60 protein-coding genes, 1 tRNA gene and 1 other RNA gene (2 of these 62 cut by a window edge) are annotated in these 55,410 nt (G+C 70.1%); 38 read left to right on the top strand and 24 right to left on the bottom strand.

Translation table 11 applies throughout. From position 1 onward, the window contains the following. The 5 genes from ABD262_RS11695 to ABD262_RS11675 all read right to left on the bottom strand — a co-directional run. Positions 1-383, bottom strand: the 5' end (the start) of a protein-coding gene (locus ABD262_RS11695) for an AEC family transporter (protein WP_344135988.1). The gene continues 541 nt to the left of window position 1, outside the view; only the first 383 of its 924 coding nucleotides appear in the window; its start codon is at positions 381-383; its stop codon lies beyond the left edge, outside the window. Positions 384-392: 9 nt separating this feature from the next. Next, entirely contained in the window at positions 393-2,300 is a 1,908-nt protein-coding gene (locus tag ABD262_RS11690; protein WP_344135985.1) for a propionyl-CoA synthetase, read from the bottom strand. 95 nt (positions 2,301-2,395) lie between these two features. Continuing rightward, entirely contained in the window at positions 2,396-3,214 is an 819-nt protein-coding gene (locus ABD262_RS11685) for a hypothetical protein (RefSeq protein WP_344135982.1), read from the bottom strand. Between the two features lie 145 nt (positions 3,215-3,359). Then, positions 3,360-3,914, bottom strand: coding sequence for a hypothetical protein (locus ABD262_RS11680; protein WP_344135979.1), 555 nt, complete (start codon positions 3,912-3,914; stop codon positions 3,360-3,362). A gap of 96 nt (positions 3,915-4,010) precedes the next feature. Then, positions 4,011-4,098, bottom strand: a tRNA-Ser gene (locus ABD262_RS11675). A 102-nt stretch (positions 4,099-4,200) separates the two neighbouring features. Here ABD262_RS11675 and ABD262_RS11670 point away from each other — a divergent pair. Together ABD262_RS11670 and ABD262_RS11665 are read left to right on the top strand one after the other, a co-directional pair. Then, positions 4,201-4,695, top strand: coding sequence for a hypothetical protein (locus ABD262_RS11670; protein WP_344135976.1), 495 nt, complete (start codon positions 4,201-4,203; stop codon positions 4,693-4,695). Continuing rightward, positions 4,692-4,955 (top strand): hypothetical protein, encoded by a 264-nt coding sequence (locus ABD262_RS11665; RefSeq protein ID WP_344135973.1) that lies wholly within the window; start codon positions 4,692-4,694, stop codon positions 4,953-4,955. Before ABD262_RS11670 ends, ABD262_RS11665 begins: the two co-directional genes overlap by 4 nt. A gap of 10 nt (positions 4,956-4,965) precedes the next feature. On the opposite strand, the gene ABD262_RS11660 is transcribed toward ABD262_RS11665, so the two are convergent. Continuing rightward, on the bottom strand, positions 4,966-5,427 hold the full coding sequence (locus ABD262_RS11660) for a DUF3817 domain-containing protein (protein ID WP_344135970.1): 462 nt from the start codon (positions 5,425-5,427) through the stop codon (positions 4,966-4,968). An 88-nt stretch (positions 5,428-5,515) separates the two neighbouring features. On the opposite strand from ABD262_RS11660, the gene ffs reads away from it, so the two are divergent. Next, an RNA gene (ffs, locus tag ABD262_RS11655) (signal recognition particle sRNA small type) lies at positions 5,516-5,612 on the top strand. A 108-nt stretch (positions 5,613-5,720) separates the two neighbouring features. Here the strand turns inward: ffs and ABD262_RS11650 are convergent. Both ABD262_RS11650 and ABD262_RS11645 read right to left on the bottom strand, forming a co-directional pair. Further along, positions 5,721-7,127 (bottom strand): hypothetical protein, encoded by a 1,407-nt coding sequence (locus tag ABD262_RS11650; protein ID WP_344135967.1) that lies wholly within the window; start codon positions 7,125-7,127, stop codon positions 5,721-5,723. Next, on the bottom strand, positions 7,124-7,768 hold the full coding sequence (locus ABD262_RS11645) for an ABC transporter ATP-binding protein (RefSeq protein ID WP_344135964.1): 645 nt from the start codon (positions 7,766-7,768) through the stop codon (positions 7,124-7,126). The genes ABD262_RS11650 and ABD262_RS11645 overlap by 4 nt, the downstream gene beginning before the upstream one ends. Positions 7,769-7,960: 192 nt before the next feature. Between ABD262_RS11645 and ABD262_RS11640 the strand changes: the two genes are divergently transcribed. From ABD262_RS11640 to ABD262_RS11625, 4 genes are read left to right on the top strand one after another with little or no spacing between them, the layout of a single operon-like run. Continuing rightward, on the top strand, positions 7,961-10,321 hold the full coding sequence (locus ABD262_RS11640; RefSeq protein ID WP_344135961.1) for a DNA polymerase III subunit gamma and tau: 2,361 nt from the start codon (positions 7,961-7,963) through the stop codon (positions 10,319-10,321). An 8-nt stretch (positions 10,322-10,329) separates the two neighbouring features. Beyond that, positions 10,330-10,902 carry a hypothetical protein gene (locus tag ABD262_RS11635; protein ID WP_344135958.1) on the top strand — a complete coding sequence of 191 codons (573 nt, stop codon included), beginning with the start codon at positions 10,330-10,332 and terminating at the stop codon, positions 10,900-10,902. 10 nt (positions 10,903-10,912) lie between these two features. Next, positions 10,913-11,512 (top strand): recombination mediator RecR, encoded by a 600-nt coding sequence (recR, locus tag ABD262_RS11630; protein ID WP_056921597.1) that lies wholly within the window; start codon positions 10,913-10,915, stop codon positions 11,510-11,512. Then, positions 11,505-12,056, top strand: a complete 552-nt coding sequence (locus tag ABD262_RS11625) for a DUF5063 domain-containing protein (protein WP_344135949.1) — start codon at positions 11,505-11,507, stop codon at positions 12,054-12,056. The genes recR and ABD262_RS11625 overlap by 8 nt, the downstream gene beginning before the upstream one ends. Before the next feature lie 127 nt (positions 12,057-12,183). On the opposite strand, the gene ABD262_RS11620 is transcribed toward ABD262_RS11625, so the two are convergent. Continuing rightward, on the bottom strand, positions 12,184-13,335 hold the full coding sequence (locus tag ABD262_RS11620; RefSeq protein WP_344135946.1) for an ABC transporter permease: 1,152 nt from the start codon (positions 13,333-13,335) through the stop codon (positions 12,184-12,186). Then, on the bottom strand, positions 13,332-14,246 hold the full coding sequence (locus ABD262_RS11615) for an ABC transporter ATP-binding protein (RefSeq protein WP_344135943.1): 915 nt from the start codon (positions 14,244-14,246) through the stop codon (positions 13,332-13,334). The genes ABD262_RS11620 and ABD262_RS11615 overlap by 4 nt, the downstream gene beginning before the upstream one ends. A gap of 154 nt (positions 14,247-14,400) precedes the next feature. Here ABD262_RS11615 and ABD262_RS11610 point away from each other — a divergent pair, with 154 nt between their 5' ends. Both ABD262_RS11610 and ABD262_RS11605 read left to right on the top strand, forming a co-directional pair. After that, a complete protein-coding gene (locus ABD262_RS11610) occupies positions 14,401-15,672 on the top strand; it encodes an aspartate kinase (protein ID WP_344135940.1) in 1,272 nt (423 codons plus the stop codon). After that, complete coding sequence (locus tag ABD262_RS11605; RefSeq protein WP_344135937.1) at positions 15,669-16,760, top strand: aspartate-semialdehyde dehydrogenase; 1,092 nt, start codon at positions 15,669-15,671, stop codon at positions 16,758-16,760. Before ABD262_RS11610 ends, ABD262_RS11605 begins: the two co-directional genes overlap by 4 nt. Before the next feature lie 3 nt (positions 16,761-16,763). Here ABD262_RS11605 and ABD262_RS11600 read toward each other — a convergent pair whose 3' ends face one another. Then, positions 16,764-17,285 carry a hypothetical protein gene (locus ABD262_RS11600; protein ID WP_344135934.1) on the bottom strand — a complete coding sequence of 174 codons (522 nt, stop codon included), beginning with the start codon at positions 17,283-17,285 and terminating at the stop codon, positions 16,764-16,766. A gap of 148 nt (positions 17,286-17,433) precedes the next feature. On the opposite strand from ABD262_RS11600, the gene ABD262_RS11595 reads away from it, so the two are divergent. From ABD262_RS11595 to ABD262_RS11575, 5 genes are all read left to right on the top strand, one after another. Further along, positions 17,434-18,288 (top strand): LytR C-terminal domain-containing protein, encoded by an 855-nt coding sequence (locus ABD262_RS11595; RefSeq protein ID WP_344135931.1) that lies wholly within the window; start codon positions 17,434-17,436, stop codon positions 18,286-18,288. Between the two features lie 114 nt (positions 18,289-18,402). Next, positions 18,403-19,347, top strand: coding sequence for a M15 family metallopeptidase (locus tag ABD262_RS11590; protein WP_344135928.1), 945 nt, complete (start codon positions 18,403-18,405; stop codon positions 19,345-19,347). Continuing rightward, the gene (locus tag ABD262_RS11585) at positions 19,344-20,186 is read left to right on the top strand and encodes a hypothetical protein (RefSeq protein ID WP_344135925.1); all 843 of its coding nucleotides are present in this window, start codon (positions 19,344-19,346) and stop codon (positions 20,184-20,186) included. Before ABD262_RS11590 ends, ABD262_RS11585 begins: the two co-directional genes overlap by 4 nt. 135 nt (positions 20,187-20,321) lie before the next feature. Beyond that, positions 20,322-21,521 carry a pyrophosphate--fructose-6-phosphate 1-phosphotransferase gene (locus tag ABD262_RS11580; protein WP_344135922.1) on the top strand — a complete coding sequence of 400 codons (1,200 nt, stop codon included), beginning with the start codon at positions 20,322-20,324 and terminating at the stop codon, positions 21,519-21,521. Between the two features lie 12 nt (positions 21,522-21,533). Beyond that, a complete protein-coding gene (locus ABD262_RS11575) occupies positions 21,534-23,264 on the top strand; it encodes an AMP-binding protein (protein ID WP_344135919.1) in 1,731 nt (576 codons plus the stop codon). Positions 23,265-23,320: 56 nt separating this feature from the next. Here ABD262_RS11575 and ABD262_RS11570 read toward each other — a convergent pair whose 3' ends face one another. Genes ABD262_RS11570 through ABD262_RS11560 form a run of 3 tightly spaced genes read right to left on the bottom strand, consistent with a single transcriptional unit; the run spans position 23,321 to position 25,253 of the window. Further along, a complete protein-coding gene (locus ABD262_RS11570) occupies positions 23,321-24,133 on the bottom strand; it encodes a hypothetical protein (protein ID WP_344135916.1) in 813 nt (270 codons plus the stop codon). Beyond that, entirely contained in the window at positions 24,130-24,693 is a 564-nt protein-coding gene (locus ABD262_RS11565; protein ID WP_344135913.1) for an RNA polymerase sigma factor, read from the bottom strand. Before ABD262_RS11565 ends, ABD262_RS11570 begins: the two co-directional genes overlap by 4 nt. A 59-nt stretch (positions 24,694-24,752) precedes the next feature. After that, positions 24,753-25,253 carry a hypothetical protein gene (locus ABD262_RS11560; protein ID WP_344135910.1) on the bottom strand — a complete coding sequence of 167 codons (501 nt, stop codon included), beginning with the start codon at positions 25,251-25,253 and terminating at the stop codon, positions 24,753-24,755. A gap of 333 nt (positions 25,254-25,586) precedes the next feature. Between ABD262_RS11560 and ABD262_RS11555 the strand changes: the two genes are divergently transcribed. From ABD262_RS11555 to ABD262_RS11535, 5 genes are read left to right on the top strand one after another with little or no spacing between them, the layout of a single operon-like run. Further along, complete coding sequence (locus tag ABD262_RS11555; protein WP_344135907.1) at positions 25,587-26,828, top strand: NHL repeat-containing protein; 1,242 nt, start codon at positions 25,587-25,589, stop codon at positions 26,826-26,828. Further along, entirely contained in the window at positions 26,828-27,304 is a 477-nt protein-coding gene (locus tag ABD262_RS11550; RefSeq protein ID WP_344135904.1) for a hypothetical protein, read from the top strand. The genes ABD262_RS11555 and ABD262_RS11550 overlap by 1 nt, the downstream gene beginning before the upstream one ends. 7 nt (positions 27,305-27,311) lie before the next feature. Next, entirely contained in the window at positions 27,312-28,007 is a 696-nt protein-coding gene (locus tag ABD262_RS11545) for a hypothetical protein (protein WP_344135902.1), read from the top strand. A gap of 5 nt (positions 28,008-28,012) precedes the next feature. Further along, positions 28,013-29,344 carry a hypothetical protein gene (locus ABD262_RS11540; protein WP_344135899.1) on the top strand — a complete coding sequence of 444 codons (1,332 nt, stop codon included), beginning with the start codon at positions 28,013-28,015 and terminating at the stop codon, positions 29,342-29,344. A 10-nt stretch (positions 29,345-29,354) separates the two neighbouring features. Continuing rightward, positions 29,355-30,047 carry a hypothetical protein gene (locus tag ABD262_RS11535; RefSeq protein WP_344135896.1) on the top strand — a complete coding sequence of 231 codons (693 nt, stop codon included), beginning with the start codon at positions 29,355-29,357 and terminating at the stop codon, positions 30,045-30,047. On the opposite strand, the gene ABD262_RS11530 is transcribed toward ABD262_RS11535, so the two are convergent. Beyond that, complete coding sequence (locus tag ABD262_RS11530) at positions 29,995-31,128, bottom strand: NAD-dependent epimerase/dehydratase family protein (RefSeq protein ID WP_344135893.1); 1,134 nt, start codon at positions 31,126-31,128, stop codon at positions 29,995-29,997. The two genes, ABD262_RS11535 and ABD262_RS11530, sit on opposite strands and share 53 nt — an antisense overlap. Further along, on the bottom strand, positions 31,125-33,074 hold the full coding sequence (locus ABD262_RS11525) for a DUF362 domain-containing protein (protein WP_344135890.1): 1,950 nt from the start codon (positions 33,072-33,074) through the stop codon (positions 31,125-31,127). Before ABD262_RS11525 ends, ABD262_RS11530 begins: the two co-directional genes overlap by 4 nt. Positions 33,075-33,132: 58 nt before the next feature. On the opposite strand from ABD262_RS11525, the gene ABD262_RS11520 reads away from it, so the two are divergent. After that, positions 33,133-33,381 carry a DUF2630 family protein gene (locus tag ABD262_RS11520; RefSeq protein WP_344135887.1) on the top strand — a complete coding sequence of 83 codons (249 nt, stop codon included), beginning with the start codon at positions 33,133-33,135 and terminating at the stop codon, positions 33,379-33,381. Positions 33,382-33,536: 155 nt separating this feature from the next. Further along, entirely contained in the window at positions 33,537-33,701 is a 165-nt protein-coding gene (locus ABD262_RS11515; protein WP_344135885.1) for a hypothetical protein, read from the top strand. 4 nt (positions 33,702-33,705) lie between these two features. Here ABD262_RS11515 and ABD262_RS11510 read toward each other — a convergent pair whose 3' ends face one another. Then, entirely contained in the window at positions 33,706-34,359 is a 654-nt protein-coding gene (locus ABD262_RS11510) for an MBL fold metallo-hydrolase (protein WP_344135882.1), read from the bottom strand. A 38-nt stretch (positions 34,360-34,397) separates the two neighbouring features. Between ABD262_RS11510 and ABD262_RS11505 the strand changes: the two genes are divergently transcribed. Together ABD262_RS11505 and ABD262_RS11500 are read left to right on the top strand one after the other, a co-directional pair. Then, positions 34,398-34,739, top strand: coding sequence for a DUF2200 domain-containing protein (locus ABD262_RS11505; protein WP_344135879.1), 342 nt, complete (start codon positions 34,398-34,400; stop codon positions 34,737-34,739). Further along, the gene (locus tag ABD262_RS11500) at positions 34,736-35,077 is read left to right on the top strand and encodes a gamma-glutamylcyclotransferase family protein (RefSeq protein ID WP_344135876.1); all 342 of its coding nucleotides are present in this window, start codon (positions 34,736-34,738) and stop codon (positions 35,075-35,077) included. The genes ABD262_RS11505 and ABD262_RS11500 overlap by 4 nt, the downstream gene beginning before the upstream one ends. 3 nt (positions 35,078-35,080) lie before the next feature. Here ABD262_RS11500 and ABD262_RS11495 read toward each other — a convergent pair whose 3' ends face one another. Continuing rightward, positions 35,081-35,863 carry a maleylpyruvate isomerase family mycothiol-dependent enzyme gene (locus ABD262_RS11495; protein ID WP_344135873.1) on the bottom strand — a complete coding sequence of 261 codons (783 nt, stop codon included), beginning with the start codon at positions 35,861-35,863 and terminating at the stop codon, positions 35,081-35,083. 165 nt (positions 35,864-36,028) lie between these two features. Further along, positions 36,029-37,093, bottom strand: a complete 1,065-nt coding sequence (locus ABD262_RS11490) for a helix-turn-helix domain-containing protein (RefSeq protein ID WP_344135870.1) — start codon at positions 37,091-37,093, stop codon at positions 36,029-36,031. Between the two features lie 289 nt (positions 37,094-37,382). On the opposite strand from ABD262_RS11490, the gene ABD262_RS11485 reads away from it, so the two are divergent. The 5 genes from ABD262_RS11485 (at position 37,383) to ABD262_RS11465 (ending at position 42,739) form a co-directional block, all read left to right on the top strand. Then, on the top strand, positions 37,383-38,738 hold the full coding sequence (locus ABD262_RS11485; protein WP_344135867.1) for an ABC transporter substrate-binding protein: 1,356 nt from the start codon (positions 37,383-37,385) through the stop codon (positions 38,736-38,738). Between the two features lie 253 nt (positions 38,739-38,991). Further along, positions 38,992-39,930, top strand: a complete 939-nt coding sequence (locus tag ABD262_RS11480) for a carbohydrate ABC transporter permease (RefSeq protein ID WP_344135864.1) — start codon at positions 38,992-38,994, stop codon at positions 39,928-39,930. Beyond that, positions 39,927-40,742 carry a carbohydrate ABC transporter permease gene (locus tag ABD262_RS11475; RefSeq protein WP_344135861.1) on the top strand — a complete coding sequence of 272 codons (816 nt, stop codon included), beginning with the start codon at positions 39,927-39,929 and terminating at the stop codon, positions 40,740-40,742. Before ABD262_RS11480 ends, ABD262_RS11475 begins: the two co-directional genes overlap by 4 nt. A 21-nt stretch (positions 40,743-40,763) precedes the next feature. After that, on the top strand, positions 40,764-42,266 hold the full coding sequence (locus ABD262_RS11470) for a mannitol dehydrogenase family protein (protein WP_344135858.1): 1,503 nt from the start codon (positions 40,764-40,766) through the stop codon (positions 42,264-42,266). A gap of 179 nt (positions 42,267-42,445) precedes the next feature. Then, positions 42,446-42,739 (top strand): hypothetical protein, encoded by a 294-nt coding sequence (locus tag ABD262_RS11465; protein ID WP_344135855.1) that lies wholly within the window; start codon positions 42,446-42,448, stop codon positions 42,737-42,739. A 248-nt stretch (positions 42,740-42,987) separates the two neighbouring features. Here ABD262_RS11465 and ABD262_RS11460 read toward each other — a convergent pair whose 3' ends face one another. After that, on the bottom strand, positions 42,988-43,587 hold the full coding sequence (locus ABD262_RS11460; RefSeq protein WP_344135852.1) for a hypothetical protein: 600 nt from the start codon (positions 43,585-43,587) through the stop codon (positions 42,988-42,990). A 204-nt stretch (positions 43,588-43,791) separates the two neighbouring features. Next, on the bottom strand, positions 43,792-44,127 hold the full coding sequence (locus tag ABD262_RS11455; protein ID WP_344135849.1) for a hypothetical protein: 336 nt from the start codon (positions 44,125-44,127) through the stop codon (positions 43,792-43,794). Between the two features lie 532 nt (positions 44,128-44,659). On the opposite strand from ABD262_RS11455, the gene ABD262_RS11450 reads away from it, so the two are divergent. From ABD262_RS11450 to ABD262_RS11440, 3 genes are all read left to right on the top strand, one after another. After that, positions 44,660-44,929: a hypothetical protein gene (locus ABD262_RS11450; protein WP_344135846.1), complete on the top strand. Its 270-nt coding sequence runs from the start codon at positions 44,660-44,662 to the stop codon at positions 44,927-44,929. 86 nt (positions 44,930-45,015) lie between these two features. Beyond that, a complete protein-coding gene (locus ABD262_RS11445; protein ID WP_344135843.1) occupies positions 45,016-45,420 on the top strand; it encodes a hypothetical protein in 405 nt (134 codons plus the stop codon). Between the two features lie 376 nt (positions 45,421-45,796). Next, on the top strand, positions 45,797-46,486 hold the full coding sequence (locus ABD262_RS11440) for a DUF6338 family protein (protein ID WP_344135840.1): 690 nt from the start codon (positions 45,797-45,799) through the stop codon (positions 46,484-46,486). A gap of 258 nt (positions 46,487-46,744) precedes the next feature. On the opposite strand, the gene ABD262_RS11435 is transcribed toward ABD262_RS11440, so the two are convergent. The 3 genes from ABD262_RS11435 to ABD262_RS11425 all read right to left on the bottom strand — a co-directional run bounded on the left by ABD262_RS11435 (position 46,745) and on the right by ABD262_RS11425 (position 49,854). Next, the gene (locus ABD262_RS11435) at positions 46,745-46,987 is read right to left on the bottom strand and encodes a hypothetical protein (RefSeq protein WP_344135837.1); all 243 of its coding nucleotides are present in this window, start codon (positions 46,985-46,987) and stop codon (positions 46,745-46,747) included. 103 nt (positions 46,988-47,090) lie between these two features. Beyond that, positions 47,091-49,385: a DUF4062 domain-containing protein gene (locus tag ABD262_RS11430; RefSeq protein ID WP_344135834.1), complete on the bottom strand. Its 2,295-nt coding sequence runs from the start codon at positions 49,383-49,385 to the stop codon at positions 47,091-47,093. Beyond that, positions 49,375-49,854: an NUDIX hydrolase gene (locus tag ABD262_RS11425; RefSeq protein ID WP_344135831.1), complete on the bottom strand. Its 480-nt coding sequence runs from the start codon at positions 49,852-49,854 to the stop codon at positions 49,375-49,377. Before ABD262_RS11425 ends, ABD262_RS11430 begins: the two co-directional genes overlap by 11 nt. Before the next feature lie 38 nt (positions 49,855-49,892). On the opposite strand from ABD262_RS11425, the gene ABD262_RS11420 reads away from it, so the two are divergent. The 7 genes from ABD262_RS11420 to ABD262_RS11390 form a co-directional block, all read left to right on the top strand. Then, the gene (locus tag ABD262_RS11420; RefSeq protein WP_344135828.1) at positions 49,893-50,669 is read left to right on the top strand and encodes a GntR family transcriptional regulator; all 777 of its coding nucleotides are present in this window, start codon (positions 49,893-49,895) and stop codon (positions 50,667-50,669) included. A gap of 81 nt (positions 50,670-50,750) precedes the next feature. Then, the gene (locus ABD262_RS11415; protein WP_344135824.1) at positions 50,751-51,215 is read left to right on the top strand and encodes a plasmid replication, integration and excision activator; all 465 of its coding nucleotides are present in this window, start codon (positions 50,751-50,753) and stop codon (positions 51,213-51,215) included. Beyond that, positions 51,212-51,463: a hypothetical protein gene (locus tag ABD262_RS11410; protein ID WP_344135821.1), complete on the top strand. Its 252-nt coding sequence runs from the start codon at positions 51,212-51,214 to the stop codon at positions 51,461-51,463. The genes ABD262_RS11415 and ABD262_RS11410 overlap by 4 nt, the downstream gene beginning before the upstream one ends. Positions 51,464-51,478: 15 nt before the next feature. Then, positions 51,479-53,047, top strand: a complete 1,569-nt coding sequence (locus ABD262_RS11405; protein ID WP_344135818.1) for an FtsK/SpoIIIE domain-containing protein — start codon at positions 51,479-51,481, stop codon at positions 53,045-53,047. A gap of 69 nt (positions 53,048-53,116) precedes the next feature. After that, positions 53,117-54,613, top strand: coding sequence for a replication initiator (locus ABD262_RS11400; RefSeq protein WP_344135815.1), 1,497 nt, complete (start codon positions 53,117-53,119; stop codon positions 54,611-54,613). A gap of 38 nt (positions 54,614-54,651) precedes the next feature. After that, complete coding sequence (locus tag ABD262_RS11395; RefSeq protein ID WP_344135812.1) at positions 54,652-54,846, top strand: helix-turn-helix transcriptional regulator; 195 nt, start codon at positions 54,652-54,654, stop codon at positions 54,844-54,846. After that, positions 54,843-55,410, top strand: partial view of a tyrosine-type recombinase/integrase gene (locus ABD262_RS11390; RefSeq protein WP_344135809.1) — the start only. Its footprint extends 572 nt past the window's final position; 568 of the gene's 1,140 nt are visible here — the first part of the coding sequence; its start codon is at positions 54,843-54,845; its stop codon lies off the right edge, out of view. Before ABD262_RS11395 ends, ABD262_RS11390 begins: the two co-directional genes overlap by 4 nt.

Genomic DNA, 55,410 nt, shown 5'->3' with positions numbered 1-55,410 from the left:
AGCGTCGGGGCGACGAAGGCGGCATCGCCCAGGACGTAGCTGGCGACCGGGATCCCGAGGTTGCCGGCGTTGACGTAGGACGACGAGAGGGCGCCGATCGTGGTGTCGCCCAACGAGCGGTGCCACAGGGTGCGGGCCAGCACGACGTAGACGCCTCCGGCCACGACGACGCCAGCAGCGGACGCGCCCAGGTTCGCGGAAAGCACCTGGTGCACGTCGGCCCTCGACAGCGTGACCACCATCAGGGCCGGGCTCGCGACGAAGAACGCGAGTCGCGACAGGACCTGCTGCGCGCCCAGGTCGACGATACGGAGGTGGGCCAGCAGGGCGCCCACGGCGATGACCAGGCCGATGGTGGTGAAACCGTTGAGGACTCCCTGCACCCCGTCAGGCTAGGTGGGCGAGGACAGCACGGGCCCGAGGGTCTCAAGGACCGAGGCGTCCTCGATGGTCCCGGGGACGGTGGGTGTCCTGCCGTCGGCCATCTCGCGCATCGTCTTGCGCAGGATCTTGCCCGACCGCGTCTTCGGCAGCGCCGCGACGACGTCCACCCGCTGCAGCGACGCGATCGGGCCGACCTCGTCGCGCACCCGCTGCATCAGCTCCGTGCGGATGCGCTCGCCGTCAGCCGCACCGTCGACGCCGGCCTTGAGCACCACCAGGGCTCGCGGCACCTGACCCTTGAGCTCGTCGTGGACGCCGATGACGGCGCACTCGGCCACCGCCGGGTGACCGGCCAGCGCCGCCTCGATCGAGCCGGTCGAGAGCCGGTGGCCCGCGACGTTGAGGACGTCGTCGGTCCGCCCCATCACGTAGAGGTAGCCGTCCTCGTCCACCAGGCCGCCGTCGCCGGTGAGGTAGTAACCGTCGAACGCCGAGAGGTAGCCGGCCACGTAGCGGTCGTCGTCGCCCCAGAGCGTCGGCAGGGTGCCGGGAGGAAGCGGGAGCCGGATGCAGATGGCGCCCTCTTCGCCTGCGGCCAGCTCCCGGCCACCGTCCCCGAGGATGCGCACGTCGTAGCCGGGCACCGGCACGGTCGGGGAGCCCGCCTTGATCGGCATCGGCTCGAGCCCTCGCAGGTTCGCAGCGATCGGCCAGCCGGTCTCCGTCTGCCACCAGTTGTCGACCACCGGCACCCCGAGCCGCTCGGTCGCCCACTCGTAGGTGTCGGGGTCGAGCCGCTCCCCGGCGAGGAACACCGTCGTGAGCGTGGACAGGTCGTGGCCCTTCATCAGCTCGCCACCGGGGTCGTCGCGCTTGATGGCCCGGTATGCCGTGGGCGCGGTGAACATCGCCTTGACGCCGTGGTCGGCGATCACCTTCCAGAAGGCGCTCGCGTCAGGGGTGCCGACCGGCTTCCCTTCGTACAGAACGGTGGTCGCGCCAGTCAGGAGAGGGGCGTACACGATGTAGGAGTGCCCGACCACCCAGCCGACGTCGCTGGCGGTGAACCAGGTGTCGCCCGGCTCGATGCCGTAGATGTTGCCCATCGACCAGCGCAGCGCGACCGCGTGACCGCCGTTGTCGCGGACGATCCCCTTGGGCCGTCCGGTGGTCCCCGAGGTGTACAGGATGTAGAGCGGGTCGGTGGCCGCGACCTCCACGCAGTCGGCGGGCTCGGCGTCAGAGACGAGCTCGTCCCAGTCGAGCTCCTCCCAGTCGGTGTCGCGCTCGCCGACGGCTGCCCGGGCCTGCTCACGCTGCAGGACGATCACCGACTCCGGCTTGTGCGAGCTGCGGTCGAGGGCCGCGTCGAGCAGGGGCTTGTACTGGACCACGCGCGTCGGCTCGACGCCACAGCTCGCGGCCACGATCACCACGGGCTTGGCGTCCTCGATGCGCGCGGCCAGCTCGGCCGGCGCGAAGCCCCCGAAGACGACGGAGTGGACCGCACCCAACCGGGCGCAGGCGAGCATCGCGACGACGGCCTCGGGCACCATCGGCATGTAGATGACGACCCGGTCGCCCTTGTCGACCCCCAGCGACGCGAGTGCCCCGGCGAACGTCGCCACGCGGTCCAGCAACGCGGCATACGTGATGGTCTGGTGGGTGTCGGTCACGGGCGAGTCGTAGTGCACCGCCGGCTGGTCGCCGCGCCCCGCGGCCACGTGCCGGTCGAGGGCGTTGAAGCAGGTGTTGAGCGTGCCGCCGGTGAACCAGCGGTAGAACGGCGGCCGGTCGTCGTCGAGCACCCGTGGCGGGGGCGTGATCCAGTCGATCGCCTCGGCGGCGCGGCCCCAGAACGCATCCGGGTCCTCGAGGCTCTGCCGGTATGCCGCGCGGTAGTCACCGTTGCCCATGTCGCCATCGTGGGCCACCACGCCGCGACCCGCCAGAGCGCGGTGCTGACTCGGCTCCGGGAACCGGTGACCCGGCTCCGGAAGGAGCGCGTGGATCAGTAGCCCGTCAGGTCGAGCTGGGCGAGGACGGCGGTGCCGCGGGGCGACAGGAAGACGGTGCGCCAGCCGGCGGACTCGCTGCGGCCGCACAGCTGGTCGTGTGGGGCGAGCCCCGGGCAGACCAGGCCGCGGACGCCCTTGCCCTCGACCACGACGACGACCGGCAGCCTGCTCAGTCGTTCGTCGTCGGCGATGGGTGGCAGGAGCACGAGTGCCCGCCCGCGGGTCGACGGCGTGCTCCTGGTGGCAGCGCCCACGAGCCGGTAGCGCAGCTCCACGGAGAGGGGCGCGTTGGGGAGCAGGACGCGTCCGCCGGTGGCGAGGGACTCCGACTGCCGAGGGAGCCGGTGGCCGTCGGCCGTCACCTGCAGCTCGGTGATGCGGGTGGCGGGCGGCAGGGCGCCGGCCACCACGCCCTTCGTCGCGGGCAGGGCGACCTGCAGTCCGGTGGCCGCCCCCAGGAAGCGGATCTGCTCGACCACGTCGAGGGTGCCGTCCTTGCGGGGCGACACCTGCACGTGGATGCCCGGGTCGGTGCGCCCCGGGTCACCACGGGTGGCGGTGGCCTTCGAGGCAGGGGCAGGCGACAGGGTGGCTCGGTCCGGGTGCGGCGCGCGGTCGAGCAGCACCCGGGTCGCGACCGAGGCCGCGGCCAGCACGGTGAGGAGGAGCACCGCGAGGGCGGCGCGCTTGGCGCGGCGCCGACGGCGGCCGGAGGGACGACGTGGTGGAGGGACCGCCGTGGCCCAGCGCAGCATGACGTCCGTCCGAGATGGTCGGCCACCCCCGGTGCCCGGCTCGTGCGCCTGACTCATGCGGTCCGTCCCTTGCTGTGGGACTTCTGAGTATGTGCAGGTCAAACCGGCCCTGACACCCCCATGCGGGTGACTTAGCCACGTGGATGGTCGTGGTCCGCGGAGCCGCGGCGCCGGAGCCCGCGGCCTACCCGGCGCCGGCGGGTCAGTCCTCGGGTGTGCTCTGGTAGCGGATGTAGGCGCTGGAGTCGCGGTGCCACAGCCGCACCAGCGCCCACCCGCCCACGAGGAGGAGGCCGAGGGCCAGGGTGCGCGCGAACAGCCCTGCGGTGGGCAGCAACCCGCCCGCGAAGAGGCCGAGTGACACGGGGAACAGCACGCTCGCGAGGATCCGGGCCCAGCGCGAACCGCGCTCGGTCGCGCGCGCCATGGCGAGCCAGATGACACAGCTGACGAGGGCGACCACGGTCGTCAGCGTGAGGGTGAACCGGAGCACGCCCTCGATGTCGGCAGCGGTGGCGGGCAGCTTGCCTGCTGCCACCTCGTTCCTGATGGCGTCACGCAGCTGACCGCGCGTGAGGAAGCCGCGCACCACCTCGAGCACCTCGAGCACCGCACCGAACTGCATCAGGCGCACGGCGTCGACGATCGACCGGGGCGGGACCAACGGTGAGCCCGGCTGCCAGGCTGTGTCGTCCGGGCGCCCGTCGCCCGGGCCGTCGGGGCTGAGGACACCGCGCCAGTTGATCTGTCGGGCCATGCGGTGCGGCTCCTCCGGACGACGCCGGTTTCCTGACGGGCCGAGCACGTCGTGCGTGTCGGCCGGTCAGGCACCCGAGCACGGGACCTGGGTCTGTGGCGGAGGATAGGGGATTCGAACCCCTGAGAGCTTTCACTCAACACGCTTTCCAAGCGTGCGCACTAGGCCACTATGCGAATCCTCCGCCGAGGAGGCTACCTGAGCCGAACCCCACCACTGAAATCGCTCCCGAGTGACCCGGTGGAATCCGCCTGCGCAGCCTCCGCCGCGTGCCACGATGACGGTCATGTCGGGGGTGGCAGTGCAGGCCGGGGTGGACCCCAGGGTGCGGCGCACGCAGGTGGTGCGGGTCGTGCTCACGGGCCTGCTGCTCGGCGGCTGGGCCCTGTGGGCGGCGTCGACCTACCAGTCGCAGCTGCGCATCGTGCCGGCCACGACCTTCCACGACGACCTCGCCTCCGGGACGGTGGTCGCCTTCCGGGTGGCGACCAACGTGCGCCACGACCGCGTCTGGCCTCCCGACGGGTCGCCCGACATGGTCGACCTTCCCGCGACGAACGAGGACGGCACGTTCGTCCGCCCCGACGGTGTCAGCTACGGCCCGCCCCCCACCGTCGTCTACTGGACCGACGCGTCGGTGGGGGCCGCGCGGGTCCTCGACGCGAACGACTCGCGGACGTCTGGGGGCTGCTCACGGGGGCACTCGCCCTGCTCGCCGTGGTCTTCGGTCCCGTGCCCACCCGCGGGACGAGGTGGTTCTGGTTCTGGGTCACGGGCGTGACGTGGGGCCTCGGCGTCGTGGCGTATGCCGTCGCCGAGCTGCTGCGACCACGCCCGGAGCCGCACGTCGACGGAAGCGCACTGGAAGGGGACGGACCCGAGGACGGGTCGGCCGCCTCGGCCGAGCTCGAGGGAGTTCCCGGTCAGCGGACGCGTGGGTGGATGGGCCTGCTGCTCGCTGTCGTGCTCGGCATCGCGCTCTCCGTGCTGGGCAGCGAGATCTCCCAGGCCGTCGGCGGGGTCTGGGTGCCGCTGCCCTGAGCGGCGGGGGTCAGCTCGGTGACGGCGCGGGCGGGCCGACCAGCAGCGCCAGCACGGTCAGGGCGCCGACCGCGAGCACCGCAGCCCCCGCGGCAGCGACCGGTCGAGCGAGCATGCACGCCTGCGCGCGCTCCAGCGGCCCGGCCGGCCGTTCGCCGCCGGGCGCCAGCCGCCACGGGCCGTCGAGCAGGCCACGCCGCTCGGCGCGGCGGTCGAACCACACGGTCATGAACGGCGGCACCGCGCTGGCCAGGGCCAGCGTCGTGGTGCCGAGCCCCCACCGTTGGTTCACGGCGACGAAGACCGTGGCCAGGCAGTAGGCGACGAACACCACGCCGTGCACCATCCCGAACACCTGGACGCCCAGCTCGGTCGTCGCGGTGACGTACTTGAGGAACATCCCGACCAGGAGCAGGGCCCACGTGACCGCCTCGGCGAAGGCGAGACGGCGGAAGAGGTGCAACGGCGACATCGGGGTGCTCCAGGCGGTGGTCGGACGGTGCGCCCATGGTCGCAGGACGGGGATTCGCTGCCTCGCCCGGGGCCCGTCTACACTGGCTCCAGACACCCCGTGTGGTGGTACCTCTCCGAACTCCCCCAGGGCAGGAATGCAGCAAGGGTAGGAGAGCTCTTCCAGGTACGCGGGGTGTCCCTTTGTGTCCGGGTAGCCGACTCGGCCAACCGGCCAGCAGCCCGAAACCCGGGGTATGCCGCGTGGCTGGCACGGGAGACCGGCCACCTGCCCAGTGCTCCGCCGCCCACCCGTCAGGTGCGGTGACCCTCGTCCAGCAGCCTGACCCGGCGCCGCCCGAACGCGACCGCGGCATACGACGCCAGCACGAGGACCATGAGGGCGTTGACGGCGCTCGACCTCGTGAGCAGTGCGGTCGCGGCGACGCCGCCGACGATGGTGAGCAGCAGCGGTCGGGAGTACCAGAAGGCGACCGACACCACGGCCGACCCGGGGGAGAACAGGCTGACCGGAGGCAGCCCGCGGAACGCTGCCATCAGGTGGGCCCCCGCCACCAGGGCCACCATGGCCGCCGGCCACAGCACGGCCGCGAGCCCGGCACCCGGCGCCGTGACGAGCACGCCGGTGCCGGTCAGGAGCGCGACCACCGCGTAGAGCGCCGAGGGCGTCACCAGGTGTGCCAGCGCCTCCCTGCCGTAGGCCAGCCCGATCAGCGGCGGGGTGCCGGCGTTGTCGCCCTGCAGCCGCATCCCCTCCGCCCAGGTGCCGTAGCCCAGGTAGCACGACAGGGTGCCCACGAACGCGACGATGTTGGGCACCCCCGGGATCGTCGCGTGGGCGAGGGACCAGCAGCCGGCGCCGACCAGCACCACGCCGACGACCAGCGCACCGGGCGAGCGCCGCAGCCCCAGCAGGTCGCGGCGGGCCAGCACGGCGACCGGTCCGCCGGCCCGGAGCCGGCGGCGGCGCAGCCGGGTGGACGGGGAGGCGACGTCGAGCCGGGCCGCCCGCAGGTCGGCGGCCAGCACCGCACCACCCATCGTCACGGCCCGCGACGACTGGGTGCGCATCCCGACGTGGTGCAGCGCCCGCAAGGACCGCGTGCCCCGGAGCAGGGTCGAGGCACCGCGGGGCCCGGTCGGCCACGACCGCACCTGCCCCCACAGCCACGACGCCGCGAAGCCGAGCCCGACTCCCAGCCCCCCGACGCTGGCCGGGAGGAGCGCCCACGCCGACGACACGTCGGCGACGACCATGCCTGTGCCGATCACCGCGCCGGCGAGCAGCCCGCCGATGAGGCAGCCGAGCAGGCTCAGCCGCCACCAGCGCCGCAGCACGACGGCGCGGTCGAGCGAGCTGACGGCGACGTGGTCGAGGTAGGGCAGGTCCGGCACGACCGGCCCCCGGAGTGAGCCGAGCCGGTAGGCGACCAGCCACACGGCGGCGACGACGCCACCGACGACGAGCACGCCCTGGACGCCGGTGAGGTGGCGGGAGAGCCAGGCCGGGTCGACGAACTCGAAGAACGCCCGCGAGGCCGGCACCCCGTAGGTGAGGGAGGCGATCACGGCAACGTAAGCGGCATACACGACGTTGCCGTTGCCGTGCTCGGGCAACCCACCGCGGATGACCTGGCGCGCCTGCTCGAGGCGCTCGCGGTCGTGGGTGGGGCCGACCTCGTGCGCGGGCTCCGCGGTCACGGGGCGACCACGTCGATGACGCGGTCGGCGATCGCGGCGGTCATCTGGGGGTCGTGGCAGGCCACCACGAGCGCGCCACCAGCGGCCTTGCGGGCCAGCAGGATCTCGGTGAGCAGGCCCCGCTTGTGGGTGTCGAGACGCTGCTCGGGCTCGTCGAGGAGCAGCACGCGGGACGGGCGGAACAACACCAGCGCGAGGTGGAAGAGGTGCTGCTGACCCGACGACAGCTCGTGCGGGAAGCGCTCGGAGAGGTGGTCGATCTCGAGGCTGACGAGCAGGTCGTCGGCCCGCTGGTCGGCGGTGCCGATCGCGCCACCCCACGTGGAGTCGATCAGGACGAGGTGGTCGACCACCGTGAGGTCGCGGTATGCCGTGGGGTAGCCGATCAGGGCGGCGACCCGGGCGCGGGTGGTCTGGTCGCGCTCGTCGAGAGGGCCGCCGTCGAGCGTCGCGGCGCCCTCGGACGCCTCGAGGGTGCCGGCGAGGATGCGCAGGAGGGTCGTCTTGCCGCTGCCGTTCTCCCCCCGGACCACGACGCACTCGCCCGAGCCGACCGCGAGGTCGATGGGGGACAGGAGCACGTTGCCGTCGATGTGCTTGCCGACGCCGGAGGCCTCGAGCCGGATGGGTGGAGCGTCCACGGACCCGTCCAGGGGCGGCTCGGTGGTGTCAGGTCTGCGGCGTGCGAACATCTGTCTCCCTCGTCCGCGCCAGTCTGCCACCGCGCCGATCGCGCGCCCGCCGGAGCCCTGACCCGCACCTCCCGGCCGCCCGCCACCGACCCCCTCGGGAGGGGGACGCGGATGTCCGCGGGGGCGACTAGGGTTCCCGAGGTGAGCACCGCCCTGTACCGCCGCTACCGGCCCGAGTCCTTCGCCGACGTGATCGGCCAGGAGCACGTCACCGAGCCGCTCATGCAGGCCCTGCGCACGGGCCGGGTCAACCACGCCTACCTGTTCTCCGGCCCGCGCGGCTGCGGCAAGACGACCAGTGCCCGCATCCTGGCCCGTTGCCTCAACTGCGAGCAGGGCCCGACGCCGACCCCGTGCGGCGTCTGCGACTCCTGCGTCGCCCTGGCCCGCGGCGGCGCCGGCAGCGTCGACGTCATCGAGATCGACGCGGCCAGCCACGGCGGTGTCGACGACGCCCGCGACCTGCGCGAGCGCGCGTCCTACGGTCCGGCCCAGAGCCGCTACAAGATCTACATCATCGACGAGGCCCACATGGTCACGCCGCAGGGCTTCAACGCCCTGCTCAAGATCGTCGAGGAGCCGCCGGAGCACGTCAAGTTCGTGTTCGCGACGACCGAGCCCGAGAAGGTCATCGGCACGATCCGCTCGCGCACCCACCACTACCCGTTCCGCCTCGTCCCCCCGGGCCAGCTGTCCGACTACATGGCCTCGCTCTGCCAGCAGGAGGGCGTCGCCGTCGCTCCCGGCGTGCTGTCCTTCGTGACCCGTGCCGGTGGCGGGTCGGTGCGTGACTCGCTCTCGGTGCTCGACCAGCTGATCGCAGGCTCGGGCGACGAGGGGCTCACCTACGAGGGGGCCGCGGCGCTGCTCGGTTTCACCGATGCCGAGCTGCTCGACGCGATCATCGACGCGTTCGCCGCTGCCGATGCCTCGGGCGTCTTCCACCAGGTCGACCGGGTGATCGAGACCGGGCTCGACCCGCGGCGGTTCGTCGAGGACCTGCTCGAGCGGCTGCGTGACCTCATCGTCGTGGCGGCCGTGCCCGACGGTGCCTCGTCGGTGCTCCGCGGGGTGCCGGAAGACCAGCTCGAGCGGATGCGCCAGCAGTCCGCGGCCTTCGGTGGCGGCGCCCTGTCGCGGGCCGCCGACATCGTCAACGCCGGGCTCACCGAGATGACCGGCGCCACCGCGCCGCGGCTCCAGCTCGAGCTGATCTGCGCGCGCGTCCTGCTCCCGGCCGCCTCCGGCGAGAGCGGGTATGCCGCCCGGCTCGACCGCCTCGAGCGTCGCCTCGACGTCGAGGGCGTGCCGTCGACGGCGCGCGCCTCGGCCCCGCCGGCAGCGGCTCCCGCGCCCGCCCAAGCTCCCGTCACGACGCCCGCCCCGGTGGCTGCTGCTCCAGTCGCGGCGCCGGTTCCGGTGGCCGCCGCTCCCACCCCGGTCGCGGCGCCCGCTGCGCAGGAGGTTTCGCCCGCGCGCGGCTCGGACGCTTCCCCCGGGCCGGCGGACGACGAGCGCACGGCGGCTGCCCCTGCCCCCGCTGCCGCTGCGCCCACAGCACCCCAGTCGGTCGCCGAGCCGCCCGCACCAGCGCCTTCCGAGCCGAGGGCCGAAGCCCCCGCCGAGCAGGGTGCGCCGGTCGACGAGACCGCGTCGGCACCTGCGGGTGCCGCGCCGACGGCCGTCACCGGCGGCATGGACGTCGCGGCCATCCGCCGCGCCTGGCCCGACATCCTCGGCTGGATCTTCAAGCACAAGCGCACGACCTGGACCCTGCTCTCCGAGCACGCCACCGTCCACGACTACGACGGCTCCAAGGTGGTGCTCGGCATCTCGACCATCGGCATCGCCAACACCTTCCGCCACGGCCCACACGCCGACCTCGTGCGCCAGGCCCTCATCGACGTCCTCGGGGTCGATGCCCGGGTCGAGGGCATCCCGACCCCCGACGCCGGCCAGTCCGTCCCCAGTGGGGAGTCCCACCCGACCGTCGCCCCGGCCAACCGCTACCCGTCCGACGACCCGGCGGTGAAGGGTGACAACCCGGCGCCGTTCGGCCCCCGCGCCGCCACCGAAGGCGCGTCGGGCGGCGCGGGTGGCGCGTCGGGCGGCCCAGGCGGCCCCGCGGCATACGCAGGCATCGCGGCCTCGAGCCCGCCCCCGGAGACCGGTGGCGGTTGGGCGACCGCGTCCTCGGGTCCGTCGAGCGGTCCGAGCTGGGCCAGCGACGACGCCCCGGGCAGTGTGGCGGCTCCGTCGGGTGGTCAGGGGGCGCCGTCCGAGCCCGCGCCCCCCGCGGCTCCTGAGCCGGGCACCGGCTCGAGGCTGGCCGCGGCGAAGGCTGCGGTCGCGGCGGAGGAGCCGGCCCGCACCCCTGAGACCTATGTCGCCGACGACAGTGCGGCCAGCGCCGACGACGAGGACATCGCCGAGCTCGGTGAGGTGGGCCGTCCGGTGATCGAGCGGCTGCTCGGCGGCAAGGTCATCGACGAAGGACCCTGAGCGTCGCTATGGAGCTCGCCGAGCTGCTCACCCGCCCGACCCCGGTCGAGCGCTCCGCCCCGGTGCCCGGTGACGAGGTGGTCGCCCCGGCCGACGTCGTCATGGACCGCGCGTTCACTCTCGACGCGCCGCCGCACGTGGTCTGGCCGTGGGTCGTGCAGCTGGGCAAGCGCCGCGCCGGCTGGTACCTCCCCGCAGCGCTCGAGCGGCTCGTCCCGCCCTCGCGCCGCGGGCTACGCCGGATCGAGCCGCGACACCAGTCGCTCGCGGTCGGCGACGTCGTGCCCGACTGGGGTGGGGCGAAGGCCACCTTCACGGTGGTCGGGCTCGAGCCGAGCCGCCACCTGCTCTACGGGTCCACACGGGGGAGCACCGACCTCACCTGGTGCCTCCTGCTGTCGCCCGCCGAGGGCGACCGCACCCGGCTGCACCTTCGGCTGCGGCTGGCGCCGGTGCGGCACCGGCGGGTCGCGGAGCACGTGGGTGGGTTGTTCGACCAGCTCACCGTGATGGGCCTGGCCGCGGGGCTGCGCGAACGCGTCCGGGGCGGCGTCGTCGGCACTGACACCCAGAGGGCATAGGCTCACTGACGTGTACGAAGGCGTGGTCCAGGACCTGATCGACGAGCTCGGCCGGCTGCCCGGCGTGGGCCCCAAGAGTGCTCAGCGGATCGCCTTCCACCTGCTGCAGGCCGACGCGATCGACGTCAAGCGCCTGGTCGAGGTGCTGACCGAGGTCAAGGCCAAGGTGCGGTTCTGCGAGACCTGCGGCAACGTCGCGGAGTCCGAGCAGTGCCGCATCTGCGCCGACCCGCGGCGCGACGGCACGGCGATCTGCGTCGTCGAGGAGCCCAAGGACGTGGTGGCCATCGAGCGCACGCGTGAGTTCCGCGGTCGCTACCACGTGCTCGGCGGCGCGATCAGCCCGATCGACGGCGTCGGCCCCGACGACCTGCGCATCAAGGAGCTGATGACCCGGCTCGCGTCGGCCGAGGTCACCGAGGTCATCATCGCCACCGACCCCAACCTCGAGGGCGAGGCGACCGCGAGCTACCTCGCGCGGTTCCTGCGCCCGATGGGCCTGCGGGTCACGCGGCTCGCCTCGGGGCTCCCCGTGGGTGGCGACCTGGAGTATGCCGACGAGGTCACCCTCGGTCGTGCTTTCGAAGGCAGGAGGCTTCTCGATGTCTGACGACCTGCAGGTGCTGGCCGACGAGTCGGCTGCCGACGCCCGCGCCTACCTCACGACGCTGACCGAGGTCGCGTCCGGTTCGGCCCCCGACGCCGCGATCCCGATGACCTTGCTGGCGCTGTCCCAGGTGCTGGTCATGGGCGCTCGGCTCGGCGCCATCGAGGACATCGTCCCGGCCGAGCGGTTCGAGACCGACACCGTGGAGGCCGAGCTCGACCCGCTGCGCACGGGGGTGGCCAACCTCTTCGAGGGTCTCGACGAGTACGCCGACCTGGTCGACCCGGTCACCTCGACCGAGCTCACCACCGGCTCGCTGTCCAACGACATCACCGTCGTCGCGGGCGCCCTCGCGCACGGCCTGCGGCACTACGACCAGGGCCGCATCTCCGAGGCCCTGTGGTGGTGGCAGTTCAGCTACCTGTCCGACTGGGGCGAGCGGGCGGCCTCCGCCCTCCGGGTGCTCCAGTCGCTGATCGGCCACATCCGGCTCGACGCCGACGAGGAGACCATCTCCGAGGCTGAGTTCGACGCGCTCCACCCCTGAGGTCGGCCCGACCCGTCCCGACGCGTCCCCATTCGGGACCGCGCACTGGAGCCAGGACCCTGCTCGCCCAGGGCGATCAGTGTCCTGGCGTGCGCCGAGGCGTGTCGTCCAGGTAGGACGAGCGCGGTCAGGCGATGCGGGTGCCGTTGGGCAGCCGCCGGATCGGGGTCCGCAACCGGCTGCCGGCCAGCGCGGTCGCGCCCGCGCCGAGCACCAGCAGGAAGGCCAGCCCGTAGGGCCAGACCGGAGCGGTGTCGAGCGCCTTCTGGAGCGGGTCGTCGGCGCTCGCGTCATTGCCCTGGGGTGACTCGTTGACGAGGTAGCCGGCGCACTCGTCGTGCACGTCGCTCGGGCCGTTGCGCGCTGCTCGGGCGCCGGCGCTGATCCACCGCATCGGGGTGAACCCGCTGGAGTAGATGCCGTTGTCCTTGCGGGGAGTCGACGGTGCCGCGTCGGCGACCACGACGAACGGGTTGAGCGGCAGCATCCACCAGATCCGCTCGGTGTGGGCGACACTCGCCTTCCGGGTGAAGGTGATGCAGTCGGCCCGGGTCGGCTGCAGCTGGCTCTTCTGGATCTCCTCGAGCTGTTGCGGGGTGAGCGAGGGGTCGGCCGGGTCGTACGCCGGTGGCTGGTGCTGCTCCCACCAGGTGTCCGGGATGCCGTAGACCTGCTGCTGCTCCTCCTGCGTCACCAGGAACGCGCTGAGCCCGAACCCGATGGTCGTGCCGAAGACCAGCGCGCCCATCGCCAGGTAGGTCAGCACCGCCGACGAGACCGTCCGTGCGGTGAGCGTCGAGAACATCAGGCCGATGGCGCAGACCACGGCCAGCACCAGCACGAGCACCAGCAACGACAGCACGATCCGGCCGGCGGAGATCCCGCCCTCGAACCACGCCCACGCCAGGAACGGCAGGGCGGTCGCGAGGAAGGCCAGCGCGACCACCCAGGCGGAGAGCAGCTTGCCCAGCGCGATGTCCCACTGCGTCAGCAGGGTCGTCTGCAGGGTGGCGAGCACGCCGTGCTCGCGGTCGCCGTTCACCGAGGTCGCCGTGAGCGAGGGGACGATGAGCATCGACAGCCCGAGCACGAAGAAGACGACGATGTCGTACATCGCGGAGCCCGACCTGAGGTCGGGGTCGTTGGTGGCCCAGTAGGACAGGCCGCTGATGCCCGCGATGAGCAGCACCCAGATGCCGAAGACTATCGGCCACCTCGAGGTGCGCAGGCGCTGGCGCAGCTCGAGGGCCGCGATGGTCTTGATCCCGTGCCAGCTCATCGCCGGTCCTCCGTCGCTGCGAGGTAGGCGGACTCGAGAGCACCCTGGCTCGGCGCGAACGCGATCACGCGGATGCCGTCGCCGACCAGGTCGGCCAGCAACCGGGCGGCGTTCTCCTCACCGGCGACCTCGACCTCGGTGAGGCCACCACCGACCCTGGTCGCTGGGACGTGTCTCTCCTCGAGCCAGCCGGCCAGCCGTTCGGGGTCGAGCGAGTCGATCCGCCACGAGGCCGTGGCGGTGGCGATGAACCCGGCGTCGAGGCTCTGGGTCTCGAGGCTGCGGCCGCGCGCCACGATGACGGCGCGGTCGGCCACCTCCTGCAGCTCGGTGAGGATGTGGCTCGACACCAGCACCGTCTTGCCCTGCGCGGCCAGCCCACGGAGCACGTCGCGCAGCTCGATCCGGCTGCGGGGGTCGAGCCCGGAGGCCGGCTCGTCGAGCAGCAGGACGGTGGGGTCGTTGATGAGCGCGCGGGCCAGTCCCAGCCGCTGCTTCTGACCCCGCGACAGGACGCGGGCGCGACGGTCGGCGAGGTCCTCGAGGTGCACGGTGTGCAGCAGCTCGTCGGCACGGGCGCGGGCCCGGTCGGGCGCGATCCGGTATGCCGCGGCGATCGTCAGCAGCACCTCGCGCACCGTGAGCGCGTCCCAGGTGCCGAAGCCGTCGGGCATCCAGCCGATCTTCGCCCGGACCTCGGTCGGCTGGGTGACCGGATCGAGCCCGTCGACCCTGATCTGCCCCTGGTCGGGCACCAGCAGCGTCGCCAGCATCAGGAGCAACGTCGTCTTGCCGGAACCGTTGGGACCGATGAGGGCGGTGACCTCGCCCGGTTCAGCCGTCAGGCTGATGTCCTCCACGGCGAGCACGTCCCCGAACGCCCGCCGCACCCCCTGCACCTGGATGCTCATGCGCGAAGGCTAGCGGCGCACGGTGCCGCGGAACTCCGCTTTCGTACTCACCCGCCCGTCCGGCATACGACACCCGCGTCCCACGATGAGGACCGCGGATAGACTGACCGCCCCGTCCCGCCCCCCAGCCCGCCGTGGTCCCAGGAGAAGCACCGTGCCCATCGTCGTCCAGAAGTACGGCGGCTCCTCGCTCGCCGACGCCGCGAGCATCAAGCGCGTCGCCCGGCGGATCGTCGAGGCGAAGAAGGCCGGCAACGACGTCTGCGTGGCGGTCTCGGCCATGGGTGACAGCACCGACGAGCTGCTCGACCTCGCCAACGAGGTGAGCCCCCAGCCCCCACCGCGCGAGATGGACATGCTCCTCACCGCCGGTGAGCGGATCTCGATGGCGTTGGTGGCCATGGCGATCGCCGACCTCGGCTACACCGTCCGATCCTTCACGGGCAGCCAGGCTGGCGTGATCACCGACTCGAGCCACGGCAAGGCGCGCATCATCGACGTCACCCCGGGTCGCGTGACCGACGCGCTCGACAAGGGCCACATCGTCATCGTGGCCGGGTTCCAGGGCGTCAGCCAGGACACCAAGGAGATCACCACGCTCGGTCGTGGCGGCACCGACACCACTGCGGTCGCGCTCGCCGCGGCGCTCAACGCCGAGGTGTGCGAGATCTACACCGACGTCGACGGGGTCTTCACCGCCGACCCGCGGATCGTCCCGTCCGCCAAGAAGCTCCACCGCATCTCCAACGAGGAGATGCTCGAGCTGGCCGCGTCCGGCTCCAAGGTCCTGCACCTGCGCAGCGTCGAGTACGCGCGCCGCTTCGACATCCCGATCCACGTCCGCAGCTCCTTCTCAGCGAAGGAGGGCACCCTCGTCACGGACAAACCAGCTGAAGGAGACACCGTGGAAGCCCCGATCATCGCCGGTGTCGCACACGACCGCAGCGAAGCCAAGATCACCGTCGTCGGCGTCCCGGACCACCCGGGCAAGGCCGCCGCGATCTTCCAGACCTGCGCCGACGCCGAGATCAACATCGACATGATCGTGCAGAACGTGTCGGCGACCGAGACCGGCCTGACCGACATCTCGTTCACCTGTCCCAAGACCGACGGCCAGACCGGGGTGCACGCCCTGAAGAAGGTCCAGGAGTCGGTGGGCTTCGCCTCCATCCAGTACGACGACCAGATCGGCAAGCTGTCGCTGGTCGGCGCCGGGATGCGCTCCCACCCCGGCGTCTCGGCGACCTTCTTCAAGGCGCTGGCCGACACCGGCGTCAACATCGAGATGATCTCCACCTCGGAGATCCGGATCTCGGTGGTCACGCGGGCCGACGTGCTCGACGACGCGGTGCGGGCCGTGCACTCGGCGTTCGGGCTGGACTCCTCGGAAGGCGAGGCCGTGGTCTACGGAGGCACCGGCCGGTGACCTCACTCGCCTCGAAGGCCCCGCGCCCGACCCTGGCCCTGGTCGGTGCCACCGGAGCCGTGGGGGCGGTGACCCGGCAGGTGCTCGCGATGCGAGCCGACATCTGGGGGGAGATCCGCGCTGCTGCCGCTCCCGAGGACGCCGGCACGGTGCTCACCGTCTGCGGCCGTGAGGTCGTGGTGCAGGAGCTGTCGCCCGAGTTCTTCGACGGGGTGGACATCGCGCTGGTCGACGTCCCCCCGCCCGTGGCCGCGCACTGGGCGCCGATCGCCGCCGCGCGCGGCGCGGTCGTCATCGACAACAGCTCGGCGCTGCGGGGTGACCCCGACATCCCGCTGGTCGTGCCCGAGGTCAACCCGCTGCAGATCCGCAACCGGCCCAAGGGCATCATCGCCAACCCGGGCGCGACGACCCTGACGATGATCGACGCCCTCGGGGTGCTGCACGCCGGGTGGGAGCTGACCGAGCTGGTCGTGGCCTCCTACCAGGCCGCGTCCGGGGCTGGTCGCGTCGGCATGGCCCGCCTCTACGACGAGCTGGAGGTGGTGGCCGGCCACCGCGAGCTGGGGCACCAGTCCGGCGACGTGCGGCGGCTCATCGAGCACGAGCTCGGCACGCTGTCGCCGTTCCCCGCACCGCTCGCCCTCAACGTCGTGCCCTGGATCGGCACGGCGGCCGAGGACGGCTGGACCTCCGAGGAGCTCAAGATCCGCAACGAGACCCGCAAGGTGCTGGGGCTGCCCGACCTGCGCGTCTCCGCGACCTGTGTGCGCGTGCCCGTCATCACCACCCACTCGGTGGCGGTCCACGCGACGTTCGCCCGACGGATCGACGTCGCCGAAGCGCGTCAGGCCCTCGTGGAGGCCCCGGCCGTCGTCGTCCTCGACGACCCCGGGAACCTGGAGTTCCCGACGCCCTCCGACATCGTGGGCTCCGACCCGCGGTTCGCCGGGCGGCTCCGGCAGGCGCTGGACTTCCCGAACACGCTCGACTTCTTCATCTGCGGCGACAACCTGCGCAAGGGCGGCGCGCTCAACATGGTGCAGGTCGCCGAGCTGGTCGCGAAGGATCTGGCCGTCGTCAGCTGAGCCTCAGTCGTCGAGGGTGGCCCGCAGGCCGGCCGCGCCCACCGAGAGCTGGAGCCTGCCCCTCGCGGGGAGGTCGACCACGGCGCAGCCCTTGAGCAGGTCCACCTGGGGCGCCTCGACGAGCCGGCAGACGGTATGCCGTCCGGTCGCGGTGAGCGCGAACGCCCCGTCCTCGTCGACGGTCGCGAGCGACCCTCCGGCGCGCGTGACGTCGTCCCGCAGCACCCGCCCGGCGACGTAGGGCAGGTCGTCGGCGCTCGGCGGGTCGATGCCGGATCCCGACAGGAAGTCCACCAGCCCGTCGGCGTCGAGCACGGCGACCCAGCCGCCGCCGAGCGACCGGTCGCCCCTGCCCGTGTCGTCGACCGCGACGACCGTGCCCTCGAGGCCGTCCGGCCCCCCGCACCCGGTGACGGCGGCCAACGGGACGGCCAGCAGGACGGCCGCGGCAGCGCCGACGACCCGGCGGTGCCGCGGGCCACGGCTGGACCGCGCGCCGGAGCTCGTGCGGACGGAGGAGGTCATGGGGCGACATCCTCGCGCACGGCCGGCGCGCAACCCTGCCGATCACGGCTCGGTGACGAAATGTGTCGTCAGCGTGTCGCTTGACCTGTGACTGATGTGACTGGTGTGACGATTGCGACTCGACAGGAGCACGAGCCAGGGGGCGACGATGAAGGACGAGGACCTCACACCGAGACAGCTGTGGCGCAAGCACCGGATGCGCCAGGTGATGCTGTTCGTGACCATCCCCGGCGTGCTCCTGGGCACGGCGAGCATCACCGCCGCCTACTCCGCCGGGTGGATGTCCCCACCGCCGCCCAAGCCGGCCTGCAGCCCGGTGGTCGTGCCGGCCCCGGCCAGGGCCTCGTTCACCGTCAACGTCATGAACGCGACCGGTCGCAACGGGGTCGCCGGGCAGGTCGCGTCGGGCCTGGCCAAGCGGAAGTTCACCGTCGGCGGCATCAGCAACGCCCCGGAGTCCTGGTACGTCACCCAGTCGGCCGTCGTGCACCACGGCCCGGACGGGCTCGACCAGGCCCTCCTCACCGCGTCCCAGATCCCCGGCGCGAAGCTGTTCGCGGACAGCCGCAAGGGCACCTCGGTCGACGTCGTCGTGGGGCTCGCCTACAGGGACATGGTCGCGATCCCGCCGCGCCTCAAGCCGATCCCGAGCGAGGTCAAGGTCAACGTCTACAACACGACCTTCAAGACCGGGTTGGCCAAGACCGTCGCCGACGAGGTCGCCGGCCGCGGCTTCAAGGTCAAGGAGGTCACCAACGACCCCTTGCGCACCATGCAGCTCGGCACCGCCGTGATCCGCTACGGCGAGCAGGGCGACCTCGCAGCCGCGCTGCTCAAGGGCCACGTCCCGGGGGCGCAGCTGGTCAAGGACGGCCGCCTCGACGCCACCCTCGACCTCGTCATCGGCAATGCCTGGACCGCGCTGACCCCGGCCAGTGAGGTCCCGCCGCTGCCGCCCCGACCGAAGCAGCCGACCCCCACGGTCGCCCGCCCCTGCAAGTGACCCCGCAGCCGGACCAGCCGCGGGGGCGAGCGCCCCGGCGGGTGACCAGCACCTGAGAGCCGGGCCGGCGCGGACTGGATTCGAGGGGGACGAACAGGGCACAGTGGGTGCCCGATGACGCCTCGCCCTGTGTATGCCGTGCCCCTGCTGTCCCTCGTGTGCCTCGCCCTCGCGGCGTGCGGGGGCGACCCGGGGGCCTCCGCCGCCCCCACGTCCGTGGCCGAGGCCACGCCCAGCCGCACGGGCACCACGACCGCCACGACGACCTCGGCCACCACGACCGCTCCGGCGGCCACGAGGACCAGCCGCACGAGCCCGGCGTCGACGACCGCGAAGGTCGCGCCGTCGCGCCCCACCTCGGTGCGCCCGCCGAGGCCCACGGTGGTCACCGCGCTGGCCCCGGTCGCGCGGGCCGGGGCAGAGCCGTCCGTGCGGTTCCCGAAGAACGAGCCGGCCGTCGGCTCCGGTGCCAACGCCTCCGTCACCCGGGTGCCGGACTCGGTCTGGAACCGCATGGTCGGCGTCTCGTGGACCGAGGGCTGCCCGGTCGGCCGCTCCCAGCTTCGCTACGTCCGCGTCAACTTCTGGGGCTTCGACGGCAAGCGCTCGCGAGGCTCGCTCGTGGTCAACGCGTCCATCGCCGACGAGGCCGCCGCAGCCTTCGCCCGGCTCTACTCGCTGCAGTTCCGGATCCGCCAGATGAAGCCGATGGACTCGACCTGGGGCAAGAACCCCAAGGGTCCCGGGGCCAACGACTACGCCGCGATGGAAGCCGACAACACCTCCGCGTTCAACTGCCGCTACGTCGGCGGCGCGGAGGCGAGCAAGGTCTACAGCAAGCACGCCTACGGCACGGCCATCGACGTCAACGACTTCGAGAACCCCTATGTGGCCGACGACGGCACGGTGTACCCCGACCGCTACTGGCTGCACCGGCGCGGCCCCGCTCCGGGGGTGTTCTCCTCCAGCGGCAGCGCGGCCGTGCGGGCGTTCACCAGTCAGGGCCTGCGCTGGGGCGGGCTCTGGAACCACCCCGACTACCAGCACTTCGACCGATGAGCCGCGGTCCGCTGCTCGGCGCGCTCGGCGTCGTCGCGGTCGCCCTGGTGGCCGGCTGCGCCGGGGACCCCCAGGCGGCCCCCACCTCGACGTCGGCCACCACGCTGACGTCGACGACCACGACGACCACCGCGTCCACGACCACCGAGCCGGCGCCCCGCACCACCACCCGCACGACCACCCCGAGACCGACGCCCAAGCCGACCTCACGGCCCACGTCGAAGCCCACCTCGAAGCCCACCTCCAGGCCCACGTCGAAGCCCACGTCCAGGCCCCGGGCCGCGACCTGTCGGGTGCCTTCGGGCATCAGGGCTGCGCAGGTCGTGCTCGTCACCTCGTCCGGGTCCAGCGCGACCGTCCGAGCCTGCCGCCGCACCTCGAGCGGTTACCTGCGCGACCTCGGCCCGTTCTACGGTCACGTGGGACGCAACGGGGTGAGCTGGTCAAAGCGCGAGGGCGACCTCAAGACGCCCGCCGGGACCTATCCGTTGCGCGGCGGGTTCGGGGCGAGGGCCAACCCGGGACTGGTGCAGGGGTGGTTCCGGGTGGACGGCAACGACGTCTGGGTCGACGACAGCCAGTCGAGCCTCTACAACACCCACCAGCGCAAGCCGGCCGCCGGCCGGTGGGACTCCGCGGAGGACCTCCTCAACACCCCGGCGTACAACTACGCGCAGGTGATCGGCTACAACGAGTCGCGGACGCCGGGCAAGGGCTCGGCCATCTTCTTCCACGTGGACACCGGCGGCGGGACCGCGGGCTGCGTCTCGCTCCCGACGTCGTCGCTCCTGGCGGTGCTCCGGTGGGAGCGCGCGGGCGCCGTCATGTCGATCGGCTGAGCCCACTCCTGAGACCATGCTGGCAGCGCCACCCCCGACACGGCAGAGTGGGGACATGACCGTATTCGACTGGCCAGGCTCCTCGGCCTTCCGCGCCTCGCTCCTTCGTCGCTCGGGTCCTCAGGCGGTCGTCGCATGACCGTGAAGACCGTCGCCATGCTCACCGCCGGTGGGCTCGCCCCGTGCCTCTCCTCCTCCGTGGGGGGCCTGATCGAGCGCTACTCCGAGGTCGCCCCCGAGGTGCGGATCATCGCCTACCGCAACGGGTATGCCGGCCTGCTCACCGGCGACTCGGTGGAGGTCAGCGACGAGGTGCGCGCCAAGGCGCACCTGCTGCACCGGTTCGGTGGCAGCCCGATCGGCAACAGCCGGGTCAAGCTCACCAACGTCAAGGACTGTGTGAAGCGCGGGCTGGTCCAGGAGGGGCAGGACCCCCTGCACGTCGCGGCCGAGCAGCTGACCCGTGACGGGGTCGACGTCCTGCACACCATCGGTGGCGACGACACCAACGGCACGGCAGCCGACCTCGCGGCATACCTGCACTCGAACGGCTACGAGCTGACGGTGGTCGGGCTGCCCAAGACGATCGACAACGACGTCATCCCGATCCGCCAGTCGCTCGGGGCGTGGACGGCCGCCGAGCAGGGCGCGGTCTTCGCCCGCAACATCATCGCCGAGCACTCCGCCAACCCGCGCATGCTCATCGTCCACGAGGTGATGGGTCGCAACTGCGGGTGGCTGACGGCAGCCACCGCCCTGGCCCACCACGAGTGGGCGCAGGCCACCGAGTTCAGTGGGTGGCTCGAGAACTCGGCAGAGCGCTGGGACGTCCACGGTGTCTTCGTGCCGGAGCGGCCGCTCGACATCGACAGCGAGGCGAAGCGGCTGCGCACCCTGATGGACCGGTTCGACGGCGTGAACCTCTTCGTCTCCGAGGGGGCCGGCGTGGCCGAGATCGTGGCCGCCATGGAGGCTGCGGGGCAGGACGTTCCCCGCGACCCGTTCGGCCACGTGCAGCTCGACAAGGTCAACCCGGGCGCGTGGTTCGCGAAGCAGTTCGCCGACCTGCTCGGCGCCGACAAGGTGCTGGTGCAGAAGAGCGGCTACTTCTCCCGCTCGGCCGCCGCGAACGACGCGGACCTCGCGCTGATCCGCGACTGCACGACGTATGCCGTGGACGCGGCCCTGCGGGGCGAGTCCGGTGTCGTGGGCCACGACGAGGAGCAGGGCGACGCGCTGCGAGCCGTCGAGTTCGACCGCATCAAGGGTGGCAAGGCGTTCGACGTGACGACGGGCTGGTTCACCGACCTGCTTGCCGACCTCGGCCAGGCGTAGCAGGGTCGGGGCATGGCACCCACCTGGCCCAGCCCCGCCCGCCGCGCCACCGGACCGGCCACCGCGGCATACCGGGAGGCGCGTGACACGCTCGTCGCGCTGAGCGGACAGCACGACCGCGCCGTCGCCGAGTTCCGTTGGCCCGACGTGGGGGAGCGGTTCAACTGGGCGGTCGACTGGTTCGACGCGATCGCCCGCGGCAACGACGCGACCGCCCTCTGGATCGTCGAGGAGGACGGCAGCGAGCGAAAGCAGAGCTTCGACGAGATCGCGACCCGATCCGACCAGGTCGCCGTCTGGCTCTCCGGGCTGGGGGTGGCCAAGGGTGACCGGGTGCTCCTCATGCTCGGCAACCAGCTGGAGCTGTGGGAGGCGATGCTCGCCGTCTTCAAGCTCGGCGCCGTCATCATGCCGACGACCGCCGCGCTCGGGCCGACCGACCTGCGCGACCGGGTCGACCGCGGCGGCGCCAGGGTCGTCGTGGCCAACGCCGTGGACGCGCCCAAGTTCGAGGAGGTGCCGGGTGACTACCTGCGGGTGAGCGTCGGCGAGGTGGACGGATGGCACACCTACACCGACGCCTATGCCGCGCAGCCGCACGCCTTCGAGGCGGTCACGGCACCCAGCGACCCGATGCTCGTCTACTTCACCTCCGGCACGACCAGCAAACCGAAACTCGTTGAGCACACTCAGGTTTCGTACCCCGTAGGCCACCTGTCCACGATGTACTGGATCGGCGCCAGGCCGGGTGACGTCCACCTCGCGATCAGCTCGCCGGGCTGGGCGAAGCACGCGTGGTCGTGCTTCTTCGCCCCGTGGATCGCGGAGGCGACGATCTTCGTCTACAACTACGCGCGGTTCGACGCGAGTGCCCTGCTCGACCAGATCCGACGGGCCGAGGTGACCACGTTCTGCGCACCACCGACGGTGTGGCGGATGCTCATCCAGGCCGACCTCAGTGGAGGCAAGGGCGCACTGCGCGAGCTGCTGGCTGCGGGGGAGCCGCTGAACCCCGAGGTGATCGCCCAGGTGGAGAAGGCGTGGGGACTGGTGATCCGCGACGGCTACGGGCAGACCGAGACCACCCTGCAGGTGGGCAACATCGCAGGCGAGCCCCTCAGGCCCGGGTCGATGGGTCGCCCGATGCCGGGCGTGCCGGTGGCCCTGGTCGACCCGCTCACCGGCGAGCTCGCCGACGAGGGCGAGATCGTCCTCGACCTGTCGCAGCACCCGGTCAACCTGATGACCGGCTACCTCGGTGACGACGAGCGGCAGGCCGAGGCGATGGCGGGCGGCTACTACCACACCGGTGACGTCGCGCAGCGCGACGCGGACGGCTACATCACCTACATCGGCCGGACCGACGACGTGTTCAAGGCGAGCGACTACAAGGTCTCGCCGTTCGAGCTCGAGAGCGTGCTGATCGAGCACCCGGCCGTGGCGGAGGCTGCGGTGGTGCCGGCCCCCGACCCGACCAGGCTGGCCGTTCCCAAGGCGTACATCGCCCTCGCGCCGGGCTGGGAGCCCGATGCGGAGACCGCGAGGGCGATCCTCGGCTACGCCCGCGAGCACCTCGCCCCCTTCCTGCGGGTCCGGCGGCTCGAGTTCTACGAGCTGCCCAAGACCATCTCGGGCAAGATCCGCCGGGTGGAGCTGCGCGACCGCGAGCGGCACGCGTTCGAGGGTGGCACCTCGCTGTCCGAGGAGTTCCGCGACGACCAGTTCCCCGAGCTCAAGGGCTGACACCGGACTGCGCCTGACCGACCGGGCCGGGCTGAGGGTCGTGGGTGGTCGGCGGGCTACCGCGTCGCGGTGTCGGTGTCCTGGCCGGAGCCGGTGCCGTCCGAGGGAGGGTCTTCCTGGTCCTGCGACCCAGCCTCCGAGCCGTCCTCGTCCTCGCGCTCGTCCCTGTCGCCAGTGCTCGACGCGGTGCTGTCCTCGTCGTCGCTGGTGCGCGACGACTGCTCGTCGTCGTCCTGCGTCGGCATGCTGTCCCGCGTCGACGAGTCGCGCTCGTCGTCCTGTGTCGCATCGTGCGCGTCGTCGCGCTCCTCGGACTCGTCGAAGGAGCGCGAGCGCCGCCGCAGCTCTGACGGCCCGGACACCTTCCCCTCCTGCACAGGGACCTGGTCGGAGTCCTCGTGGGTGGCCCCCGGCGCCGCGACCGGAAGGTTCGGCAGCTGGGTCGGTGTGGTGCCCGTGGGGTGCGGGGTGGCCTCACTCGGCCCAGGAGCCACGACGGCGCGATGCGGGTCGGGTGCGGTGGTGTGCTCGAGCCCGCCCAGCCCGCCCATGGCTGCTGCTGCCGTCGCGGTGGCGAGCACCACCCCCACGACGACCGTGGTCCCGGTGGCCAGGTGGCGCGCGCCACCCTGACGACGTCGTCCCACCTCGTCACCGGGCGCGGACGGGGCCGCGGGCCCGATCAGCTGCGCGAGCTCGGGGTTGGGTTCCGGAGGAGTGGTGACGAGTGCGCGCAGGCCTTCGAGGGTCTCGTCGAGGACAGCGTCGCCCGACGGCTCGGTGCCGGTCAGGACCGCCTCGACGGCGATGGCGTCGAGGTCGGTCGCACGGGCTGGCTCGGGAGTCGGGTACATGTCGCTAGGAGTCATCGTGGGTCCACTCGTGGGGTTACGCCCTGGGCATGAGCGATGGTGCGCAGGGCCAGGAGACCACGACGCTGCAGCTGTTTGACCGAGCCGACGCTCCGGTTGGTGGCGGCGGCCGTCTCCTCCAGGCTGAGGCCGGCCACGACCCGGAGGAGGACCACCTCGCGCTGGCTCTCGGTGAGGGACTCGACCAGCGCCAGCGCCTGTTCCGCACCGAGGGCCCGGACGGCCACGGACTCCGCCGACTCGCTGGCACGGTGGTCGTCCTCGGGCAGGTAGGGCACGCTCACGGGCTGGCGACGACGGGCCCGGAGCTCGTCGACCGACCGCGCGTGCGCCAGCGAGAAGGTGAAGGTCCGCAGGCCGGCCGCGCCGCCGGTGAGGTCGGGCAGCCGGTGGAACAACGTCAGGAACACGTCCTGGGTGAGCCCTTCGGGGTCAGCGGAGCCGCGTGCGCGCAGGTAACCGGCGACCCGGGGCGCCAACGCGTCGTAGATCGACCGCAGCGCCCCGGGCTCACCCTCGACTGCTGCAGCGACCAGCTGGTCGGTGACCGCGTCCACGGAGGTCAGGGTGACAGAGCTCGGGGGCCGTGTGCCGCAACCTGGTCGTCAACCGGTGCTCAGTCGTCGGACCCGTGGTCGCCGCCGTCGTCACCGTGGTCGCCGTCCTCGTGGTCGCCGTCCTCGTGGTCGCCGTCCTCGTGGCCGGTGGGGCTGGTCGAAGGCTGCTCGTCGTCGCCCTGGTCGTCACCGTCCTCGCCCTGGTCGTCACCGGACTCCGTGTGGGTCGCCGTGCTGGTGTGGGAGTGCGTCTCCGCCTCATGGGTGGCCGGCTCCGACGGCTCCGGGGCTTCCGAGGTCTCCGAGGCTTCCGAGGTCTCCGAGGTCTCCGAGGTCTCCGAGGTCTCGGTCTCGGCGGTCTCGGTCTCGGTGGGGTCGGCGGTCTCGGTTGCGTCCGTGGGCTCGCCCTGGTCGTCCGAGGTGGTCGCGCTGACAGCCGGCGTGCCGTGGGAGACCGGTGCCGTGGCTGCCTGGGCGGCGCTGAACCCGAGCGCGCCCAGGACGGCTACTGCAGCGCCGGCGCCGAGGACCTTGCGACGGAGGGGGAGGGTGCGGGCCATGACTGTCCTTACTCGAGGGTGCAGGGGTTTTCAGGGCGGTCATCGTCCCTCCGTGGCTCAGGGTTACGCAGATTGACGTAGTTGACCGAGTCTTTACCCGGGGCGCGGAGTCCACCCCCGAACGGCACCGGACGGGCGCTGGACCCGCGCACCGAACGGGTGCACGCGGCATACCCGCCCAAACGGGGCGATCCGACCATGAGTCCACCGTCGAGGCAGGGACTGGTCGCGAACGGTTGCTGTCGGGGCCTTTCGGTGCCTGTCGAGCGCCGCTACCGTGAAAGTGGCGGTCCGCCAGGTCCGCCGGGGTATCACAGCAGGCCGGGGCTGCCAGTGCGGACTTACCCATATGCGTTTCACGTCGCCCTCGACGGCAACGGGCTGAACGGCCTCGAGGGCAGGGCAGGCGTGTGCCTGTTCCACTACGACCCCGTCACCGGCGACCACGCCTACAAGGTCACCTACTTCGGCGGCGCGTCCGGGGGTCACGCGCCGAGCGTCGACCCGAGCCGGCGGATCGGCTTCCTGGGCAACACCGGTCAGCACCTGCTCTTCTACGACCTCGCGACGCTGGAGGAGGCCGACCGCGTCTCGACGCTGCGGTTCGAGGTGCCCGACACCACGATCAAGGGGAGCACCCACCTCGTCTGGCTCGACGACACGCAGTTCGTCACCTCGATCGGCGAGCACCTGTGGAAGTTCGACGTCAACCGCCTGACGAAGGCCGAGCAGATCGCGCCGCACGGCCTCAAGATCCCGCACGCGATGAAGCGCACCGCCTCCGGTCGCTACCTCGTCTACGGCGGGATGGACCACCCGACCAGGGGCGAGGCCAAGGAGGTCGGCATCCTCGACACGGTGACGGGCGAGGTCCGCCGGATCGCGCTGCCGACCACGTGCTGGCACGTCGTGTGCCACCCGGTGCTCGACGTCTTCTACGCGATCTCCTTCAGGGTCAACGCCGCCGACCGCTCCGACTACGAGCACTGGGGGATGGCGTGGCTGCGGCAGTACGCGTTCGAGATCGACGCCGAGGACGGTCGAGTCGTGCGTCACTGGGCCGCCGACCGCGACCTGCCGGCCCACATCAACTCCGACGTGACGATCTCCGACTCCGAGCTCATCTTCTGCACCGGCGGCAGCCACACGGTGGTCTTCGTCGACCTGCTCACCCTGAGCCGGCACCGGCTCATCGACGAGCACCCGGGAGCGCTGGAGAGCCTCGCCCTCACCCGTCAGTCGGCCAGCACCGTCGCGGAGTCGTTCATGCGGGGGAACTTCTTCGGCAACTCCAACCTGTATGCCGAGTCGTTGCGGGTCAGCCGGGGTGCCCTCGTCGACGGCATCTACGCGTGTCAGCTCTCGGCCGACCAGACGCTGCTGTTCACCGCGAACCGCGGCCAGAACCACATCACCGTCTACGACTACCCGTCCCTGGAGGTCCGCGACCGGATCGTGATGCCCGAGCTCCAGGAGTTCGACCCACGGCTGGCCGCCTGGGGTGACCCCCGGCTCGGGTTCCACCACTCCTACCTCGTCAGTCCCGACGCACCACCTCCCGCAGGAGCACTCTGATGGCCGACTACACGATCGACAGCACCGTCTTCGGCGGGAACACGTTCAGCTCCGACGTCACCGCGGACGTGACCTCGACGCTCACGGGGCTGGACGCCATGAAGCTGACCCTCGCCGGTGGCACCACCAACACGAACAACGGCGAGAACACCGTCCACAGCGACGCCACCATCACCCTCGAGCCGGTCACGACGACGTCGACGGTCAACACGACGTCGCGCCTCGACTCGAGCTCCGACGTCACGTCCACCGCGAACGTTGCCACGACGTCGAGCGTCGACCTCAAGCCGGTGGCCGTCGACACCTGTGTGCGGCTCGAGCTCGGTCCCCCGCCGGCGACCGAGGTGTGCACGCCCTACGAGCAGACCTGGGGTTGGTCGGTGCTCGGCCTGGAGCTGTTCGCGCTCACCGTCCGTGGCAGCGCGACGACCCACATCCGGCCCGAGCACCAGGGCCCCGTCGTGATCGACCGGTGAGCTGCTCATGACCACTGCTCGTCGCCGACCAGCCAAGGCCACCGCCAAGCCCGCCGCCAAGCCCGCCGCGGCCACCGGGGGACGCAAGGCGGCGCCGGCCGACGCCATCGTGCTGACCGGTCCGCCCGGACTCCTCAGGGCGACCGTCTCGGTCGAGAACGCCGTCGACCAGCGCGTCGCGGTGCGGGGACTGACCTTGCACCGCAGCGGGCACCAGGCCGTCACGGGAGCGGGAGCAGCGGTGATCGCGCCCGGTGCCACGGCTCAGCTCCCGGTGTCGTTCCGGCTCGCGCCTGACACCGCGCCCGGTGAGTACCAGGCGGAGGTGGAGGTCGGGGGCATCCGCCGGGGCGCGGTGCTGCGCGTCGAGCCCGACCTCTCGATGCGCGTCTCGCCCCGGCGGGTGCTGGCCGGAGTGGGCGACACGGACGTCTCGATCACGGTGACCAACGACGGCAACCTCGCCATCCCGCTGGCCGCCGTCGTCCGCGCCCGCACCGACGACGGGGGGCCCGACCCGGGCCCCGACGTCACCCTCACGCTGGCCGACGCGACCACTGTCGCACCGGGTTCCACCTCCGTGGTCCGGGGCAGCCTCGGCGTGCCCCGCGACCTCGACCCCACTCGGCGGCACACCGCACGGGTGCCCGTCGGCACGGCCGACCTCGACGTCATCATCCTGCCTCGCGACCCATCGGAGTGATTCCCATGAGCACCACCGCACCCGAGTACCTCACCTCCCTGCGCGACGGCTTCGCCGACGCCGTGCAGCAGTGGGTGGACCAGTCGACGACCGCCTGGGACCAGTGGCAGCAGGCCTGGTCGCCGCTCGCCGAGGCAGCTGGCCTCGGTATGCCGGGTGCTCCCCGCCCGGCGGTCGGTCGCCGGTCCAGGGGTGGGCACGACCACCACCACGGGGCCGACCACCGCCACGAGCACGCACCGGGCCACCGGCACGACGAGCTGGGCTGTGGTTGTGGGGGATCCGGCTGCCGCGAGTCCGCCCACGAGCACGACCACCACGACCACCACGACCACCACGACCACCACGACCACCACGACCACCACGACCACCACGACCACCACGACCACCACGACCACCACGACCACCACGACCACCACGACCACCACGACCACCACGACCACCACGACCACCACGACCACCACGACCACCACGACCACCACGACCACCACGACCACCACGACCACCACGACCACCACGACCACCACGACCACCACGACCACCACGACCACCACGACCACCACGACCACCACGACCACCACGACCACCACGACCACCACGACCACCACGACCACCACGACCACCACGACCACCACGACCACCACGACCACCACGACCACCACGACCACCACGACCACCACGACCACCACGACCACCACGACCACCACGACCACCACGACCACCACGACCACCACGACCACCACGACCACGCAGGCTGCGGCTGTCACGACCGGTGGGGGTGCGGCGACGGGTGCGACTGCTGCGTGCCCGCTGCGGACGTGGTCGTCCGCGCCAGGGTGGGCGAGGTGCGGGTGGTGCCCTTCCTGCTGCACAACCCGTGGCGACGCGAGCGCGAGGTCGCACTCGAGGTCGGGCCCTGGCACGGCTGCACCGGCGACGACCTCGAGGTCCGCGCGGTGCTGGAGGAGGAGAAGGTCGTCCTCAGGCCGTGCGAGGACCGGGTCGTCCGGCTGGTGGTCTCGACGCGCGGCCCGAAGGACGACAGCTCGTCGAGCAGCAGGACCGACGATGTCGTCAGCAGGGCCGAGCCGAAGGCCGCGACAACGGACGCGCCGGCCCAGCTCGCGAAGGAGGCCGTCGCCGAGGCGCCGGCGCGCGAGGCCGTGGACGTGGTGCTCGCCCCGAGGAGCCGGACGGCCGACGTCGCCTCCTGCGCGACTGCCTACGCGGACGTCCGTTTCGAGGGCTGCGCGCGCCCGCAGCGGGTCGCCGTCGTCGTGCTGCCGGCAGAGTGCGACGCGGTCGACGTGGGTTGCGACTGCGGATGCTGCTGCTAGGAGGACTGTCATGACCGAGAACAACAGCACCGACGAGACGCTGGCCCGCATCACCGAGCTCGCCCGCCAAGCCCTGCAGTCGCAGTCGACCCTGGCCAAGCAGTCACTGGAGCTGGGTCGAGCCGCCCTGTCCGGCGACGTCGACCGGTCCACCACCGGCAAGGCCTACCTCGACGCCGTGAGCCGGGAGGGCGCGCGCTACTGGCGTGAGGCCAGCGCGCTCGGCCTCGACTACGCCAGTGAGCTGATGGCGCTGGGCACCCGGAGTGCGGCCCGGATCATCAGCGATGCCTCCACGGCCGGCGGCACCAGGGTGCGCCGAGGTGCCACCGCCCGCAACGGCGCCCCGGCTGCGCCGCCGGGGGAGCCGGACGACGGCATCCGGCGCTCGCGGGTGCTCCTGCGGGCCGCCGTGGGACAGACCGCCCAGGGTACCGTCACGGTCGTCAACCGGCACCCGCGCACCCGCCGCGTCGAGCTCGAGCCGAGCGACCTGCGCGACGCCACTGGCACCGTCGTCGCGCTGAGCCTGGAGGTCGATCCCGACCACGTCACCATCGCGGCGGGCGAGGAGCACCAGGTCCGGATCACCGTCGACCTGGACGCGACCGTCGTGCAGCCCGGTCAGCAGTACGTCGGGAGCGTGACCGTCAGCGGCGGCGACGAGGCCATCCTGGAGGTGACCGTCGAGGTCGCGGGCTGACCCCCTCGGTGTCCGCCAGCGGGGCGGCGACCAGGTCACGGGCGGCGCGCACCTCGGGGTGCAGCCGTAACCCCTCGCGCGCCCATCGGGGCAGGTCCGGGCTCACCGCCAGCCACGCCAGCGAGGCGGCCACCGACGCCCGGGCCGGCCGCGCGGCATACCCGAGGGCCTGGGCCTTGGCGGAGGCGTACCAGTAGAAGCGGCCCACGGTGGACGCCTCCTCGCGCGTGGTCAGCGGTGTCGTGTCACGCAGCCGGGCCCACCACTCGGTGGCGGCGGAGACGGCCCACGCGCTGCCCGCGTCCATCTCGGCGAAGGGGCCGGGGAGCCCCGCGAGGTCGGACACGAGGGTGTGGAGCATGCGCCAGCTGACGTCCTCGCCGCCGAGCAGGTAGCGCTCGCCGGCCACGCCGCGCTCCAGCAGGCCCACGTGGCCGGCGCCGACGTCGCGGGCGTCGACGACGTTGCACCCACCGGGGAAGGTGCTGCGGGTCGGGTCGAGCAGGTAGCGCAGGACGATGGCGTTGCTCGGGGCGAGGCGCGTGAAGGATCCACCCAGGACCACCGTCGGCAGGGCGAGCACGACCTCGAGGTCGAGCCGGCGACCGGTCGCCAGGGCGATCTCCTCCTGGGCGACCTTGCTCGCGTAGTAGGCCGGTGCCGGCTCGGGCCCCAGCCGGTCGTGCTCGGAGCGGGCGCGCGGCAGCAGGCTCGACCCGCACGTGACCGACGACGACGTGACCACGGCCCGTGTGACCCCCGCTGCCGCGGCAGCCTCGAGGACGGCACGGGTGCCCTCGGTGTTGACCTGGTCGACCTCGGCAGCGCGAGCGTCGCCGAAGGCGTAGACAGCGGCGCAGTGCACCACGGCGGCACATCCCCGCAGTGCGCCCCGCAGGGCTGCCGGGTCGGTCAGGGCCGCAGTCCGGGCGGGCACGGTATGGCGGCCGATCCGCACGCTCGTCCTGCGCTGGTCCGGGCCGGGTCGCGTGATCGCGAGCACGTCGTGACCGGCGGCCACGGCAGCCGCCACGACCTGGCCACCCACCATGCCGGTCGCGCCGGTGACCGCGACCTTCACCGTGCACCCCTGACATGGCGGAAGCCGTGCGCATCGACCTGCGCAGCCGGGGTGGTGGCCGCGCCGCTCCCGGTGTGGTCGAGGTCGGGCCCACCGTCACCGAGCCAGTCGCCGACCGCACCGAGCACGAGGTCGAGCGCCTGGGTGAGAAGGGGCTCGGTGGGATCCATGGGCGGTCGTCCGATCCGGAACTCCCGACCCTCGAAGCAGGCCTCGAGGTTGTCGAACGTCGTGGTGAAGAACCGTCGATAGGCCTCTTCCAGCAACGGGTTTCGCAGCTCGGGCACGGCCGCGAGGTCGAGGCCTGCCCACGTCGGCGGCAGGGCGAACTGCTGTCGTCCGCGCACCACGACCAGCGTGCCCGACGGCGTCCGGGTGAAGGTCAGGCTGCCGTCGTCGAACTCCGCGGAACCGTTGGGGCTGCTGACGGTCCGCCAGGTGAGGCGGTGGCGGTCGGCGCTGCGCTCCACCAGCTCGATCTTGCAGACGTCGATCGGCTCACCACCCCAGGCGGCCAGGTAGTTGGGTTGCGGGAGGTAGAGGTTGCGCTCGGCCTGCCGTGTGCGGGCCGTGCCGCCGGAGGACGTCGACGAGACGGTGACCCGCCGTCCGCCGACGTAGTCGGCCATCAGGCTGATCCCGGCGGCCACGTCCACCCGGGCGACCCAGTCGTCGAAGTCGGCGCGGACCTCTCGACCGACCTCGAAGAGGGTCGCCCCGTCGACGAGGCGCCAGCGCATCCCGTCGGCGTTCTCCGGGAGCCCCTCGACCATCGCGTCGAACGCGGCGAAGAACGCCGGCAGCCCGTCATAGGCGCTGACCGGGTATGCCGCCGGGTCGAAGCCCAAGGGCACCTCGCGGCGGTCGACGGTGTCCTTGTCCACCCCGCTCGACCAGGCGAGTGCGCCCTGTCGGGCGGCCCCGACGGCACCGAGGACCGCGGTGAGGGGAAGGTGTCCGGCCGGGTCGTCCGCGGCGACGACGAGCGGGGTGAGGACGGCGCGCACGGTGGCGAGCACGGGGTCGACGTCGGAGGCGCCGTCGTCCGGCCCACCGGTGGCCGCGCTGAGGACGCGGGCCAGGCGCGGCTCCACGGCCACCGAGCGGGCCGCGCTGCGGGCGAGGGGATGGGCCGCGCGGGCGCCGTCGAGGGCGGTCAGGGATCCCTCGGTGCGTCCGGGGGAGGAGCCCACTGCGAGCTGGGCGCGCGCGAACAGCGGCGACGTCGACCGGTCCAGCCCCAGCAGGGTCGCCGTGGCGCTGTCCGCGGCCAGCGGGTCGGTGGCCACCACGAGGGTGCGGCTGTCGAGCGGCTGGGGGAGGCGGCCGCCGTCCGGGCCGATGCTCGCCGCGAGCGCGTCGACGACGACGAGGGCCGGCGGGAGGTGGCCGAGCAGGTCTGTTGCGACGTCGGCGGCATCGGCGCCAGCCAGCTCGGGGGCTGCGCCGAGGAGGGTCGTGAGGCACGCGGCATACCCGTCGGTCAGGTCGGTGACGGCGCGGCCGACGACCACCCGCGTCGGCGACTCCGCCCACACCCGTGAGACGAGGTGACCGGACAGCACGCTCGCGTCCGGGACGGGCGCGGTGACGAGGTCGCTGCCGAGGTCGACGACGTCGTAGCTGCGACCGGTCGCGGTGCGACCGTCGAGGCCGGCCAGCCGAGCGAGCTCGGGCACCGAGTGGTGTCCACGGTCGCGGTCGTAGGAGTGCACGGTCGCACCGACGACGACGGAGCTGCATCCCTTGTCCTGCAACAGGTCCACCACTGCGTGGACGACGGCGGCGGTGACAGGCGTCGGCTGGCGCAGCCGCACGAGCACCACACCGGCGCCGGCGAGCTCCGGGGCGAGCGCGGAGACGGCCGACCCGAGGGCGTCGAAGCCCCCACCACCGACCACGATGCAGGCCAGCGGGTCCCGGCTCGGCACACCTCGGGGTGCCACCCGTCCATGAAACCAGCGCGCCCTCGCGAGCGACAGGGGGCGGTGCCATAGTGAGGAGGTGGCCGACGACATCGACATCCAGCAGCACATCAAGGGACTCATCGACGAGGAGCACGGCCTGCGCGGCAAGCTCAGCGCCGGCGAGATCAGCGTCGAGGAGGAGAACCAGCGACTGCGCCGCATCGAGGTCGAGCTCGACCAGTGCTGGGACCTGCTGCGCCAGCGTCGCGCCAAGCGCGAGTTCGGGGAGGACCCGGCTGCTGCAGAGGTGCGCGACGCCGGCACCGTGGAGAACTACCGGGGCTGACCGGCCCAGGCCGGCGCAGGCCTGGGCAGGCCGGGGCACGCGGCGCAGGCCGGGGTATCGGCACCCGGCCCGGTCCTCCGGCGTGTCCGGGTGGACACTGGAGTGAGGAGTCCTACCCTCGAAACAGGCCGGAACCCGACACAAGGGGGTGCGCCATGCGCACATCACTCGTCCACCTGCACGTCCCCCACCCGCACGTGCCACACCATGAGCCGACGTGGTGGCTGAGCCACAGTCTCGTCGCCGTCGCCGCCGCGGCACTCGTGATCTACGGGGCCGCCGTGCTGCTCGTGCTCGCCGGGGTGCTGCTCTTCTCCTGAGGCGTCACCAGCGTCGGTCGACCCACTCCTGGAGGTGGGGCAGCTCCACCCCGATGACGGTCGAGTCGCCGTGGCCCGGCAGCACCACGGTGTCCTCGGGCAGCGTGAACAGCCGCGACCGCACCGACTCGATGATGGTGTCGAAGTCGCTGTAGTCGTGGCGGGTGGCGCCCGGGCCGCCAGGGAACAGCGTGTCTCCGGTGAACACGACCCCGAGCGACGGGGCGAAGAAGCAGCAGGACCCAGGCGTGTGGCCCGGGGTGTGGAGGACGTGCAGCTCGACGTCGCCGACGGTCAGCACCTGGCCGTCGGCGAGGGCCACATCCGGGGAGACGGGGTAGAGCTCGTCCCACAGGAAGCGGTCGTCCGGGTGGAGGTGGGCCGGGGCCCGCGTGCCGTCGCAGACCTCGCCCACGGCGTCGATGTGGTCGAAGTGGCCGTGGCTGACGAGGACCCCCCGCACGCGCTGCTCGCGCGGGATCGACGTGACGATCGCGCGGCCGTCGTGGCCCGCGTCGATGACCAGGCACTCCTTGTCGTCGCCGATCACCCACGTGTTGTTCTCGAGGGGCACGGCCCCGTCGGGTCGGTCGAGGGTTCCTGCGGTGACGATGCGTGCGATGCGCACGCCGCCCGGGGAGGGTGCGATGTCCGGCATACCCCCCATCCTCACCCATGGACGCTACGCTCGCGAGGGTGAGCAGGATCTTCACGACGAGCGTTGCCGCGGTCTACCCCCACTACGTGAACAAGGTGGAGAAGAAGGGCCGCAGCCGGGCCGAGCTGGACGAGGTGATCCAGTGGCTGACCGGCTTCGACCAGGCCGCCCTGGGACGACACCTTGCGGAGGAGACGACCTTCGCGGACTTCTTCGCCGCTGCGCGGCTCAACCCGAACGTCTCGAAGATCACGGGGTCGGTCTGTGGTGTCCGGGTCGAGGAGGTCGAGGACCCGCTGATGCAGAAGATCCGCTACCTCGACAAGCTCGTCGACGAGCTGGCCAAGGGCAAGTCGATGGACAAGGTGCTGCGCGCTTGACGACCGACGAGCGACACGGTCTCTTCGTCTACGGCACCCTCGCGCCGGGACGGCCGAACGCGCACGTGATGGACGGGATCGTCGGCACCTGGGAGCCGGCCACGGCGAGGGGCACGCTCCTGCCCGACGGGTGGGGTGCGGCCATCGGCTACCCCGCGATCGTCCTCGGTGACGACGGCCCGGAGGTGTCCGGCCTGCTCTTCCGCTCGGACGAGCTGGAGGCGCACTGGGACCGGCTCGACGAGTTCGAAGGGGAGGGCTACGACCGCGTGCTGACGATGGTGACCCTCACCGACGGCGTCGCGGCGCGGGCCTACACGTACGCCCTCCGTCGGTAGTCGTCAGTCGCCCGGGACCCAGTCGACGAGCCGGTCGAGCACCTGCGAGTCACCTTCGAGGGTCAAGGACCGCACCGGGATCCGGCCATACATCGACAGGACGATCTGGCTCGCCGACCCCCGGCCGGTCAGGGTCGCCGCATCCGCCGGGGCGCCACCATCCGGGAGTCGGGCGAAGCGGGCGCCGTCCCCGTCGAGCCAGAGCCGCCAGGCCGGCCCCTCGGTGGACACGTAGTCGAGCGTCGCCGGGGCATGGGGCCAAGGGTAGGTCGTGGCGTTGCAGGTCGAGAGGAACTCCTCGACGCCGTCGACCGCCGCCTCGTCAGGCAGCGGCTGCGGTGCGCCGAGCCCGACCTGCGCGTCGTAGGTGTGCACCGCGACCTCCTGCAGCTGGTGCCGCGCCACCGCGCCGGCCGTGAGCGGTGACTGCGACTCGGGCCACCACGCCCAGCACCCGCGATCGGGTCCGGCGTCACGGAGGGCGGCGTCGAGCTCTGCGACCGACTCGGCCAGCCAGCGCTGGAGCGCCTCGTGCGCGCGGGGCGCCGGCGGCCCGTCGGTCGGTGCGGTGCCGGCGGGCCGTTGGTCGGCCGGCCCGAACGCGACGATCGTCGCCCAGCGGCGCCGTCCCTGGCCGACGTGCTCGGCGAGGTCGAAGAGGGTCCACCCAGGGCAGGTCGGCACCGGGACGCCCAGGTCAGGTGCGGCGGCGACCAGGGCCAGGAAGGCGCCGGACCGCTCGTCGAGCAGCCGCAGCAGGTCGGGGAAGTCCGGTGTCGTGTGCACCCCGGCTGTCTACCAGCACCAGGACCGTGGGCGACACCGCTTTTCGCGGCGCATCGGTAGGAAGGGTGGCACCATCGATCGTTTCTTGCCCGGGGGACGGGCGCAGCAGCAGACCGGTCAGCCACCGCCCCGGTATGCCGCGCGCCCAGGTGTGGGTAGGCGTGCTCAGGCGTGGTCGCTGGCGCCGATGCGGGCCCGCAGGCCGAGGCTGAACACCTCGGCGGGAGGCTTCTGCGACGACTCGAGCCGGCGGTAGGCGGTCGGGGTCGCGCCCACCTCGGCCAGGAACTGGCGGTTGAAGTTGGCCATGTTGCGGTAGCCGCTGTGCTCCGCGACCTGGGCGATCGAGGCAGGGGTGGTGTCGAGCAGGCGGCGGGCGTGCGCGATGCGCAGCTTCTTGACCATGTTGCTGAACGTCATGCCGGTGGCACTGCGGAAGTACTTCGAGAACGTCGGCTCCGACATGTAGGCGAGCTTGGCGGCCGTGGAGAGCCGGATGTCGTCGGTGAGGTTCTCGAAGATGTAGGCCAGACCTGCCTCGACGGCGTTGAGCGAGTTCGGGTCGGTGGGGCGGCCGAGCCACTCGCTGGCCACCACCTCGCGCTCCTCCTGGGGGGCGCGCGCGAAGATCGAGAGGAGGCGGAACAGGCTCGCCACCTGCTCCGTGCCCTCGGTCCGGACCACTTCGAGGATGTTCTCCGCGGCGCGCCACGCGGTGGCGCCGGAGAAGACGATGCCCCGCGCCGACTGGGCGAGGATGTCGTCGATCTCCTGCAGCTCGGGGATGAGCCGCATGCACTCGCGCACCCACTCGTCGGTGAACTGGATGACGGCGTCACGGTCGACGGCCACCTGGCCGGGAGGCAGGTCGCTCACCCAGTCGTGGGGGAGCAGCGGCCCCATGAGGCTGACGTGACCCGGGGCGAACGTGCCCACGTGGTCGCCGGCGATGAAGCTGCCGTGGGTCTTGGTGATGAGGTGGATCTCGTACTCGGGGTGGGCGCCCCAGCCGCAGATCTCACTGGGGAAGTCGTGGGTGAGGGCACGGAAGGCGTGCTGCGGGTCAGGCGGGATCACCTCGCGGCGCGGCGCAGCGGGATAGGGGTTGCCCGGCTGGCGACCGGTGGGGAAACCGACCACGGCCCCGCCCCCGTCAGCGACCGCCCCGGACGTGGGGATGCCCGCGAGGACGCGCCGCGGCGTGCCTGTCGACTGATACGAAGTCCTCACCTCCATCTGCTCCAGCGTGCGGGTAGAGCCGATCGAGACCTCAGTGTGCCGCACGGATGCTCAGGCGTGAAGGGCCCTGCTCAGATGAGCGGGATGGGAAAGTATCGAAAGACTGGCGAAGGCGTCATTGTCCGGTCCGTCGCGTCGCGGCCACGCTGTGGTCATCCCGGCACCGCGGCCAGGACCAGGTGAGCCCACCTCGTCCTCGGCGGAAGGCGGGGAGCAACCAGCAAGAGACACCAAGCAAGAGACCAAGCAAGACATGGCTCACCTACCAAAGGAGTTAGGCATGCTCTGTTCGAAGCGCGCCCTGACCGCGGGTGCGGGCGTGGTGGCAGCCGCGCTCGCCATGGCGGCCTGCTCGTCGGGCAACGTATCCAGTGGCGGCGGCGGAGGCGACAGCAAGAACGTCACCCTCAACCTGGCCACCGTGAACAACGGCCAGATGAAGGACATGGAGAAGCTCAAGGGGGAGTACGAGAAGGCTCACCCCGGCACCAAGATCAACTTCCAGGTGATGGAGGAGGGCGACCTCCGCGCGGCGGTCACCGCCGACGTCGCCAGCAAGGCCGGCCAGTACGACATCGTGACCATCGGCGCCTACGAGACCCCGCAGTGGGGTGCGAACGGTTGGCTGGTCGACCTGACCGAGCCGCTCAAGTCCGACGCGGCATACGACGTCAACGACCTCCTCCCGCCGGTGCGGGAGGCGATCTCCAACAACGGCAAGCAGTATGCGGTGCCGTTCTACGGCGAGTCGTCGATCCTCATGTACAACAAGGAGGTCCTCGACAAGGCCGGGGTCACGCTCTCCGCCAACCCGACGTGGCAGCAGGTCGCCGACGCCGCGAAGAAGGTCAACTCCTCCTCGATGGCCGGGATCTGCATGCGCGGCAAGCCCGGCTGGGGTGACCTGTTCGCGCCGCTGACCACGGTCGTGCAGACCTTCGGTGGCAACTGGTACGACAACAGCTGGAACGCCACCGTCAACACCCCCGAGTGGAAGCAGGCGATCACGTTCTACAAGACGCTGCTCGACACCTCGGGTGAGAAGGACCCGGTCTCATACTCCTTCAACGAGTGCCTGACCGCACTCAAGGAGGGCAAGGCGGCCATGTGGGCCGATGCCTCGGTGGCCGCGTCGATGCTCGAGGCGGACGACTCCCCCGTGAAGGGCAAGATGGGCTACGCCCACATGCCGGTCGACAAGACCAAGGAGTCGGGCTGGCTGTGGAGCTGGAACCTCGCGATCCCGGCGACCACGAAGAACAAGGATGCCGCGATCGACTTCGTGAAGTGGGCGACGAGCAAGGACTACATCAAGCTCGTCGGCAACGAGGTCGGCTGGTCCAACGTGCCGCCCGGCTCGCGCACCTCCACCTACGAGCTGCCCGAGTACAAGAAGGCCGCTGCGGCCTACGCGCCCATCACCCTCGAGGTCATGAGCACGGTCAACCCCAAGCAGCCGGGCGTGAACCCGCAGCCCTGGGTCGGCATACAGTACGTGTCCATCCCCGAGTTCCAGGACGTGGGCAACCAGTGCGCCCAGCTGGTCGCCGACTACCTGGCCAACCGCGGCACGGTGGACGACGCCCTCGGCAAGTGCCAGAGCATCGCCAAGAAGGCGGGCGACGCGCACAAGTAGGCCCGCCCGGTCCTGAGGACCTCCGTCCGGTCTCGCACGGATGGAAGAACAGGGTGCCGGGGTCGTGACTCCCATCCGACCCCGGCACCCTCCCCAGGACCGCCGTCCGCCTCCGCCGGCACCCGCTTCGCCGGCACCCGCTTCCGCCGGCACCCGCTTCCGCCGGCACCCGCTTCCGCTGACACCCGCACCTGCCCAGCCCCGCACGTGCCAACCCACACCTGTCCACCCCACGACCAGGGGAGTTGCCATCATGGCCGTCACCGAGCTCGACACCGTCGTCGCGCAGACCGCGACAGACAAGCGGCGGGTCAAGACCACCTCCAAGGAGGTGTGGACCGCACGGTGGCTGTTGCTGCCGGCTGTCATCTTCCTCATCCTGCTGACCCAGATCCCCTTCCTCACGACCGTCGGCTACTCGACGATCCGCTGGAACCTGCTCTACCCCAACGACCGCGGCTTCACCTGGTTCAAGAACTACGGAAGCGCGCTGTCGTCGGGTGACCTGTGGCCGTCGATCGTGGCCACCGTCGTCATCACCGCCTCGGCGGTCATCTGCTCGCTGCTGTTCGGTTTGCTGTTCGCGCTCCTGCTGAACCGTTCGTTCCGCGGGCGGGCCCTGGCCCGGACCCTGATGATCACGCCGTTCCTGATCATGCCCGCGGCCTCGGCGCTGATCTGGAAGTACTCGATGTTCGACACGAACATCGGCATGCTCAACTGGCTCTCGCGCACCCTGCACCTGCCGGTGGTCTCGTGGAGCACCGAGCACCCGCTGCTGGCGGTCGTCATCGTGCTGACGTGGCAGTTCACGCCGTTCATGATGTTGATCCTGCTGGCCGGGCTGCAGGGCCAGGACACCGGGATCCTCGAGGCGGCGCAGGTCGACGGCGCCGGCCCGTGGCGCATCTTCACCTGGATCACGTTGCCGCACCTGCGGATGTACGTGGAGATCGGGGTCCTGCTGGGCGCGGTCATCATCATCCAGGTCTTCGACCCGATCGCGATCCTGACCAAGGGCACCGGCGGCACCAAGACGCTCGCCTACCTGCTCTACGAACGCGCGTTCATCGGTCTCGACGTCGGTCAGGCCGCGGCCTACGGCGTCATCACCGTCGTGCTCACGATCATCGTGGCCACCATCGCGCTCCGCACCCTGTTCAAGGTCTTCATGGCTGGAGGAAGTCGATGACACGCACTGCCCGGGGAGGCCTGGTCACCGCACTCACGTGGGTGCTCGTCCTGGTCTTCTTCTTCCCCGTCTTCTGGATGATCATCAACGGCTTCAAGCCCGAGTCGATCGCCTCGTCCATCCACCCCAAGGTGTTCTTCAGCCCGGTCACCACCGGCTACCAGCTCGCCATGGACCGCGGGATGAAGGGCTACCTGCTCAACTCCGTCACCGCGTCGGTGACCGCCACGATCATCGCCGTGGTGCTCGCGATCCCGGCCGCCTACGCCCTGAGCATCCGGCGGGTGAAGAACGTCGAGGGCGCCCTGTCGTTCTTCATCTCGACCCGCTTCATGCCGATGGCCGCGGTGGTCCTGCCGCTCTACATCATCCTCAAGAACCTCGGCCTGCTCGACAACATCTACATGCTCGCCGTCGTCTACGGCGCGGTGAACCTGCCCGTCACGGTGTGGATGATGCGGTCGTTCTTCCTCGAGGTGCCCTTCGAGATCGTCGAGGCAGCCCGCGTCGACGGGGCCGGGCTCTACCGCGAGATCGTGCGGATCGTCCTGCCCCTGGTGCTGCCGGGGGTCGCCTCCGCCGCGCTGATCTGCTTCATCTTCAGCTGGAACGAGTACTTCCTCGCCACCCTGCTGACCAGCAACGCGGCCCGGACCACGCCGCCGTTCCTCGGCAGCTTCGTCGACGGACGCGGACAGTTCCTCGCAGTCCTCTCCGCCGCCGCCACGATCGCGGCGCTTCCCGTCATCCTCGCCGGGTGGGTCGCGCAGAAACAGCTGGTGCGCGGGCTGTCCATGGGCGCCATCAAGTAACCGAGAGCCAGGACAACTCCCGTGACACACGAACCCACCGTCCACCACCGCGCCGCGGCCGGGGCGACCCTGCTCCCCGTCGTGCCCGAGTGGGTCTCCCAGCCGACCTACGACCGCTCGCAGGTCACCGCCTCGATCGTCCACTTCGGCGTCGGCGGCTTCCACCGGTCCCACGAAGCCGTCTACCTCGACACCCTGATGAACCAGGGCCAGGCGCTCGACTGGGGCATCTGCGGGGTCGGCGTGCTGCCGCACGACCGGCGCGTCATCGACACCCTCGACGCCCAGCGCGGCCTCTACACGCTGATCGTCAAGCACCCCGACGGGAAGTGGTCGGCCCGCGTGGTGGGCTCGATCGTGGAGGTGGTCTTCGCCCCCTCCGACCGCCAGTACGTCGTCGACCGGCTGGTCGACGAGCGCACCCGGATCGTGTCGATGACCATCACCGAGGGCGGCTACCTGGTCAACCAGGACACCGGTGACTTCGACGCCGACGACCCGGACATCCGGCTCGACCTCGAGCCGGATGCGGTGCCGCACACCGTGTTCGGGTACGTCGTGGCCGCCCTCGCGCGGCGCCGCGCGGAGGGCCGTGCGCCGTTCACGGTGATGAGCTGCGACAACCTGCCCGACAACGGCGACGTCGCCAAGCGGATGATCTGTGCGTTCGCCCGGCTCAGGGACCCCGGCCTCGCCGACTGGATGGAGGCCACCGTCGCCTTCCCCAACAGCATGGTCGACCGGATCACCCCGGTCACGACCGAGCAGGACATCGAGCGGCTCACCGACCAGTTCGGCGTGACCGACCTGTGGCCAGTGGTATGCGAGCCGTTCAGCCAGTGGGTCCTGGAGGACCACTTCACCCAGGGTCGTCCGCCGCTGGAGGACGCCGGGGTGCAGCTGGTCGAGGACGTCGTGCCCTACGAGCTGATGAAGCTGCGGCTGCTCAACGCCAGCCACCAGGCCATGTGCTACCTCGGCTACCTCGCCGGCTACCGCTACGCCCACGAGGTCTGCCAGGACCCGCTGTTCGTCCGCATGCTCGCGACCTTCATGGAGCGCGAGGCCAGCCCGACCCTTCAGCCGGTGCCCGGAGTCGACCTCGAGGAGTACCGCCGCCAGCTGCTCGAGCGGTTCGCGAACCCCGAGATCCGTGACCCGCTGACCCGCTTGTGCGCCGAGTCCAGCGACCGCATCCCCAAGTGGCTGGTGCCACTCATCCGCCACAACCTGCGCGACGGTGGGCCGGTCGACGTCTCCGCGCTCATCGTGGCCTCCTGGGCGCGGTATGCCGAGGGGCAGGACGAGCAGGGCAACCCGATCGAGGTGGTCGACCGGCGCAAGGACGCCGTCGTCGCCCGCGCCGCCCGCCAGCAGGACGACCCGTGCGCGTTCCTGCGCGACCCCGACCTGTTCGGCGACCTGGTCGACGACCCACGGTTCACCGCGGCCTACACCCGCGCGCTCACCGACCTGCACGAGCGCGGCGCCGTGGCAGCGACCGAGGCGGTCCTCGGGTCCTGACCGAGGGCGCGCTAGGCACCGCGTCGTTCAACTTGAAGATCGTCCGCTGAGCCCGCGCCCGGCGGTCCGTCGACACCCCTGGCGATCAGGGCATACCCGGTCAAAGGCAGATTCGGCGTAGTGTCAGTCCTGCCGCGCCGGGACCCGCTGGGTCCGCGCCGAGCTGAGGTCGTCCCGCCATGCCGAACGACACCGCACCACCCGTCCCAGGGCCACGACGCACCCTGGCCGAGTGCGCCGAGGACGTTCGCGCGGCGCGCGAGGAGGTGGCTGCCCGGCGGATGCAGCCGGTGACCCAGACCAGCCTGTTGTCGGCCCGTCGGGAGCTGCTGCGCGTGATGGAGGTCTACGCCGACGAGCTGATTGCACGCCGGCTGCCGGTGCCGCCCCAGCTGCGCGACGACCTGCGCCTGTTGCGCGACATCCGGAGCAACCCCGGGAGCGACTGGCACCGGCGGGGCAAGCCCCTCTAGGGGCCGCGCCGTGGCGGTCGGGGAAGGTGCCCGACAAACGCAGGAGGGCGGTTCGCTCGACAGTGTCGAAGAACCGCCCTCAGTGCGTCGGGGTGACAGGATTTGAACCTGCGGCCTCTTCGTCCCGAACGCGCTCGGGCAAATCGCAGGACCCGGATTCCACTGCAGGACAGTGCATTTGGGACTGGTCCGCACACCTGAAATCAACGAGTCTGAAGGTTCATGGGCTCGCGACGGGCTCGGACGGCTCAGGCTCGATTGATGCCGAACGGATCGGTATCGAACGTCTCGTCGTCGTCGCCCTCGTGCGTCACGACGAACATCGTGTGGCGTTCGATTCGCAGACCGGGCGCAGTTTCAATTCCGGCGAAACCGTCAGCATGCATCAGCTCACCAGTAGCCGCCTCGACGTCCTGCACCCGAATCGAGGCGTCTTCCTCAGTGTCATCTGGCCAGACGCGGAGGTAGGCGTCGCGTCCAGCGGAGATCACAACCTGCTCGTCGAGGATGCGGAAGTCCCACCTTCCGAGTACGGACAGGACGTCGCCCTGGGGACTCTCGTCGTCCACGTCGTCCACGTCGTCCATGTCGTCGTCTTCTGCCTCGTCGAGGTCGAACGCGAACGGAACAGACCCGCACCAGTCGAACTCGGCGTTGTTGAAGTCGCGAGCCGCGGTCATGAGCGTCTCCGCAGAGGCGAAGTAGGCACCCAGTTCCCTTTGTCGTCCGCTCCGGGTGAGGTTGGTCGCCAGATGAGCCCGCAGGGCCTCTACCAACTCATCGGCTCGCTGCTGGTACGCCTGCTTTGCCTTCTCGGTCCACTGCGATTCGCCAAAGTCCTCATCCACATCGGTGAGGCTACAGGCTGGGTATCTCGCTCGGTACGGATTTCCGCGGTCTTGACGATGGTGACTGAGCAACGCCCTCGGAGCAAGCCGAGGGGTCTGCTGCGAGGTGAATCACGTTGGGGGACAACACGTCTCGTTCTGCCCTACGCAGGGTGGCTCGGGCTGCTTCGGGTACCTCTCAGGAACCTTCTGAACGGAGACGCCTCAGCTCCAGATCCAGTCGACAAGTTTCCAAACGCCCAAGACGACGAGCGCAGCTGCCAGCACGATAAGAGTCAGCACACCGGAGTCGAAGAGCCGATCACGCCAAGTCCTGGGCAGGGTCTCAGGCTCGCTGAAGTCCGGTGGAGGCAATCGGCCATCGAGGAAGTAGCGCCCAGCGTGATCCTCGGTGCAGAAGCCGATGTTCTCCACGTCAACCCTCAGGTCTTTGGCGCCGCCGCCATCCTCTCGCCATACCTCGATGCCGAGCCAGCCGTCACCAGCCGGTGTTCCACAGTAGGTACATCGGAGTTCGGTGTCGGGCAGTTGCTCAGCCATTCAGACATTCTTGCTGACGCGGTGAGGGACGGACACTTCATTACTCCAGTGGGACCCAGAACCTACGGAGTGCCCGTCAGTCATGCGGCCGTGAGGACTTTGGGCCGGTTCTCGTGCTTGGTGGCTGCCGCGTGGTTGTGGTTGTTCGGGGCGCGAAGACAGCCCTCGTGTCCTGCTCGGTGTCCTTCTGTCGCCCACTCCCGAACGGCAGTCCAGAAGCCTAGGGTGGATCCGTGGCATCGCTCGATTGGATCAGGCGACTCTGGCCGTGGCGTGTGCTGCGGTCGCCCGACGGCTGGCCAGACATCACGCCTCCGACGATCCCTCCAGCTGGCCCACCCGTCTTTCGGAACGACCAGGAAGAGCCGCCGAGCCGGTAGCGGAGCAGGGGAGCCTGCCGGAGTGGTCGGGTCAAGGGTGGACGGAGTCCATCACGCAGTGACGCGTAGCGCCCTTGATGCGTCCCGGAGGCGGGCGGAGAGTGGAGCGCAGGGTCGGCAGCTCGAAGGCGACTGTCGCGCATACTGTGCACATGCCACAGAGGGGCGAGCAGCAACGGGTCTCGGTCGTGGGGATGTTGTCCCTCGCGCTGTTGATCGGTTCCGGCCTCGTCCTGGCAACGTCGTTCTTGATTCCCTGGCCACCGGTCGTGGGCTTGCTCGCGATCTTGGTGGGCCTTCTGGCCCTCGCCGGGGTTGTCGTGGTCGGGTTCAGGGGCAGCCGTCGCTCTGGACAGTCGGTTCGGGGTGCCGTTGGTCAGAGCGGTCGGGACGGACTGCGGTTCCTGCGCGACTTCCTGTAGCTGGGCGCATGATAAACGCGCCGCAGGGGCGGCGCTGTCACGCCGAGATGTGTGCTTCCGAGGCTGAGTGCTGCCAACATGGCCGGGTGCGCGAGTATCAGTGGATTCAGGAGCATTGGCCGGCTGATGCGCGTCGTGATCCGCGGTTCGAAGGGCTGCACGGTGCTGTCGCAGAGCTGAGGCAAGAGGGCGACCTGATGGGTTTCGCCATGATGTCTGTAAACCAGTGGGCGACTCAGAAGTGGAGACTGTGGCGAAGGCGCCTGGTGAGCGCGGAGGACCGTCCCGACCTCGACCTGTCCCTCTTCGATGAGAAGGAGGGGTTCCCGACGTCGTGGTGGACCATGTCTCCCGAGGAGGTGACTCGCATGTACGAGGAGTGCGTGGTGCGCGGTCGGCTGGAATGGGAGGGGTCGGTGTACGACCTGCGTTGGCTTCCTGCGGATGAAGCGGCGACCGTGCGAGCGGAGAGGTTCTGGGAGCCAGACTGACGAGTAGGCGGCTTCGCTGACATTGCCCCTGTCCTATGGCGGGGGCCTTTGCATGTCGCGCGGGGTGCGGTGGGGTGCGCAGAGGGCGCGAAGCGCCCGGAGCGCGGGGCCCCATCGCGGGCCCCCGCGCCTCGCGGCGGAGCCGCGCTTGAGCCAGTAAGGAAAGTCCTCACAACACACGCGGTTGTCGGTGGCGGATGCTTTGCTGCATGCGACTATCAAGGCGGCGTCGACGAGGAGGTTTCCCATGCCAGAGGACAAGAAGCAACGGGACGAGTTCAGCAAGAGGAACGACGGTCAGGTTAAGCCGCCGAAGTTCATCGCACCGCAGCCGTCACCACCGAAACCGGCCCAAGAGAAGAAGGACTAGGGGCAGATGCCCAGCGACGTAACTGGTCTTGTCGTCTTCGTCGCGTTGCTGGCCCCCGGCTTCTGTCATCTATTGGTCGTTGAACGGCAGCTTGCACCGGGCCGTCAGCAGCCCTCAGCTCTCCGGGAGTTGGCAACGGTCGGGCTGGTGAGTGTCCTTGCAGACGCCGTCGCCCTGATTAGCTACCTCCTCTTGGGCATGTGGCTGGACGGGCTCCCCAAATTGGAGACGTTTGCGTTTGAACGCAGCGCGTGGCAGGACCATCTCGGTCAGGGTCTAGCCCTCGGGTTGGGGCTCACGGTTGCAGCCTGCTTGTTGGCGTACGTGTGGGCGGCTGCAGACCTGGGTCGCGTGCTTCAGAGCCTGCTTAGTCGCAATCAAGCAACGGCTCTCCTTCTGCCACGCCATGCCGTCGACAAAACGTCCAGCTGGTGGCAGGTGCTTTTCGCCGAGCAGCCTGAGTCATACAAGTGGCTCGAGTGCACGATGACCGATGGAACCGGCGTGTCCGGTTGGTTGAATAGTTTCAACAACCGTGCGGATGAAGTTCCTGACCGTGACCTCGTGTTGGTCGCCCCCATCCAAACCTGGGGCGTCGGGGGAGCAAGCCTGCAGACCATTGCGAACGGCGTTGTCGTCATTAGTGCGCGTGATGTGCGGCTCATGAGAGTCGAGTACTTCAGCGATCCCCCGTAGGGGGCTGGCGTGGAGCAGGTCGGAGCCGGCCTGAGGCCGCGGTTCATGACCTCAGGGGCGTACGGGTGGAGGGCGACGTGGCCACTTGCGCGGGCGGAACCATCAAGTTCGTCGTCCGTAGGGAGCTCGGCTAGATAAGGGACAGTGACGGGAAACAATGCCGCCGCCAAACTGAAGTTCAACTCGTACAACGGCGCGAGTTCCTTCGGTCGGGAGCGTGCACCCGATGAACTGATTTCATGCCCAGTCCGGCTATGGTCAGTGGCTCTCGTCCAGAGTGGTCACTCGATACTCGTACTCGGCGTACTTGAATATCATCGCTCGCCTGACCGTCGCCCAGGGATATGGGGTGTCGCTCGTAGCGACACCATCGCCCTCGGGGAGCCTGCCATCACAGCGTTGGCGGATCACTTCCAACGCTTCGTCCCAAGTGAGAAACTCGCCAAGATCTGATGCCTGCCCGGTCTTGGCGTTGCGCTCGGTGAGTGTCGTTCGAGTCATGCGACGAATATTCGCTCGATCCGAGGGCGATTGCCACTTGAATCTGTCGTGGTTCCAGTCCGAGACTGGCCGCCTATCGAACTCACGTCGCAACCTGCGATCGCTATAGGCCGCGGTATAGCTCTGTATCCAAGATGACTCGCACGTTGTAGAAGTATGTCTTGCGAGCGTTCGGGTAGCGATTCAGCCACTCAACTGCGTCGTCGCGTTTGAGACGGGCTGCAAGGTCGCGCGCCGCTAGCGCCCGAATTTCCTTGTTCTTGTCCCAGCAGGCTTCCTTTGCCGCTGGCACGGAGACCATGCCTCGACGAAGCATTTCACGCATAGCCATGGTGGCCATGTTTTCGTCTTCGACGCGGGTGAGCTTCTGAATCTCTGCGACGCTCTCTGTCGCCCGCATGGCGGTCTCAGCGACCGGTGGACGGAAGGATCCCAAGAAGTATTCCTCCGCCCGCTTCAAGATGAGTTTGCGATCGCGAGAAGAGCCAACGTGGGCGAGGGCAAGCTCGGCAGGTCCCCATGCCACATGCGGATTGCGTTTGACCTGCCCTCGTATGAGGGTCACATCCGCTGCTCGCCGCTCGGAGTTTGGCATCGTAGCCAGATAAAGGCTGGCCAGGCCGGCACGCCGGTGGAAAAGATGGTCCATCAGCGATCGGTAGTCCGAGAAGCCACCCTTCTGGCGGTCGTTCTGTTCAGCGAACCAGGCATCTGGTCCTCCCTTGAGAAGCTTTCGTGCTGTGGCGGCCGCGGTGGGGGCTCCCAGCAGCCATGCGCCGAACTCCGCAGTCATGTTCCAATGCTGAGCCTTCGCCTCAAGCGCTTCCCAGGGCTGCTCCAAACTCAGAAGTTTCGCTGCCCAATAGTCTTCAAAGTCCGACCGATCGTCCTCTGTCAGGGCGGCTAACTGCGTCAAAGAGTTGGCACGGCCCTGGATCGCCTCGTAGGTCGCGTTCTGGAGTTCCCAGTCCTTGGAGGCGAAGACACTCTTGATGAGCTTGGACGTGAGCGCGTCGCGTCGACCTAGTTCTCGCAGCAATGCGGACCGAAAACCCGTGGATGCGCGCCACGATCCCGTTCGAGCTAGGTCTTCAAGTGTTGTGGTGGCTACCTCGGCCAGATGCGGGGCCAGGTGCTCTTCAAAAGGCTGCAGCTTGGTGGTGGTTTCCATGGCCCAGTTGATCAGGCCTTGGGCGTGGGCCTTCTTCCAGGTCTGCAATGCGGGCGCAAGCGATGAGATCTCCGGCCTCTTCGCTAGAGCTCGCATCAGCCGCTGGTCCCTGGGCTTCTGCAAGGCGAGCAGGCATGAGAGTGCGGTCGCAGACGTCTCAGCTCTTGCAAGCAGAGTTGACCATGCCTCGACGGCCGGGGTGAGGGCTTGGCCCGATTTGGGCCAGAGTGCGACTGGTCGCATGTTCGACTCGGAGAGTATGACCAATGCTCCTCTGCTGCCTCGGGCGTCATTCTCGTCCGTGGCCTGATCAACGAGCATCTGACCGATATCGCTGCCGTTGATCGACTTCCAGCCCGGAACATATCGAGAGTCGGGGTCGTTCTGTTCCGCGTCGCCACACATTGTTCGCAGCCAAAACTTGGCTTCCGTTAGGCTTAAGACCAGGTCATCTGCTCGCGAGTAGAACCTGTTCCAGACGTGCACGGTGACTTTTGAAGACGCATGAAGACTCGCAGCGAAGACGTGGAGACGATCCGGGTCGAGCCTGCCCTCGACCTTCCGTTTTGCCGTCAAGTTCGCATAGTTCGAGAAGACTTGGAGGAGTTGTTTGCGCGCGTCGTCCATTTCCTCGCTAGCGACAGCCTCGGTGGGCGTGGACGATTGACCCGCCGAGCTCTCCTGTTTGGACGCTGGACTTTCCATCGCCGCCTCGACCGCGATCCCGTACAGATAGTCAGTGATCTGTTTCTCGAACTCTCGGTCGTCGGCAAAGGGGCTAAACAGAATGTTCCGCTGGTCCATGACCGTTTCTCGGAACTCCATCACACGAGTCAGCTGTGGCCCGGCGTCGCTCGCCAGGTCCGGGGGTATTGAACGGAAGAACATCCCCAGGTGGGGCAGTTTGCCGTCTTGCTCCCGCCGTTGGACGGCGCGCAGGTACTCCTCCTCGAACCCAGAGCTATGAGTGCCAGTCTCACTGCCCCACCTGCGATACAGGATCGCTACGAACACGTCACACTCATCGACAAGGGGGTTAATCGTTCCTTGGGGCCTCCCGAAGGCAGGAGGCACCTCTTCCCAGCCGGTGACACGAAGGCGAATGCCGAGGCTTGCCCCAGCGACCGCGTTCACGCGCTGAGCCGCGGCCCTAACGAGTTTGCGCTCTTCCTCGACATCGGAGGGCGAGGCCACGAAAACCACCAGCTCCGTGGGTTTAGAGCTCACGTCGGCCCCCATCGCTCAGTATCGAAGTGCCGTCATGCTCCCGGACCGATGGCCGTCGCGCGACTGACTCGGTTGGGTCCGCATCGGTCAATCGAAGCGCGTATGCCTCGGCCATCAACTTTGGCAGCAGTTCCAGTGGCATCCAACGAACCTCGGAAGCCTCGTTACTAGAAGACTTGGGTTCGGACTCAAGTTTGGCTCTGAAGACGAGTGCAACGATGCCGCGGGTCATGTTCTTGTAGACGCCCGTCAGTGGGCCGACTTCGATCTCGGCTCCGGTCTCCTCACGGACCTCGCGCCGCAGGCCGTCCTCGATGGTTTCATCGAGTTCGAGGACGCCACCCGGAGGCTCCCAGTTGCCGTTGTCGCGGCGCTTGATGAGGAGCACGTTCTGACCCGCGTCGTCGAAGATTGCCGCTGCCACACTCACCGAGTGGCGCGGTGTTTCGTTTACTTGCCCTGCGTCCATCTGTCAGAGTGTAAGCAGTACAGACGACTGGAGGAGTCATGTTGGAGCTTGGTCAGGTCGACAAGTCCGCTGACGCGCCAGCCTTCAAGCAGATCGCCCAGAGCCTCCGTGAGGCGGTCTCTTCCGGTCGGCTGAGCCCCGGGGACCGGGTGCCGTCCGAGTCGCAGCTTATGGATCACTTCGGCGTCGCCAGAATGACCGTGCGACAGGCGCTGGCCGATCTACGCGCCGAGGGTCTCCTGCGATCTGAGCACGGGCGCGGCGTCTTCGTGAGGGATCGGCCGGTTGTCCGTCGCGTCGCCTCCGACCGATTCGCACGCCGCCACCGTGAAGAGGGGCAGGCTGCGTTTCTCGCTGAGGCGGAAGGCGTGGGCACTCCGTCCGTGGACGAGATCGAGGTGGGGAGCGAAGTGGCGTCAGTGGATGTGCGCGAGGCTCTGGGTCTGCCCGCACGGTCCAAAGTTGTTGCTCGACGCCGCAGGTACCTCATGGACAATCAGCCCGTTGAGCTTGCCCAGTCCTACGTCCCGTACGTCATCGCCAACGGCACCAAGATCGCCGAGCGAGACAGCGGGCCGGGTGGAATCTACGCCCGGCTGGAGGAGCTCGGGCACCTGCTGTCCGAGTTCTCGGAAGAGGTTGCCGCGCGGATGCCCACGCCGGAGGAGCGGCGACGTCTGCAGTTGCCGACTGGAACCCCCGTGCTGACGGTCCGTCGAATTGCGTTTGACCGCAACGGAACTGCTGTCGAGTTGACCGACACAGTCAAGGCTGCGCCCAGTTACATCCTGGAGTACCGCTTCCCTGCCGTTTGAGATTTACCTCTTGCTTGTCTAGAGGAGTGTGCTTTACTGGCTTCCGTTGGTAACCGCTCTAGTCAAGTAGAGGTGTTTGGCATGGCTATTCAGCAGAGGATGCGGGTCCGGTTCGAGGACGTCTTCCCGGAGGGTGTCGGGATGCGTGGGTCGGTGGTGGCGGTGGAGGACTTCGATCTGATCCAGGCCGCGAAGGCCGAAGGCAGGGAGCCGGGAGACGTCCAGGTCCGGGACAAGGAGTCCGGGCTGCGGGTGTGGGAGGTCCGGGTCGTCGACTACGACGAGGACGCCCCGAAGAACCAGGGCGAGGTGACGGTGAAGATCGCCGCCGACGTGCAGCCGGTACCGCCGTCGAAGGTAGAGGGTCAGAAGCTGAGGCCGGTGGAGTTCGACAACCTGACCGTGACGGCATGGATCGACGACCGAGGCAAGCGGCCGAAGATCGGATGGTCGCTGCGCGCGGACGGGATGCACGCCCCCGGTGCCAAGCCCAACTTGTCGACCCCTGCCAAGACGCAAGGGCCGGCTGAGAAGGGTGCGGCGTGATGCGCCCCGTGGAGGCGGTGCAGTGGGCTGACGCTTTCGACGTGGAGGTGAAGGACCTCCCGGCCGTCCTGACGCATGAGGTGGCCCGCGTCGACGGGGTCCGCACCGAACTGGCGAAGCTGGTCCGGGAGTTCGTCAACGCGCCTGACGACGAGGTCCGCCGGGGCATACACCGGGCCTACTCCGCCCTTGGTGCAGCCCAGTCGCGGGTGATGTCTGTCGCGGCGGACGCTCGCCGGTCGGCCTGAGGCGCGGGATCTGCGATGAGTGCACCCAGGGGTCCGATGTTCGGCAGCGACGAGCCGGTGCCGATGATGCTCGAGGCAGTCGTCCGGCTCGTGGCGCTGACCATGCGGTCGGTCTTCCGACTGGTCCGGTTCGCGGTCCGCCGCCCCCGGGTCGCCTCAGCGGCAGCCTCGCTGCTGCTCTTGGACCGGTACGCAGGGCACCTCGCCGTCGTTGCCGCGCTCGTCGCTCTGGTCGTTGGCCTGGTGGTGTGGCGGGCGGCGTGGCCGGAGTCCTACAGGGGGCAGGTCCGGCCACGCCTGACTCGAGTGTGGCTGTCGGCGACATACCCGGGCAAATGGCGTCGCATCGCCCCACGGCTCGGTCTCGTCGTCCACGACCACACCGGGGCCAACAAGCCCTGGGTGTACGGGGGACTGGGTGACGTAAGGGTCACCCCGGCCGGGATCGTGCGGTTGCGGGTGGCGATCCCGACCGGGCTCACCCTCGACGACTACGCCCGCAAGGCTGACGCGCTGGCCGTCGCGTTCGGGGTCCGCGAAGCACGCGTCGCCGCGTCGGGGCCGGGGTCGGTGTGGATCGAGCTACACCGCACCGACGTCCTTGCAACCACGATCGGCCCGCTGCCGGTCGGGTCCGAACCGGAGGTGAACCTTGCCGGGATCCCGGTCGGGCGGCACGAGGACGGCGCCGAGTGGCGGTTCTCCCTGTGGCAGACGCACGTCCTGATCGCTGGAGCTACAGGTGCTGGCAAGGGCTCCATCCTGTGGTCGCTGCTGCGAGGCCTGTCCCCGGCCATCAATGCCGGGTGGGTGCAGGTGTGGGCCATCGACCCCAAGGGCGGCATGGAACTGCGCCCCGGGCAACGGCTGTTCTCCCGGTTCGAGGACGGCACCCCCGAGACGATGTGTGACCTGCTCGAAGACCTCGTCGCAGTGATGAACGCACGCGCCAAGCGACTGGCCCACCTGGGTATCCGCAAGCACCAACCATCCCCGGACTCACCCCACCTGCTGGCCGTGATCGACGAACTCGCAACCCTCACCGCGTTCGCCGAACGTGACGTGGTGCGACGGATCGACAAGGCCCTTGGCCTGCTGTTGACCAAGGGCCGCGCGGTCGGGATCACCGTCCTGGCGGCGGTGCAAGACCCCGGCAAGGACGTCGTCGGGTGGCGCGACCTGTTTCCCACCCGGGTCGCGATGCGCCTGGACAACCCGATCCAGGTCGACATGGTCCTCGGAGAAGGCGCCCGCGACATGGGCGCCACCGCCGACCACATCAACGAACGAACACCCGGGGTGGCGTTCGTCCGGGTCGAGGGCACCCGCGCCATCCGCAGAGTCCGCGCCTCGTACCTGACCGATGACGACATCGCCGCCCTCGCCGGATCGGTCACCGCGTCACCGGCCCTGACCGAGCCACGAGCACCGAAACCGGTCGACCCGCTCGCCAGCTTCAACATGGGTGCGCGACCCGTCGCACCCGAGTCGGGCCGAGACTCGGCGCCCGACGCAGGGCCGAAGCCAAGGAAGCCACGCACACCGCGCAAGCCGCGCAACCGTGACGGGTCACCGGTGGCCTAACCCATGACTGTCATCACTGCCGCTGCCACGAGGCCTGAGCCCTTTGCGGGGTTCGGGGATGAGGCCGCGTTGGATCTCGACCTGGCCTCAGCTCGGGTCGCGTCACAGGTGATGGCGCGGCTGCTTTCGCCGGACTTCGAGGACTGGTCCAACGCTGTCGCCCGGGTTGGGTCGTGCGCCAACCCGATCCACCTGACCGGCTCCTCGATGCGCGTCGACGCCAGCACGGGTGAGGTGCTGTCGACGTACTCCTCCGACACCGAACCGCTCGGTACCACGTTGATCCGGTGCGGCAACCGCCGAGCATCCGAGTGCCCGTCGTGCTCGCGGGTCTACGCCGCCGACATGTTCCACCTCATCAAGGCGGGGGTCGCGGGTGGCAAGGGAGTCCCGAAGCGGGTGGGGGAGAACCCGCTGGTCTTCGCGACCGTAACCGCGCCGTCGTTCGGGCACGTCCACGGGATGCGTGACAACGGACGCAGGTGTCGACCGCACGCCAAGACGCCACGGTGCGAGCACGGCAGATCCACGACCTGCCACCAGAAGCACGACGACGGGGACGAGCTGCTGGGGCAGCCGCTGTGTTGGGAGTGCTACGATTACGCCTCCCACATCGTGTGGCAGTGGTGGGCGCCAGAACTGTGGCGACGATTCAACATCGCGATCAAGCGCACGTTGGCACACCGGCTCCGCGTCAAGGAGTCCCGGCTCAAGCACCTCGCATCCGTGCAGTACTCCAAGGTGGCCGAGTACCAACGGCGCGGGCTGATCCACTTCCACGCGCTCGTCAGGCTCGACGGGGCCAAGGCCGACGAACCATTCGCGGCCGCTCCGGACGGTGTCACCGCAGAGCTGCTGGCGGAGGTTGTCGAGGAGGCCGTTCGATCGGTGCGGTTCACCGCCCCACCAGTCTTCGCCGGTGACGTCCCCCGGGTGCTGACGTTCGGTGCCCAAGTCGACTCCCGCCCGGTGAAGGTCGGCCACCGCACCGACGACCCGGCCGGACCCTTGAACGCCGAGCAGGTCGCCGGGTACCTCGCGAAGTACTCGACCAAGTCCGCCACCGACACCACCACCGGCGAACAGTCGAACTCGCACCTGTCCCGGATCCAAGCCGTGGCAGCGGAGTTCGCGACTCTTGTCGAGGACGAATGGGTTGCGGACCGGATGCTGTGCGCGCTGAAGGAGCTGCCGTACGGACTGCTCGGCAAGTGGCACACCGCGCTCGGGTTCCGCGGGCACTTTGCGACCAAGTCGCGCCGCTACTCCGTCACCCTCGGAGCCTTGCGCCGCGCACGTCGACGAGCGCAAGTCCTCATCGCCGACCCGCAACGCACCGGCATACCCGTCGACCTCGCCTCTATGGAAGCCCAGCTCCTTGCCGATGACGAAGACGAAACGACGCTCGTCGTGGGGTCCTGGTCATTCGTCGGGACCGGCTGGGACACCGAAGGTGACGTCGCCCTGGCCCGCGCTGCTGCCGCACGGGCACGCGAGTACGCCCAACACCGGGCAGGGCAGAAGCGAGCAAAGGCATCCGACGAGACGAGGAGGGACGACCAATGACGGTCGAGGAGATGCCGCCGCGAGAGCGGTTGATGAATGTGAGGGAAGTAGCCGAGTACCTGGGGGTCTGCGCGCGCACGGTCTGGAGCCTTCGGGCCGAGGGCAAGTTCGCACCTGGGACGAAGATCGGCAAGAAGGTGGTCTGGCGCGAGTCCGTGCTACGCGAGTGGCTGGTGGAGTCCACCGAAGCGCCCGGGGAATCAGCTACGTACAAGTTCCGGAGCGCCGGATGAGCGTCTACCGGACCCCGAACGGCAAGGCTTGGCGGGCGTTCTTGAAGTACCGAGGACATCGGGACTCGAGGACGTTTACCCGTCGCCAGGACGCCGTGCGCTGGCTGACTGAGCAGAAATCGGAGATTGACCGCGGGTCATGGTTGGACCCCGCCCGCGGTCAGATCCCGACGCGCGATCTGTTCGAGCGATGGCTAGCGACGAGGGACATCGAGGGCTCAACCCGTCGAAACGACCGGGCGATCTGGCATGCCTATCTCGAGGGTCCCTTCGGGAGGCGGCCGCTGGCGTCGATCTCGGCTCCGATGGTCCGTGAGTGGGTGGCTGGGCTGATGACCAAGAACGGGCTGGCTGCGCCGAGGACCAAGCGTGACGCGTTGCGTGTGCTCAGGGGAGTCTTGGCCTACGCGGTCGAGGACGGGCGGATCGCCCGCAACCCAGCGGTCGGGATCAAGATCGCGGGAACCAAGGGCACGCCTGGTCAGGCGCTTTCGCTGGCCGAGCTGCGGGTGTTCGTCGCAGCCCTCAAGCCACCGCATCACGAGATCGCACTGGTCCTGGCGT

Origin of the sequence: Pedococcus bigeumensis, from assembly GCF_039531795.1 — a bacterium.
Taxonomy (GTDB): Bacteria; Actinomycetota; Actinomycetes; order Actinomycetales; family Dermatophilaceae; genus Pedococcus; species Pedococcus bigeumensis.
Note: the sequence above shows the minus strand (reverse complement) of the source record. Positions and strands in the feature narration are given on the sequence as shown.

Excerpts from the sequence above, each read along its gene's own strand:
- ABD262_RS11635 (WP_344135958.1), top strand. The coding sequence starts at position 10,330 with ATGGAGCTCGCCGAGCTGCTCACCCGCCCGACCCCGGTCGAGCGCTCC.
- ABD262_RS11620 (WP_344135946.1), bottom strand. The coding sequence starts at position 13,335 with ATGAGCTGGCACGGGATCAAGACCATCGCGGCCCTCGAGCTGCGCCAG.
- ABD262_RS11590 (WP_344135928.1), top strand. The coding sequence starts at position 18,403 with ATGACGCCTCGCCCTGTGTATGCCGTGCCCCTGCTGTCCCTCGTGTGC.
- ABD262_RS11600 (WP_344135934.1), bottom strand. The coding sequence starts at position 17,285 with ATGACCTCCTCCGTCCGCACGAGCTCCGGCGCGCGGTCCAGCCGTGGC.
- ABD262_RS11540 (WP_344135899.1), top strand. The coding sequence starts at position 28,013 with ATGAGCACCACCGCACCCGAGTACCTCACCTCCCTGCGCGACGGCTTC.
- ABD262_RS11575 (WP_344135919.1), top strand. The coding sequence starts at position 21,534 with ATGGCACCCACCTGGCCCAGCCCCGCCCGCCGCGCCACCGGACCGGCC.
- ABD262_RS11550 (WP_344135904.1), top strand. The coding sequence starts at position 26,828 with ATGGCCGACTACACGATCGACAGCACCGTCTTCGGCGGGAACACGTTC.
- ABD262_RS11435 (WP_344135837.1), bottom strand. The coding sequence starts at position 46,987 with ATGACTCGAACGACACTCACCGAGCGCAACGCCAAGACCGGGCAGGCA.
- ABD262_RS11615 (WP_344135943.1), bottom strand. The coding sequence starts at position 14,246 with ATGAGCATCCAGGTGCAGGGGGTGCGGCGGGCGTTCGGGGACGTGCTC.
- ABD262_RS11660 (WP_344135970.1), bottom strand. The coding sequence starts at position 5,427 with ATGTCGCCGTTGCACCTCTTCCGCCGTCTCGCCTTCGCCGAGGCGGTC.
- ABD262_RS11585 (WP_344135925.1), top strand. The coding sequence starts at position 19,344 with ATGAGCCGCGGTCCGCTGCTCGGCGCGCTCGGCGTCGTCGCGGTCGCC.
- ABD262_RS11535 (WP_344135896.1), top strand. The coding sequence starts at position 29,355 with ATGACCGAGAACAACAGCACCGACGAGACGCTGGCCCGCATCACCGAG.
- ABD262_RS11625 (WP_344135949.1), top strand. The coding sequence starts at position 11,505 with ATGTCTGACGACCTGCAGGTGCTGGCCGACGAGTCGGCTGCCGACGCC.
- ABD262_RS11465 (WP_344135855.1), top strand. The coding sequence starts at position 42,446 with ATGCCGAACGACACCGCACCACCCGTCCCAGGGCCACGACGCACCCTG.
- ABD262_RS11515 (WP_344135885.1), top strand. The coding sequence starts at position 33,537 with ATGCGCACATCACTCGTCCACCTGCACGTCCCCCACCCGCACGTGCCA.
- ABD262_RS11580 (WP_344135922.1), top strand. The coding sequence starts at position 20,322 with ATGACCGTGAAGACCGTCGCCATGCTCACCGCCGGTGGGCTCGCCCCG.
- ABD262_RS11480 (WP_344135864.1), top strand. The coding sequence starts at position 38,992 with ATGGCCGTCACCGAGCTCGACACCGTCGTCGCGCAGACCGCGACAGAC.
- ABD262_RS11570 (WP_344135916.1), bottom strand. The coding sequence starts at position 24,133 with ATGACTCCTAGCGACATGTACCCGACTCCCGAGCCAGCCCGTGCGACC.
- ABD262_RS11670 (WP_344135976.1), top strand. The coding sequence starts at position 4,201 with ATGTCGGGGGTGGCAGTGCAGGCCGGGGTGGACCCCAGGGTGCGGCGC.
- ABD262_RS11685 (WP_344135982.1), bottom strand. The coding sequence starts at position 3,214 with ATGAGTCAGGCGCACGAGCCGGGCACCGGGGGTGGCCGACCATCTCGG.
- ABD262_RS11545 (WP_344135902.1), top strand. The coding sequence starts at position 27,312 with ATGACCACTGCTCGTCGCCGACCAGCCAAGGCCACCGCCAAGCCCGCC.
- ABD262_RS11595 (WP_344135931.1), top strand. The coding sequence starts at position 17,434 with ATGAAGGACGAGGACCTCACACCGAGACAGCTGTGGCGCAAGCACCGG.
- ABD262_RS11690 (WP_344135985.1), bottom strand. The coding sequence starts at position 2,300 with ATGGGCAACGGTGACTACCGCGCGGCATACCGGCAGAGCCTCGAGGAC.
- ABD262_RS11485 (WP_344135867.1), top strand. The coding sequence starts at position 37,383 with ATGCTCTGTTCGAAGCGCGCCCTGACCGCGGGTGCGGGCGTGGTGGCA.
- ABD262_RS11450 (WP_344135846.1), top strand. The coding sequence starts at position 44,660 with ATGCCACAGAGGGGCGAGCAGCAACGGGTCTCGGTCGTGGGGATGTTG.
- ABD262_RS11680 (WP_344135979.1), bottom strand. The coding sequence starts at position 3,914 with ATGGCCCGACAGATCAACTGGCGCGGTGTCCTCAGCCCCGACGGCCCG.
- ABD262_RS11425 (WP_344135831.1), bottom strand. The coding sequence starts at position 49,854 with ATGGACGCAGGGCAAGTAAACGAAACACCGCGCCACTCGGTGAGTGTG.
- ABD262_RS11455 (WP_344135849.1), bottom strand. The coding sequence starts at position 44,127 with ATGGCTGAGCAACTGCCCGACACCGAACTCCGATGTACCTACTGTGGA.
- ABD262_RS11510 (WP_344135882.1), bottom strand. The coding sequence starts at position 34,359 with ATGCCGGACATCGCACCCTCCCCGGGCGGCGTGCGCATCGCACGCATC.
- ABD262_RS11440 (WP_344135840.1), top strand. The coding sequence starts at position 45,797 with ATGCCCAGCGACGTAACTGGTCTTGTCGTCTTCGTCGCGTTGCTGGCC.
- ABD262_RS11420 (WP_344135828.1), top strand. The coding sequence starts at position 49,893 with ATGTTGGAGCTTGGTCAGGTCGACAAGTCCGCTGACGCGCCAGCCTTC.
- ABD262_RS11405 (WP_344135818.1), top strand. The coding sequence starts at position 51,479 with ATGAGTGCACCCAGGGGTCCGATGTTCGGCAGCGACGAGCCGGTGCCG.
- ABD262_RS11415 (WP_344135824.1), top strand. The coding sequence starts at position 50,751 with ATGGCTATTCAGCAGAGGATGCGGGTCCGGTTCGAGGACGTCTTCCCG.
- ABD262_RS11560 (WP_344135910.1), bottom strand. The coding sequence starts at position 25,253 with ATGGCCCGCACCCTCCCCCTCCGTCGCAAGGTCCTCGGCGCCGGCGCT.
- ABD262_RS11475 (WP_344135861.1), top strand. The coding sequence starts at position 39,927 with ATGACACGCACTGCCCGGGGAGGCCTGGTCACCGCACTCACGTGGGTG.